Source organism: Pseudomonas floridensis, assembly GCF_002087235.1.
Taxonomy (GTDB): Bacteria; Pseudomonadota; Gammaproteobacteria; order Pseudomonadales; family Pseudomonadaceae; genus Aquipseudomonas; species Aquipseudomonas floridensis.
Genome location: NZ_MUIO01000106.1, coordinates 1 through 56,672, shown reverse-complemented (window position 1 = coordinate 56,672; position 56,672 = coordinate 1). Strand labels below are relative to the sequence as shown.

The window sequence follows — 56,672 nt, the reverse complement described above, 5'->3', positions numbered from 1 at the left end:
AACTTGTCCGCGCCACCGTCTTCTTTCAGCGCCAGGAACGCTTCGTTTTCCCAAGCCAGCAGCACGTCACCCTGACCGTTGTTGACGAACGTGATGGTCGAGCCGCGTGCGCCGGTGTCCAGAATCGGCACGCGTTTGAACAGGGCCTGCACGTATTCCTTGGCCTTGGCTTCGTCACCGTGACCTGCTTTCAAGCCATAGGCCCAGGCGGCCAGGAAATTCCAGCGCGCGCCGCCCGAGGTTTTCGGGTTGGGCGTGATGACAGAGACGTCTTTCTTGATCAGGTCGCCCCAGTCCTTGATGCCCTTTGGATTGCCCTTGCGCACCAGGAACACGATGGTGGACGTGTAAGGCGTGCTCGCGTCCGGCAGACGGGTCTGCCAGTTTTCAGGCAGCGTCTTGCCCAGCCTGGCGATTTCATCGATGTCACCGGCCAGGGCCAGGGTCACGACATCGGCACGCAGACCGTCGATCACGCCACGGGCTTGTTTGCCAGACCCACCATGAGACTGCTTGATGGTCACGGTGTCATCGGGGTGGGCCTGTTTCCAGTGCTTGGCGAACTCGGCGTTGTATTCCTGATACAGCTCACGCGTCGGGTCGTACGACACATTGAGCAGTTCGTAATCCTTGGCAACAGCGGAACCTGCGAATACCGCGCTGGCGAGGGCGGCCAGGGCAAAACGGCGAATGAACATAGGTGAAGCTCCTGGAAATTCTGTGTGTCGGCTTTTTTTGATTTCTTCGTCGCACGCCCGAGCGATGTCGCTCGGGCGCGCTGCTTGTCACGGGTACATCGGGTTCCGCTGTTTCGCCCAGCTCAGACTCAGCTCGGCTTGTTGGCAGGGTTCTGCAAACGGAATTTCTCTTTGCGTTCGATCTGCACCACTTGTGCGTTATGCACGGTGATTTCGACGGCGCCAAAACGCAGGTCACGCAACGCACTCTGAATCTCACGCAGAATCGCTGCTTCGTCCTGACCGTCAACACTACGTAGAGATGCGCTCATAATCGTATTCCTTGAAATGTGAGAAGCCAGCCATCGCGACCGAGCCGCTGGCATGTGGCGATAGAGCAATAGTAGTGAGGTGCGGATATTCTTAAAAAGACTATTTAAGAATGCAGATATAACCAAAAGAAATTAACCAGCGAGCCGCTCCAACAAGACGCGTTGCACGTCCTGCCAGCTCAGGCCACAGGCGACCTTGCGCCTTTCAGAACGCGCCAGTGGAGAAGGCCGGCGCATGCGTCCAGTCAATCGATTCCGGCGGCAGCGGACGGGCAAACCAGTAGCCCTGCCCCAGCTCGCAACCATTGTCGAACAGAAAGGCCGCCTGCTCCGGATGCTCGATTCCTTCTGCCAGCACGCGCATGCCCATGCTGCTGGCCAGCGCGATGACCGCTCGCACAATTGCGATGTCATCGTCGTCGCCCGGCAGCCCGGCCACGAAGCCCTGATCGATCTTCAGCTTCTGGACCGGCATCCGTTTGAGCCTGAGCAATGACGAATAGCCGGTCCCAAAGTCATCGATGGCCAGGCTCAGCCCCAGGTCGCGCAGCCTATGCAATTGCTCGATGGCCTGCTCGGGATCTTCCATCACTGCGCTTTCCGTCACCTCCAGCTCCAGCAGAGCGGGATCGAGCCCGGTTTCATGTAACACCCGGCCCACCTGACGATCCATATCGCCAGCGCTGAACAACCGGCTGGAAACGTTGACGGCCACGAAGGCGATCGGAACGCCGCAGGCCTGCCAGCGCTGCATCTGGCGACACGCCGACTCCAGTACCCAGGCGTCGATATCGGCGATCAGTCCGCTCTGTTCGGCCACCGGAATGAACTCACCTGGCGACACCATGCCACGCGTCGGATGCTGCCAGCGCACCAGCGCCTCGACACCCACGATGCGGCGGCTGGCCAGGTCGTGAACCGGCTGATAGAAGACACGTAACTCCTCGCGTTCGATGGCGCCACGCAACTCGCTGGCCAGATGCACGCGCTGACGGGCATGAGCGGTCAGCTCTTCGGTGTACAGCGCATAACCGTCACGGCCGCTGCTCTTGGCCTTGAACAGTGCCGAATCGGCGTTGCGCAGCAGTTGCTCGTCCGTCAGCGCGTCGCCGGGAAACAGGCTGATGCCCAGGCTGGCAGTGATGAACAGTTGCTGCCCGCCGACGGAAAATGGTGCCTTGAGCACCTCGATGACCTGCTGCGCCAGCGCGGCGGCCTGCACCACCTGCCGGGAGTTTTTGACCAGCAGAGCGAACTCGTCGCCGCCCAGCCGGGCCAGAGTCATGTCGCTTTCGATGACACCTTTGAGTCGCCCGGTGACCGCCTTGAGCACTTCATCGCCGACGTTATGGCCCAGGCTGTCATTAATGTTCTTGAAATGGTCGAGATCGATCAGCAACAAGGCACAGCCGCGCTTGCTGGATCGTGCGGAGGTCAGCGCCTGACTGATCCGGTCAGTAAGCAGCAGGCGATTGGGCAGGCCGGTCAGCGCGTCGTAATGAGCCAGTTGTGCCAGCTCGCGCTCGGAACGCTTGATGGCCGTGATGTCGGAAAACACTGCGACGAAATTCTTCGTTTGACCGTCATCGTCCTTGATACTGCGAATGGTCTGCCACTGCGGGTACACCTCGCCGCTTTTGCGCCGGTTCCAGATTTCGCCACTCCATTGTCCGGCGCTGAGGATCGAGCGATACATCTGCCGATAGAATTCAGGCCCGTGGCGGCCGGACTGGAACTTGCTGGGGTTGAAGCCCAGCACTTCTTCGGGCTGATAACCGGTGATGTCGACAAAGGCCCGATTGACGTGAACGATGTTGCCCTTGGCATCGCTGACCAGCACGCCTTCGAGGGTGCTGTCGAACACCGCCGCAGCCAGCCGTAAGCGGTCATGGTCCTCTTGCGTACGCTCGGACAGTGCCTTGCCGCTTATGGCTTTCATCAGACGGTCACGCGCAACGAAGAGCATGATCGCGCTCATCAGCACCCACCCATAACCGGCTACGCCCTGCAAAATGCTCAACCGAGCCGGTTCTTCGATGAAAACGGGCAACAGCCAGTCGCAGGCCAGCAGCCACAAAACGGACAGTACGCCATACAGAATGGCCGTCCTGAGGGCTCCGCCAGTAGAGTCCGTCATAAGAAAACTCAAAACTTATGAAAGGGCGGAATTATAAAGCAAGAAACATCCTGCGACTCTTATCTAAAAGCGTGACTGGTTTTCTGTGGGATGTCAGTGATAATGCAGTTGTTACTTTTTTCTTCACGAGTGTCTCAACGAGGGCCAAACAGCCTATGTGGTACAACGGTTTGCTCGACCTTTCCGTCTGGCAGGTAATAGCAGTCACACTGGCCATGACCCATGTGACGATTGTCGGCGTCACGGTCTATCTGCACCGCTACTCAGCCCACCGCTCCCTGGAACTCAACGCGGGGCTCAAGCATTTCTTCCGTTTCTGGCTGTGGCTGACCACTGCCCAGAACACCCGCGAGTGGACGGCTATCCACCGCAAGCACCACGCAAAATGCGAAACCGCCGATGACCCGCACAGCCCGGTCGTCAAAGGGTTGTCCACCGTTCTGCGTAAAGGCGCCGAACTGTATCGCGAAGAAGCACAGAATCAGGACACGCTGCGCATCTACGGCAAGAACTGCCCTGAAGACTGGATCGAACGCAATCTGTACTCGCGCTACAAGATGCTGGGTATCGCCCTCATGGCGGTCATCGACCTGGCGCTGTTCGGCGCCATCGGCATTACCGTCTGGGCGATCCAGATGATGTGGATTCCGTTCTGGGCTGCAGGTGTGGTCAATGGCTTGGGCCATGCGGTGGGTTATCGCAACTTCGAATGCCGTGATGCGGCGACCAATCTGGTGCCGTGGGGCATCGTGATCGGTGGTGAAGAGTTGCACAACAACCACCACACCTACCCCAACTCGGCCAAGCTGTCGGTCAAGCCGTGGGAATTCGACATGGGCTGGGCATGGATCAAAGTGTTCAGCTTCCTGCGCCTGGCCAAAGTGCAACGTGTCGCGCCCATCGCCCATCGGGTCGAAGGCAAGGGCCATATGGACATGGACACCGCGATGGCGATCCTCAACAACCGCTTCCAGATCATGGCCCAATACCGCAAGGTGGTGATCGGCCCGTTGGTGGCTCAGGAACTGGCCAAGGCCGATGCGTCGGTTCGTCACCAGTTCCACCGCGCCAAACGCCTGCTTTCCCGTGAGACCAGCCTGCTGGACGACCGCCATCACCTGCGTATCCAGACCATGCTGGAGCACAGTCATGCGCTGAAAGTGATTTATGAAAAGCGCCTGGCGCTGCAGCAGATCTGGGTCAAGACCAGCAGCAACGGTCACGACATGCTGTCCGCGATGAAAGAATGGATTCACGAGGCCGAAGCCAGTGGCATTCAGTCGCTGCGCGACTTCGCCGATCAGTTGAAAACCTACTCGCTTCGCCCGGCTCACGCCTGACACCGTTGATCGGTGCGCCCCTTGCGGGCGCGCCGGTTTCGGAACTTACCCCCTGAAAATCTATCTCATCAACTTTCCCATCCTCATTGGGAGAGCGGGTGGCATCAGCCGCACGCAGCTTGAGATGTCGGTCTATGGAAAAGCAAAGCCCTACCGCTTCACCCAACGCTACAACCGTCCAGATGCCCGCCGCCGCTGAAACCCTGCTGGCCCTGATGCATGCACAGGCCGAGGTTGCGCGTCTGAGCGAGCGCGAACAGTTGTTCAGCTCGCTGCTGGTAAGCGTGAACGCCGTGCTCTGGGCGTTCGACTGGGAAACCCAGCGCATGATCTATGTCAGTCCGGCGTACGAACGTATCTTCGGGCGCTCGGCAGGTCTGCTGCTGGCCGATTACAGCGAGTGGCGCGACAGCATCTATCCGGACGACCTCAATTACGCAGAGCGCAGCCTGAGCGAAGTGATTGAAAAAGGCGCGATCGAGGATCGTGAGTACCGGATCATTCGCGCCGATGGCGAAGTGCGTTGGCTAAGCGATAAATGCTTCGTCAGCCGTCAGACTGATGATGCGCAGCGTCTGGTCGTGGTGGGCATTGCCGAAGACATCACTGAAAAGAAGCAGCTCGAAGATGAACTGCAACGTCTGGCGACCACCGATGTACTGACCCAGAGCAGCAACCGCCGTCACTTCTTCGAATGCGCGCAGCGCGAATTCGAGATAGCACGCCTGAACGGCACTCCGCTGGCATTCCTGCTGCTGGACATCGATGATTTCAAGCTGGTCAATGACACTTACGGGCACCAGGAAGGCGACACCGTGCTGCAACGCATAGCCGAAAGCGGCCGTTCGGCACTCAGGCGCGGTGATCTGTTCGGACGAATTGGCGGCGAAGAGTTCGCGGCGGTCTTCCCCGGCTGCGCGCCGGAGATGGCCATGCAGATTGCCGAGCGCCTGCAACGCGAGATCCAGCGCCAGAGCTTCCAGTGCGGCAGCAGCACCTTCAGCATTACCGCCAGCCAGGGTTTGACTAACCTGACCAAGGATGACCTCAGCCTGGAGGCCCTCTACGGCCGCGCTGACGCGGCGATGTACCAAGCCAAGCGGCAGGGCAAGAATCAGATCGTATTGGTCTGATCGTCTACTAGATCACGCCGGGACACAGAGCGTCCCGGAACACGATCTCTCTATTCACACCGCCATCGGTGCCGTCATTGCCGGGTGGTGCTCGTAACCTTCCAGCGAAAAGTCCGACGGCTCGATCAATTCGAGCCATTCCGGTTGGTACACGCCCGTCTTGGCGAACTCAGGCACACGGTCGGAAATTTTCAGTTTTGGCATCGGGAACGGCTCGCGGGTGAGCTGCTCGTTGAGCATGTCCAGATGGTTTTCGTAAACATGCGCGTCGCCGATGAAGTAGGTGAACCAGCGCGGCGTGTAGCCCGTCAGGCGGCCGATCAGGCTCAGCAGTGCAGCGCCCTCGGTCAGGTTGAACGGCGTGCCCAGGCCCAGATCATTGGAACGGATGTAGAGCGTCAGGGAGATTTCACGCGTTTGCGGGTTGGGGTGCAACTGGTAAAGCAGGTGGCAAGGCGGCAGCGCCATCTCGTCGAGTTGCGCGCAGTTCCAGCCGTGGAACAGGATGCGACGGCTGCCCGGGTCGTTGATGATGGTGTCGACGCACTGACGGATCTGGTCGATGGCCTTGTACAGCACGACGAACGCCTGGCCGTCTTCTTCGGACTCGGCAATCTGACGATAACCCTCACCTACTGCTCGCTCGATGGCGGCCACATTGCCCGCATCGATACGCTTGTAGGCGGGCCACTTGCGCCACTGCACGCCGTAAATTTCGCCCAGATCGTCTTCGCCCTTACGGAACGGGTTATTCAGCCACTGGGCGTTTTCGTTGGCATTCTGGTCCCAGACCTTGCAGCCCAGTTCACGAAATTCGGCCGCGCTGTTCACGCCCCGCAGAAATCCGACCATCTCGCCGATGGCCGACTTGAACGCCATGCGGCGCGTGGTAATCGCCGGAAACCCTTCCTGCAAGTCATAACGCAGCATCGCACCCGGAAAACTGATGGTGTTCACGCCGGTACGGTTGGACTGCAGAGTCCCGTTCTTGATCACGTGAGCGACCAGTTCCAGATATTGCTTCATAAATCACCTGCATCGTTGAATGCGCCGGGAAATGAACACCCGGCGTTTCAGGTTTAAACCGCAGCGTTGGTGGCTGCGGGCGCACGCTTGTAGGCCAGCCAGATCATCACCAGACCGGCGATGATCATCGGCAGACTGAGAATCTGCCCCATGGTGACCCAACCCCACGCCAGATAGCCCAGCTGGGCGTCCGGCACCCGGACGAACTCGACCACAAAGCGGAAAATGCCGTAAAACAGCGCGAACATGCCGGAAATGGCCATGGTCGGACGTGGTTTGCGTGCGTAAAGGTTGAGAATGATGAACAGTGCCACACCTTCCAGTGCGAACTGATACAGCTGCGACGGATGACGCGCCAGTTGCGCAGGATCGCTGAACGGCGGGAACACCATGGCCCACGGCACATCGGTCGGCTTGCCCCACAACTCGGCATTGATGAAGTTGCCGATACGACCGGCACCCAGCCCGATGGGCACCAGCGGCGCGACGAAGTCCATGAGCTGGAAAAAACTCTTGCCGTTGCGCTTGCCGAACCACCATGCGGCGATCATGACGCCGACGAATCCGCCATGGAAGGCCATGCCACCCTTCCAGACTTCGAAAATCAGCAGTGGGTTGGCGATGTAAGCTGACAGGTCGTAGAACAGCACGTAACCCAGGCGTCCACCGACGATGACACCCATGGCCAGCCAGAAAATCAGATCGGACAGCTTTTCCTTGGTCCAGGTCGGGTCGAAGCGGTTCAGGCGGCGCGATGCCAACAGCCACGCGCCACCGATGCCGACCAGGTACATCAAGCCGTACCAGTGAATTTGCAGCGGGCCGATAGCAACGGCCACTGGGTCAATCTGCGGGTAAGGCAGCATTGCGAATCCTCAATTGGAACGCCCGTGCGGGCGACTGAATCAGGCGGGCATGTTACCGGAGCCCGGCTTGTTGCTCTAGCGGCCAGGGACCAAAGCTGAGTAGAGTGACCGAAAAAAGGAGCACTTGATGTGTCTGATCGCGTTCGCCTGGCGCCCGTCCCATTCCCAGCCGCTGATTGTGGCGGCCAATCGTGACGAATTTTATGCACGCCCGACCCGACCGCTAAGCCGATGGGAGGACGCCCCGCAGGTCTGCGCCGGCCGGGATCTGGAAGCGGGTGGCACCTGGATGGGCATCGGTGCGCAAGGGCGTTTTGCCGCCGTGACCAATATTCGTGATCCGGGCCAGCCTACAGGTCTGCGTTCGCGAGGCGAATTGGTGGCGAAGTTTCTGAAGGGCGAGCAGTCGCCCGAGGGTTACGTGACCGAGATTGCTGCGCGGGCGGGAGAATACACGGGCTTCAATCTGCTGGTGGGCGATGCAGGCCGTTTGTATTACCTGAACTCGGCCGCCCCTGTTCCGCAGTTATTGACCGAAGGCGTCTACGGGCTTTCCAACGCACTGCTGAATACACCCTGGCCCAAGCTGCTTCGGGCCAGGGCGGCGCTGTACGCGCAACTGGAATTCCCGTCCTCCGAGGCGCTGCTGAACCTGTTGCACGACCCGCAGCCCGCCGCCGAGGCCGAATTACCCGACACCGGCGTCGGCCTTGCGACCGAAAGCCTGCTGTCCAGCATCTTCATTGCCAGCCCCAATTATGGCACCCGCGCCAGCACGGTACTGATCGTCAATGCCGATGGCGGCAGCCAGATGATCGAGCACAGCTTCGGACCGCATGGCGGCAGGCTGGGCGAGGTTGAACTTAAAGTTTGAGCGTGAGAGCGATCAGCGCCGGGACATGCGCCTGGTGATCGCTCAGCCAGAGACTAGTGCCCCTTCACAGACCCGGGATTGATCATCCTCGACAGCCCCAGGTTCTTCAGCGCCAGCTGCAGCGAGCTGCTGATCACTTGCGGGTTATCGTTGGTCATCAACTGAGCCAGCAGGTCCTTGGCCTTGCTGAGGTTGATCTGACGCAGCATCCACTTCACTTTCGGCAGGTTGGTGGCGTTCATCGACAGGCTGTCGAAGCCCATGGCCATCAACAACACCGCCGCGGCAGGGTCACCGGCCATTTCACCGCAGATGCTGACGGGTTTGCCTTCGGCATGCGCATCACGCACGACGCTTTGCAGCGCCTGCAGCACCGCCGGGTGCAGGTAGTCGTAGAGGTCGGCGACGCGCGGGTTGTTGCGGTCGACGGCGAGCAGGTACTGGGTCAGGTCGTTGGAGCCGACCGACAGGAAGTCCACCTGACGCGCCAGATCACGGGTCTGGTAAACCGCAGCAGGCACTTCGATCATCACGCCCACGGGCGGCATCGGCACATCGGTGCCCTCGTCACGCACCTCGCCCCAGGCGCGGTGGATCAGGTGCAGCGCTTCTTCGACCTCGTGAGTGCTGGAGATCATCGGCAACAGAATGCGCAGGTTGTTCAGGCCCTCGCTGGCCTTGAGCATGGCACGGGTCTGAACCAGAAAGATTTCCGGGTGATCGAGCGTGACACGAATGCCACGCCAGCCCAGAAACGGGTTTTCTTCCTTGATCGGGAAGTACGAAAGCGCCTTGTCACCGCCGATGTCCAGGCTGCGCATGGTCACGGGCAGTGGATGGAACGCGGCCAGTTGCTCGCGATAGATCGCCAGCTGTTCCTTTTCGCTCGGAAAGCGTTGATTGATCATGAACGGCACTTCGGTGCGGTACAGACCGACGCCTTCGGCACCGCGCTGCTGGGCGCGCGCCACATCGGCCAGCAGGCCGGTGTTGACCCACAGCGGCATGCGGTGCCCGTCGAGCGTCACACAGGGCAGTTCGCGCAGTGCGTCGAGGCCTTGGGAGAGCTGACGCTCCTCCTCCACCACCTTGCCGAACTGCTTGCGCATAATGTCGCTGGGGTTGGTGAAGACTTCGCCGTGATAGCCGTCGACGATCAGGTCAATACCGTCGACCTTGGAGTACGGAAAATCCACCAGGCCCATGACCGTGGGAATGCCCATGGCCCGCGCCAGAATCGCAACGTGAGAGTTGCCCGAACCCTGCACCGACACCAGACCGACCAGCTTGCCCTCGGGCACTTCGCCGAGCATGGCCGGCGACAGCTCCTCGCTGACCAGAATCGTGTTGTCGGGATAGACCAGCGCTTGCTGCCGCGCCTCCTGAAGATAGGCCAGCAAACGGCGGCCCAGGTCCTTGACGTCCGACGCCCGCTCACGCAGGTAGGCGTCGTCCATCAGTTCGAAACGTTTGACGTGTTCGTTCACCACCGAGCGCAGAGCGCCCTGCGCCCACTGCCCGGTCTTGATGACATTGGTGACTTCGCTGCCCAGCGAGGCATCGTCGAGCATCATCAGGTAGACGTCGAACAGAGCACGTTCTTCGGGACGCAGCTGAGTGGCGAGCTTGGCGGACAAGGTGCGCATGTCATTGCGCACACCTTCCAGCGCATTCTGGAACAGCGCCAGCTCAGCCGCGATGTCGGTGACGGTCTTGTCCGGAACCACTTCAAGATCGGCAGGCGGCAGCATGACGACCGCCACACCGACTGCGGCGCCAGGCGAGCCGGCCACGCCGACGAACTTGGCTTCCTGAATGCCTTTGCCCTGGCGACCCAGACCGCGGATCGAGCCGGTGGCTTCAGCGTGAGCGATAACGCCCGCCAGTTGCGCGCTCATGGTAACCAGGAAAGCCTCTTCGCCCTCGTCGAACTGGCGACGCTCCTTTTGCTGGATCACCAATACCCCGACCACGCGACGGTGGTGGATGATCGGCGCGCCGAGGAACGAGGCGTAGCGCTCTTCACCGGTCTCGGCGAAGTAGCGATAACGAGGGTGATCGGCAGCGTTTTCGAGGTTCAGCGGTTCTTCGCGAGTACCGACCAGGCCGACGAGGCCTTCATTCGGTGCCATGCTGACTTTGCCGATAGAGCGTTTGTTCAGGCCTTCGGAGGCCATCAGCACGAAGCGGTTGGCTTCGGCATCGAGCAGGTAGACCGAGCAGACCTGGCTCCCCATGGCCTCCTTGACGCGCAACACAATAATGCCCAACGCCGCCTTGAGATCCTTGGCGGAGTTAACTTCCTGGACGATCTTGCGCAGCGTATTGAGCATGGCTCGGGGTCGAACTCCGTGTCAGTCGCGCGATAACAGGCGCGGGGCAAGCTCTTTGAGTGCGCGTCGATACACCTCGCGCTTGAATGTCACCACCTGGCCCAACGGATACCAATAACTGACCCAGCGCCAGCCGTCGAACTCCGGTTTACCGGTCAAATCCATCCGCACCCGCTGCTCGTTGGAGATCAGGCGCAGGAGAAACCATTTCTGCTTTTGGCCGATGCACAGCGGCTGGCTGTGCGTGCGGACCAGTCGTTGCGGCAGACGATAGCGCAACCAGCCCCGGGTGCAGGCAAGTATTTGCACATCATGTCGTTCGAGCCCGACTTCTTCATTCAACTCACGATAAAGCGCGTCTTCCGGCGTCTCCTGCGGGTTGATTCCCCCTTGCGGAAACTGCCAGGCATCCTGGTTGATACGCCGAGCCCATAGGACCTGACCAGCATCGTTTGTCAGAATAATCCCGACATTAGGACGGAAACCATCGGGGTCGATCACGGCAACAACCTCGCAAACGCATGTCGCCGCATTGTTCCACAAAGGCGATCAAACCAGCAACGAGGCTTGTCACCTTATGTGAAGACTTGTGAAAACCTCGTATTCTTGGACTCTTTTTTCAGATAATTCAGCGAGTAACCGTATGCGCCTGGCTTTATTCGACCTCGACAACACACTTCTGGGTGGTGACAGTGATCACGCCTGGGGCGATTATCTGTGCCAACGCGGCATCCTCGATGCAGCGTCCTACAAAACGCGCAACGATGAGTTCTATCAGGATTATCTGGCCGGCACGCTGAACATGACCGATTACCTGAACTTCACGCTGGAGATTCTGGGTAATACCGAAATGGATCAGTTGGCACAATGGCATCGCGAGTTCATGCGCGACTGCATCGAACCCATCATGCTGCCCAAGGCGATGGAACTGATCGCTATGCACCGCGAGGCGGGCGACAAACTGGTGGTGATCACCGCAACCAACCGTTTCGTGACCGCCCCCATTGTGGCGCAACTGGGCATCGATACGCTGCTGGCCACCGAGTGCGAAATGGTCGATGGCCGCTACACCGGCCGTACCACCGGCATTCCGTGCTTTCGAGAGGGCAAGGTGACGCGGCTCAATCTGTGGCTGGAAGAGAATGCATTCAGCCTGGAAGACAGCTATTTCTACAGTGACTCGATGAACGACCTGCCACTGCTGGAGCAGGTGGCGAACCCGGTGGCAGTCGATCCTGACCCTAAATTGCGGGCCGAAGCCGAAAAACGCGGCTGGCCGGTGATCACACTGCGCGCCTGACCGAAACGGTCCTCAAGCCGGTTTGAACCCCATCAAGCCGGCGATCACGACAAAACTCACCACGCTGACGACCGCCAGCACCAAGGTGAAACCGCGCCGGTCCGTTCTGGAGCCGAGGCGTAAACGATTAAGCCTCGCCACCAGCCAGACCCAGCTGAACAGCCCGACGGTGTACAGCACGCTGCTACCCAACACCCATGTCTGTCCCAGCGACAGGCCCAGCGAATGCACCAGCCACCAGCCGCTGAACGGCAGGATCGCCAGACACGCCGCCATCAACAGCCAGAAAAACAGCAGGGGCCGCGTGAGCAGGCGGTTTTGAATCGTTGCGTCACCCTCGAGACGAACCTTGATGACGCCACTGGCCAGCACCAGAATGCTGAGCAACAACAGCGTGATCGCGGCAATGTGCAGGGTTTTGAGGGCGGTGACGGGTTCCATCGGCGGTATTCCTGTCGTTTAGAGGCCTTAAAGTCTAGCAGCAGGATGATACAACCCGGGCATGCACCCGCTGGAAGTGCAGCGCCTGAACATCAGCCTTCGTGGACAAGTCCACTCCCACCGTCCTAACGCCGCAGGAGGCCTTCATGGACAAGCCCACCCCACCCTGACACTTCACCCACGCAGGCCCTTACCCCAAAAACAACCGATACGCCGGGTTCTCGCTTTCATCCCAATACGGATAGCCGATCTCGGCCAGTGCCTGACTGACCAGATGCCGCTCGTCTTCGGGCACCACCAGGCCGGCGACCACGCGGCCATCGGCGGCGCCGTGGTTACGGTAGTGGAACATCGAGATGGTCCAGCGCCCGCCCAGGCGGTTGAGGAAGTTGAACAGCGCGCCGGGCCGTTCGGGGAATTCGAAGCGCAGCACCACTTCGTCGCTGACCCGCTCGGCATGCCCGCCGACCATGTGGCGGATGTGCAGCTTGGCCAGTTCGTTGTCGGTCAGGTCCAGCACCGGAAAGCCCTGCTCGGTCAGGCTGGCGATCAACGCGCTGCGCGGGTCGTTTTCGGGATGGGTCTGCACGCCGACGAAGATGTGCGCTTCGCGGTCGGTGTGGTAGCGGTAGTTGAATTCGGTGATCTGGCGCTTGCCGATGGCCTCGCAAAACGCCTTGAAGCTGCCCGGTTGCTCGGGAATGGTCACGGCGATGATCGCTTCGCGGCCTTCGCCCAGCTCGGCGCGCTCGGCCACGTGGCGCAGGCGGTCGAAGTTGACGTTGGCCCCGGAATCGATCGCCACCAGAGTCTGGCCGCTGACGCCGCGCTGCTCGACGTACTTCTTGATCCCGGCCACGCCCAGCGCGCCCGACGGTTCGGTGATGGAGCGGGTGTCGTCGTAGATGTCCTTGATGGCCGCGCAGATCTCGTCGGTGCTGACGGTGATCACCTCGTCGACATAATGGCGGCAGACCTCGAAGGTGTGATGGCCGATCTGCGCCACTGCCACGCCATCGGCGAACAGCCCGACCTGGCTGAGCACCACGCGCTCACCCGCCGCCAGCGCGGCCTGCAAACAGTTGGAATCGTCCGGCTCGACACCGATCACCTTGATGTCCGGTCGCAGGTATTTCACGTAGGCCGCGATACCCGCGATCAGCCCGCCGCCGCCTACCGGCACGAAGATGGCGTCCAGCCTGCCCGGTTGCTGGCGCAGGATTTCCATCGCCACCGTACCTTGCCCGGCGATGGTGTCGGGGTCGTCGTAAGGGTGGATGTAGACGAAGCCCTGTTCGTCGACCAGCTTCAGCGAGTAGGCCAGCGCTTCGGGAAACGAGTCGCCGTGCAGCACCACCGTCGCACCGCGTGAGCGCACGCCTTCGACCTTGATCTCCGGCGTGGTGCGCGGCATGACGATGGTCGCCTTGATGCCCAGTTCCCGCGCCGCCAGTGCCAGGCCCTGCGCATGGTTGCCCGCCGAGGCGGTCACTACGCCACTAGCCGCTTCCTCGGCCGTCAGTTGCGCCAGCTTGTTATAGGCGCCGCGAATCTTGAAGGAGAACACCGGCTGCTGGTCTTCGCGCTTGAGCAGCACCTGATTGCCGAGCCGCTCGGACAACTGCCGCGCGCCCTGCAGCGGAGTTTCGATGGCGACGTCGTAGACGCGGGAGGTGAGGATTTTCTTGACGTACTGTTCAAGCATCGGGACGACATCACTGACGGAAAGGGCAAGACCGGCAAGTCTACCCCGCGCTCTGAGACACGACCATACGAATGACAGGGCTTTGCGCCGCAGTCATCGCTATAATGCGGGCCCTTTTGCTTACCTCTGGCACCCGTGGAGCCCGCATGACCCAGGATCAACTCAAACAGGCAGTCGCCCAAGCCGCTGTCGATTTCATCCTTCCCAAGCTCGACGACAAGAGCATTGTGGGTGTCGGCACAGGCTCCACGGCCAACTGTTTCATCGACGCCCTTGCCCGACACAAGGCAGCCTTCGACGGTGCAGTGGCCAGTTCCGAAGCAACCGCCGCACGCCTCAAGGGCCACGGAATTCCGGTGTATGAACTGAATACGGTCAGCGATCTGGAGTTCTACATCGACGGTGCCGACGAGAGCGACGAGCACCTGAACCTGATCAAGGGCGGCGGCGCGGCCCTGACCCGCGAGAAGATTGTGGCGGCGGTTGCGAAGACCTTCATCTGCATCGCCGACGGCAGCAAGCTGGTCCCGGTGTTGGGCGCCTTCCCGCTGCCGGTCGAAGTCATCCCGATGGCGCGCAGCCATGTGGCTCGCCAGCTGGTCAAGCTGGGCGGCGACCCGGTCTACCGCGAAGGCGTGCTGACCGACAACGGCAACATCATTCTCGACGTGCATAACATGAGCATCACCAACCCGGTGGAGCTGGAAGCGCAAATCAACGCCATCGTCGGCGTGGTCACCAACGGTCTGTTCGCCGCACGTCCGGCAGACTTGTTGCTGCTGGGTACGGCCGAAGGCGTGAAAACGCTGACCCGCTAAGCTATCCAACCCTGCCCACCGCGTGGGCAGGGTGCTCCAACGTTACGGTTTGCGAAACACGTAGAACAGATTCGGTTCGCTCACCAGATACATCACCCCATCGTCGTCCATGGCAACACCTTCGGCCTGCGGCACACTCTTGCTCAGCCCCATCTGTCCCTTCTTCAACGAACTGCTACCAATCGGGCGGCCATCGGTGTCCAGCTCGATAATCTGTTTCGACTCGTCGGACAGTGCCAGCAAGTGCCCGCTGTTCTGGTCGAACTGCAGGCTGGAAAGGTCGCGAACAAACAAACCGGCATCCCGCTTGCTGTCGGAGATGACCTGAAGGTTGTTGGGGCCATCGGCACTGGTCCTGGGAAAGCCCCGCACTTCGATGATCTGCACCGGGTCGCGCTCACGAGCGACGAACAGGCGCTTGTTGTGCCGATCGTAGGCCAGACCTTCATAGCCCTTATTGCCGCCGGCATTGAGGCCCAGTGTCAGTTGCTCGGCGTTGGCGGCATCCAGCGACTGAGTGGTGTCATCGATACGTACCTTGATCAGGCGCTGCTGACGCTCGTCACTGATCACGTAGACGCCGGGGCTGATGTATTCGACGGCCTCCGCATCACCGAAGCCGACCAGCTTGATGCGCCGCAGGACGCGCCCGTCCAGGCTCAACTCGATCATTTCAGCGTTCTGGTTGGTGACCGTGAACAGGCTTTTACGATCCGGATCGAAACTCAGGCCCGAGACGTCGTCCGAAAGGCCCTCAATGACGTGCTCCTCGACCACTGCGCGGTATTGGTCCAGGCCGATGGCTTCCTGTGAATCGGACTGCCAGAAAATCCGCCAGTCGTACTGGGCGCGCTCTACGAAACGGTATCGCTGGTTGGCGAAGACAAACAGCACGATCAGGGGCACAAGGACGACAAGCACGAGCAAAGAGCGGGTAGAGCGACGCATTGACGGTGACTCGGAAAGGTTGAGCGGACGGCATTGATAGCACGGCATTCTGAAAACAAGCTTAATGGCGTAATGCTATTTCTTTACCAGTTATGTGATCGGCCGTCCTGGCTCAGTGCTTGCGAAATGAATAGAACAGATTCGGCTCGCTCACCATGTACAGCGTTCCAGCTTCATCCAGCGCAACGCCTTCGGCGCGCGGGATCGTGTCTTTCAGACCATTCATGCCACCCAGCAACGTCATGAAGCTGACCTGCTCGCCCTGCTCGTCCACTTCCAGCAGCAGGTGAGAATCCGCCGACAGCGCCAGCATGTGGCCGGTGCGCGGGTCGATGCTCAGCGAGGAGAGGTTGCGCATGTCCAGCGAACGACTCGGCAGTTTCTGCTTGTCCCCTGTGAGCACGTCGCTGCCATCGCTCTTCCAGGTAAAGAGCGCCGCAGGACGCTCCTCACCCAGCAACAGCTGCTGACGACGCGGGTCCCAGGCAATGCCCTCGAAACCCTTGTTCTGGTTTTCCGATTTGCCCAGGTCGTATTTCGGGAAATCATCAATGTTCAGCGTGGTGGTGTCCGCCGTCACCTTAACAATGGTCAACTGGTGCTGACGCTCGTCAGTGATGGCGATCAGGCCATCATTCATCACGGCGACGCCTTCCGGGTTACTCCAGCCGACCAGCGGGATCTTGCGCAGAACGTCGCCGGTCAATGTCAGCTCCACCAGAAACGCATTCTTGCCCATGACAGCAAACAGGGTTTTGGTCACGGGGTTGTAAGACAGATCCGACGCCTCGTCGTCTTCCATGCCAGGCAGCACCTTCGCATCGATAGCGACATGGTAGTCCGGCAGCCAGATGCTTGCGTTGCGACCCGCCTTGTTTTCAAAGCTTTCCTGCAACCAGAGTATCGCGCGGTCGTCCCAGTGCATGGCGAAGGCCAGGCCGTAGCCCATGATCACCGCCAGCAACAACCACGAATACCAGCGCAGGCTTCGAATGAAGGCAAAGCGTTTTTTGGAGGCGGGCAATGTCTGGGCTGGAAGGGGCATTCAAGGTGTTCCCGAGCAGAAATAACGTCGTAGTTGGCGTATTGCCCGTTTGCAGGGCCGGCAGGATTATCCAGAACAGGTGTGAAAAAAACGCAAAGCGGTGGGAACTATTACCCAGCGGACAGACAAAAGCCACCCGAACGTCAATCCGGGTGGCTTTTGCAGTTAAGCGCGGTTGAGCGGGTTAGCGCACGACGCTCTCGAAAGGCGTCTGGCCCGCCAGTTCCAGGACGATCGTATCACCGGCTTCGAACGGACCTACACCCGCTGGCGTACCGGTCATGATGATGTCGCCAGCCTGCAACGAGAAGTTGGCGGCCATGTGCTGGATCATTGGCACGATGGGGTTGAGCATCAGACTGCTGTTGCCGTCTTGCACGACCTTGCCGTTGATGGTCAGACGAATGCCGATATCGGTCAGGTCAGGGAAGGTTTCGGCAGGCACGAAAGGCGCGATCACGGCAGCGCCGTCGAAACATTTGGCCAGTTCCCACGGCAGGCCCTTTTCCCGCAGACGCGATTGCACGTCACGCAGGGTCAGGTCCAGACCTGGCGCGAAGCCACTGATGGCGTCCAGCACTTCTTCACGCGACGGGTTCTTGGTCAGGGGCTTGCCGATCAGCACCACGATTTCGGCTTCGTAGTGCACCGAGCCCCGGTCGGACGGGATGGTAAAGCCGCCTTCCAGCGCCACCACGGCGCTGCCGGGCTTCATGAACAGCAAAGGCTCGGTGGGGACCGGGTTGCCCAGCTCCTTGGCATGCTCGGCGTAATTACGACCGATACACACCACTTTGCCCAGCGGGAAGTGGATGTTCGTTCCATCGACATATTTGTGCTGATAGCTCATGACGTCTCCTGGGTCTGATAGATGCGGCTTTTTATTGATATACGGTCCGGCAGGTGATCAAACAGCGAAAATCTTGCCGGGATTCATGATGCCGTTGGGGTCGAAGATCGCCTTCAACGCCTTCATGTACTCGATCTCGACGGGTGAGCGGCTGTACGTCAGGTAATCACGTTTGGTCATCCCGACCCCATGTTCGGCGGAAATCGAGCCGTTGTACTTCTCGACCGTCTCGAACACCCACTTGTTGACCCGCGCACATTTGACGAAGAATTCGTCCTTGTCGAGTTGTTCGGGCTTGAGAATGTTCAGGTGCAGGTTGCCGTCGCCGATGTGGCCATACCAGAGCACGTCGAAATCGGGGTAGTGTTCAGCGACAATGGCGTCAATTTCGGCAAGAAATTGTGGCACTTTCGAGACCGTGACCGAGATGTCGTTTTTGTAGGGTGTGAAGTGCGAGATGGTTTCGGAAATGTACTCGCGCAGTTTCCACAGGTTGCGCAACTGCTGCTCACTCTGGCTCATCACGCCATCCAGCACCCAGCCCTGCTCCACGCAATGCTCGAAGGTCTCCAGTGCCTGATTGGCCAGGTCTTCGGTGGTGGCTTCGAACTCCAGCAACACATAGAACGGACAGGGCGTGTCGAACGGCGACGGCACGTCACCGCGCGCCATGACACGGGCGAAGGACTTGTCGGAGAAGAATTCGAAAGCGGTCAGGTCAAGCTTGCCGTGGAAGGCATGCAGCACCGGCATGATCGAATTGAAGTCGGTGGTACCCAGGACCATGGCGGTCAGGTTGCGCGGCGCACGGTCCAGACGCATGGTGGCCTCGACCACGAAACCGAGTGTGCCCTCGGCCCCGATGAACAATTGCCGCAGGTCGTAACCAGTGGCGTTCTTGATCAGGTCTTTGTTCAGTTCCAGCAGATCGCCCTTGCCGGTGACCACCTTCAGGCCCGCCACCCAATTGCGCGTCATGCCATAACGAATGACCTTGATCCCGCCGGCATTGGTGCCGATGTTGCCGCCAATCTGGCTGGAACCCGACGACGCGAAATCGACCGGATAATACAGCCCGTTTTCTTCCGCCAGCGCCTGCAACTGACGGGTAATCACGCCCGGTTGGCAGACCGCTGTGCGGTCGGTCAGATTGAGGTCCAGCACCTGATTCATGTAGTCGAACGAAACCACCACCTCGCCATCGGCTGCGACGGCCGCGGCTGAAAGCCCCGTTCTGCCACCGGACGGCACCAGCGCGACGAGGCGCTCATTGGCCCAGCGCACGATCGCCTGCACCTGTTCGGTGGTCTTGGGAAACACGATGGCCAGCGGAGCGGGGGTGAATTGCTTGGTCCAGTCCTTGCCGTACGTTTGCAGGGAACCCTCGTCGGTCAGCACTTTGCCAGGGTCAACCAGGGTCTTGAGCTCATCAATCAAAGCGGGATGGGTCATGGACTCAACTCTCGAACAATTCATGGGCATCCTGAGAACGGTTCACGTTCAAGAATGGGGTTTCGCGGGGTGCATATGCTAGCATACGCCCCCCGTGAACCGCGCCAAGACGCCGTTCCGGCCACCCCCTGCCAATTTTCTTCGGGACACAGGTTTACGCAGATGAGCAAGACTTCCCTCGACAAGAGCAAGATCAAGTTCCTTCTTCTCGAAGGCGTCCACCAGTCCGCTGTCGACGTCCTCAAGGCAGCCGGCTACACCAGCATCGAGTACCACACCAAGTCTCTGCCGGAAGCCGAGCTCAAGGAAAAGATCGCCGACGCTCATTTCATCGGTATCCGCTCCCGCACTCAACTGACCGAAGAAATGTTCGATTGCGCCAAGAAACTGGTCGCGGTCGGCTGCTTCTGCATCGGCACCAACCAGGTCGACCTCAACGCAGCGCGTGAGCGCGGTATCGCGGTATTCAACGCGCCTTACTCCAACACCCGCTCCGTGGCCGAACTGGTGCTGGCCGAAGCCATCCTGCTGCTGCGCGGTATCCCTGAGAAGAATGCCTCCTGCCACCGCGGCGGCTGGATCAAAAGCGCCGCCAACTCGTTTGAAATCCGTGGCAAGAAGCTGGGCATCATCGGCTATGGCTCGATCGGTACTCAGTTGTCGGTTCTGGCTGAAGGCCTGGGCATGCAGGTGTTCTTCTTCGACCCGCTGACCAAGCTGCCGCTGGGCAACGCGACCCAGGTCACCAGCCTGAACGAGCTGCTGGGCCTGGCCGACATCGTTTCCCTGCACGTGCCTGAGCTGCCATCCACCCAGTGGATGATCGGCGAGAAGGAAATCCGCGCCATGAAGAAAGGCGCGATCCTGATCAACGCTGCACGTGGCACCGTGGTCGAGCTGGACGCCCTGGCTGCCGCGATCAAGGACAAACACCTTATCGGCGCGGCCATCGACGTGTTCCCGGTCGAGCCACGTTCCAACGACGACATTTTCGAAAGCCCGCTGCGCGGCCTGGACAACGTGATCCTGACCCCGCACATCGGCGGTTCCACTGCTGAAGCGCAGGCCAACATCGGTCTGGAAGTGGCCGAGAAGCTGGTCAAATACAGCGACAACGGTACGTCGGTGTCCTCGGTCAATTTCCCGGAAGTGGCCTTGCCCGCTCACCCAGGCAAGCACCGCCTGCTGCACATCCACGAAAACATCCCGGGCGTGCTCAGCGAGATCAACAAGGTCTTCGCCGAAAACGGCATCAACATCTCCGGTCAGTTCCTGCAGACCAACGAGAATGTCGGTTACGTGGTGATCGACGTCGACGCCGAATATTCAGACCTGGCGCAAGAGAAGCTGCAACAGATCAAAGGCACCATCCGCAGCCGCGTGCTGTTCTGATCTGATTACTGCGCAGTAATGAAAAAGGAGACCTTCGGGTCTCCTTTTTTGTAGGGCTCGGGTGGAGGGCTTTTCAGAACAGAACCGGTCTGTATCGTTCTCTTCGCGAGCAAGCTCGCTGAAACCTCAACTGCGTCCCACGTCACTTCACATTGATCGTGATCTTTTTCGACTCGACGCTCGGGTTCAGCGGGATGTGGCTCTTGTCACCGACCAGCAGTTGCAGGGTGTGCTGGCCTGGGGGCAGGTTCACTTCGGTTTCGGTCTGGCCCTTGCCGAAATGACGAATGTTGTCGGTCATGGGCAGCGGCGCGTCCATCGCAGGCTGGTCTTTGACGTCGATCAGCAAGTGGTGATGACCGGTCTCGGGAACGTCGACACCGGCAGGGGCCACGCCCATGCCTTTCAGACCGAACTGCACCTTGAACGGTGACGTCACGGTTTCACCGTCCTTGGGCGAGATGATGTAGACCTCGGCACCCGCTGGCGACGCCGTACGCGGAATGTCGGCAGCGCTGACCAGCATCGAAGCGCTCAGCAGGACGCTCGCAATGACGGTTCCAGAAAATAGCGTCTTCATGATTCCTCCAGACTCGATTGACGTAATGTCGGACTCTGCATCAGGCCACTGGGTTCAGGAGCGGATGAGGCATGGCTACGATAGCCCGCCCGGTGGTCCGAAGGCTGAAGGCTGAAGGTCTTGATGAAACAGTTTTCATGAAACAGGTACGCGACCTACGGGAACACCTCGTTGCCACGCCGCCGGAACCAGCCGGTCAATGAAAGCCGGTCACGGGTCGCGGGCAACACTTCATGAGGGATATCGCCAGACAGAAACACCACCAGACAGCCGCCGGTAGGCTGCACGTCATAAGCCACCTCGCCCTTGAGGTACATGCGCAGCTGACCGCCATGCTCCGGCAACCAGGCATTGTTGAGGTACAGCACCGCCGACACCATGCGCTTGTCATCGTCGCGAAAGCGATCCACGTGACGCAGATAGAACGCGCCGGGCGGATACTGGGCAAAATGACTTTCGTAATCCTCAAGCCCCAGAAACAGACCACGGTTCAGTGCCTCGCGCAGGCTGTCCATCAGCTCAAGATAGCTGTCGCAGCAGTCCGCCTGTCCTGCCTCCAGCCACTGGATACGATCCCCACGAATGCCCTCGCGCACTTCCTGCGCAGGGCCGCGCCCGACGCCCGCAGGCTCAAGCTCACCTTCGGCCGCACGCTTGCGGCACTCCTGTTCGAGTTCAAGGGTCAGACTTTCGGGCAGGAAAATATTCTGCTGCGACCAGCCGTTTGCGGCCAGGTCGTCGACGATTCGTAGCAGAAGCGGGTGATCGGAGGGTATGCGCATGCGGCGCATCATATCCATAAGCCCTGAAATCCGACAGAGGCGCGTTTGCGTAGTGTCATATGCCGCAGATTTCGCTCGGCAAGGGCAGTGATAACTCGACAAGCCCCCGGTAACACCCGGAGAATAGCGACCTGCCGACAGGAGTCCCTAATGCGCCGTTTGTTTGTTTTGTTGTTGATGTTCTGCACTGCGCCTGCCTGGGCGGACAGCTATGACCAGTTGTACAAGGCCGCAGGCTGGCCGGAACAGCGCGCGCACTTCAACGATGCCTTGAAAGCTGCGCAGCAGCGCTATCAGAACAACTTGCCGCCTGCGGTCTTTCAGGCGTTGGTCAATAACAGCAATCAGCGTTTCGCGGCGCAAGCCATGGATCAGCGTGCCGCCCGACGCCTGCGTGAAAGCCTCAAGGACCCCAATCCGTCGCTGCAATTCTTCCAGTCGCCGCTGGGCCGCAAAATCGTCAACGCCGAGCTCACCGCGACCCGCGCCGACCAGCTCGCCAAACACGCCGACGGACTTCCGCACATCGAAGCCGACGCCACTCGCCAATTGCTGATCGGTCACCTCGCCCAGGCGCTGCCCGCCAAACAGGCCGGTGCAGAGGTCAGCCTGGCGATTGCCGGTGTCGCTGCCGACAGCCTGAGCCAGATGATTCCCGGCCTGCTGGGCGGCGGTCAGGCGCAGGGCATGCTCGAAGGCCAGCGCGAGCGGCTGATGGCGCAAATCAGCGCAGACCTGAACAACACGTTGCTGTACGTCTACCGCGACCTGTCGGATCCCGAGCTCGAAGAGTTCTCGACTTTTGCCGAATCTCCCGAAGGCAAAGCATATTACCAGGCCGCTCTGGCTGCGATCCGTGCCGGACTGGCCGTCGGGCAAAGCACATCGAGCCTGACGCCTGCGCAATGACGCCGACATTCTCACAAGGCTTGCGATGAAAGATTCGATTGCACGGTTGGCCACCGCCATCGTCATGGCGATTCTGGCCTGGTTGTTCTGGTCCCAATTGGGTCAGGATGCCTTTGGTGTACTTGGCCTGATCATGACCCTTACGCTGGTCGTCGATAACGTCCGGCTGCGTCGGCAGGTCAAGGCGTTGTCAGCCAATATCACTCAAAAGCCTTAACGCAACCGCGCAGCCAGGAAATCGAAGTAACGGGTCCGCAACTCGGGCAGCTCGTTAGCCAGATGATGGCGGGCATGGCCGAGCATGAGGATCTGTGGCTCGCTGAACTTGTTCTTCAGCACGTTCAGGTTGTGCGACCAGTCGACCGTCATGTCCGCTTCACCCTGAATGATCAGCGGGCTGCGCGTGCTGCGTGGCGCCTGTTCTATACGCACGATCCACTGCGCCAGCGCACCGACCCAGGCGGTGGGCAAGCGATTGGGCTGAAGCGGGTCGGCCAGCAGAAACGGCAGAAACGCCGGCGCGTTGGAGTTTTCGGTAAAGCGCCGGGCAATGCCGGTGACGAACGGCCTGATCAAGTGATAGCTGAGCCGCGACCAGCCCCACGCGCGTGGTCGCACCAGCGGTGCCAGGAGAATGACCTGTCCTTGCGCCGGGCTGTCGGCGCCCTGATTGAGCAGGTGATCGATGACGATGGCACCGCCCGTGCTCTGTCCACACAGGTGCCAGGGTTGCGGCAGCTTGAGGGTCTGCGCTTCGATCAGCAATTGCTGGAGCACAGACTGGTATTCCGCGAAGTCATTGATACTGGCGCGGCTGCCACTGGAAAGGCCATGGCCCGGCAGGTCGCAGGAAATCACCGCGAAGCCCTGCCCCAGCGCCCACTCGATCACATGCCGGTACAACCCCATATGGTCATAGAAGCCGTGAAACAGAAACAGGGTGGCAACTGCGTTTTCCGGTATCCACACCTGACCGACGATCTCGTACCCGGCAACGTCCAGACGCCCCAGCCAGCTGCGGATCACGTTCTCCCCGCCCAGCCCGGACAGGCCATAGAAACGCTGATACGCCTGCCCATCCAGGGAAAGTGGATCGATGACGCTCAGCGGCAGCAGACTGGCGCGTAGATTATCGGGGTCGAAAGTGACGGACATGGGGCTTCCAGATTCGGGCGTGAGCCGCGAGAAGGTGATGCAGGGATATTCTTCTGTCTGCTTTGGCATGGCAAGCCGCACCCGCGCAGTCAGAACGTCTTTCAGAACACTGACTCATTGTATCTGCCTGGTATCTTCACTACCCAGCCCTGAGTCAAAACGGTAGCCTTCATCCCCGCAGTACGCCACCCATAGAGGAACCGGATGAAACGCAGCCTGATCGTTCTCGCCATCATCATTGCCGTTATTGCCAGTGGCGCGGGCTGGTACGTCCACAGCAAGCAGCCGGTGCGCGATGGCGAGGTCGCCATGAGCCATCTGCAGGCGCCGGTCAGCGTGCGTTACGACGAACGCGGCGTGCCGCATATCCGCGCCGAGAACGAAGCGGATCTGTACCGCACACTGGGCTACGTGCACGCCCAGGATCGGCTGTTCCAGATGGAAATGCTGCGCCGCCTGGCGCGCGGCGAACTGGCCGAGATCATGGGCCCTCGCCTGATCGAGACCGACAAGCTGTTCCGCAGCCTGCGCATTCGCGATCATGCGGATGCCTACGTGGCGCGTCAGGACAAGAACACGCCGATGTGGAAGGCCCTTGAAGCTTACATCGATGGCATCAACCAATATCAGGACACCCACGCAAGGCCGATGGAGTTCGACGCACTGGGCATTCCCAAGCGCCCTTTCAGCGCCGAGGACACCCTCAGCATCGGCGGTTATCTGGCCTACAGTTTCGCGGCGGCATTCCGTACCGAACCGTTGCTCACTTATGTACGAGACGAACTGGGTCCGCAATACCTGAAGGTCTTCGATCTGGACTGGCACCCGGACGGCGTGCTGGGACAGAAACCGGTACTGGCCGGTGCGGACTGGAAAGGCCTGAATGCACTGGCCAGGCTGAGCAACGAGGCGTTCGAGCAAGCCGGTCTGCCTCAATTCGAGGGCAGTAACGCGTGGGCGATTTCCGGCAGCCGCACGCAGAGTGGCAAACCGATTTTGGCGGGCGATCCGCACATTCGCTTTTCGGTGCCTGCCGTCTGGTACGAAGCGCAGCTGTCGGCCCCCGGTTTCGAGCTATACGGCCATTTTCAGGCGCTCAATCCGTTCGCGTTTCTGGGCCATAACATGGACTTTGGCTGGACCCTGACCATGTTCCAGAACGATGACGTGGACCTGATTGCCGAAAAGACCAATCCTGACAACCCCAATCAGGTCTGGTATCACGGCCAATGGGTGGACATGACCGGCACCGAACAGCAGATCACCGTCAAAGGCGAAGCACCGGTCAGCCTGACCCTGCTGGAATCGCCGCACGGCCCGATCGTCAACAATGCGATGGGCAAGAATGCCGGCCAGGCCCCCATCGCCATGTGGTGGTCGTTTCTGGTGTCGAAAAATCCGGTGCTGGACGGTTTCTACGAAGCCAACCGGGCCGACACGCTGGACAAGATGCGCGGTGCGGCAGAGAAGATTCAGTCGCCAGGCCTGAACATCGTCTGGGCCAACGCCAGGGGCGATATCGGCTGGTGGGCAGCCGCACAACTGCCGATCCGTCCCGACGGCGTCAATCCGGCTTTCATCCTCGACGGCAGTACGCCGCAGGCCGACAAAACGGGCTTCTATCCGTTCAGCGCCAACCCGCACGAGGAAAACCCGGCTCGCGGTTACATCGTGTCCGCCAACTTCCAGCCGGTTTCACCCACCGGCATGTCGATACCCGGCTATTACAACCCTGCCGAGCGTGGCCAACAGCTCGATCATCAGCTGAGCGACTCTTCGGTGAAATGGGATCTGGCGACCAGCAAAGCGCTGCAACTGGGCACGCGGACCGATTACGCGCCGAGCATTCTCAAGCCGCTGATTCCTGTGCTGCGAAGCGTGGTCAGCGATCCTGAGGAGCAGGCTCTGGTGGAAAGGCTGGCCAACTGGGACGGCGAGTACTCGGTGAATTCGGTTGGCGCGACGCTGTTCAACCAGTTCCTGTTCGACCTTACCGAAGAAACCTTCCATGACGAACTGGGCGATGGCTTCTTCGAAACCTTGCTGTCGACCCGTGCGCTGGACCAGGCCCTGCCGCGTCTGGCCGCCGATGCCGACTCGCCGTGGTGGAACAACCGCAACTCACCCCATGAAGAGAGCCGCGCAAACACCGTCAAGGTCGCCTGGCGCGCCAGCGTTTCGCACCTCAAATCGCTGTACGGCAACAACCCGGATGAATGGGTCTGGGGCAAGGCACACACCCTGACCCAAGGGCATCCGATTGGCTCGCAGAAACCTCTGGATAAAGTGCTGAACGTCGGGCCCTACCCTGCGCCGGGTACGCATGAGGTGCCGAACAACCTGTCTTCCAGCATCCGTCCTGCGCCGTGGCCCGTAAGCTACGGACCCTCGACCCGGCGCCTGATCGACTTCGCCGACCCGACCAACAGCCTGGGCATCAACCCGGTGGGCCAGAGCGGCGTGCCGTTCGACAGGCACTACGCGGATCAGGCCAAGGCATACATCAGCGGGGAATATGTGAAGCAGCACCTCAGCGAACAGGATGTGGCTGAGCACACTGAAAGCGTTCTCAGGCTCATACCGGGAAAGTGACCCGGAACACTGATCGTGCCAATGCTGCGTGTCCGGCCGTGACGCTCTGTGTCACATCACGGCCGGACGCGTGCCTTGATAGGAACGAGCTGGCTCGCGAACAGGCCAGTACACTCGCCAAAGATGCATCGGTTGAAACACAGCCTTCGCGAGCAAGCTCACTCCCACGTTGAAGGCACGCGGCCCTTTTGGTGGGAGCCAACTTGTCCGCGAAGACGCGGGTAGGGCCGACCTGGACCGGGTGTCTGGAAAGCAGCCTTCGCGAGCAAGCTCGCCCCAAAGGTTCGACCTCACGCAGCCGGTGCGCGGCGTGGGTCGGGTTGTTTCCAGCCGTCGGCTGCGCTTTCCTCGATGGCTTGCTGGATCGCCCGCTTGCGGTTGTTCTCCGCGCGGCGGCTGAAGAACCAAACCAGAAAGGTCGCCAACGATACAGCCAGCAGAATCAGGCTCGCCACCGCGTTGATCTCGGGTTTCACACCCAGACGCACAGCGGAGAACACTTCCATCGGCAAAGTGGTCGAGCCCGGTCCGGACACGAAACTGGCCAGCACCAGGTCGTCCAGCGACAGCGCGAACGACATCATGCCGCCCGCCGCCAGAGACGGCGCGATCATTGGAATGGTGATCAGAAAGAACACCTTCCACGGACGCGCCCCAAGGTCCATCGCCGCCTCTTCAATCGACAGGTCCAGCTCACGCAGCCGCGCCGACACCACGACCGCCACGTAGGCCGCACAGAACGTGGTGTGCGCGATCCAGATGGTCACGATGCCGCGTTCCTGTGGCCAGCCGATCAACTGCGCCATGGCCACGAACAGCAGCAACAGCGACAGACCGGTGATCACTTCCGGCATCACCAGTGGCGCAGTGACCAGCCCGCCGAAGAAAGTCCGGCCCTTGAAGCGCGTGATGCGGGTCAGCACGAAGGCCGCCATCGTCCCCAGCGCCACGGCCGCAATGGCCGTGTAGCAGGCGATTTCCAGCGAGCGCATCACCGAACCCATCAACTGCGAGTTGTCCAGCAGGCCCACGTACCACTTCACCGACCAGCCGCCCCACACCGTCACCAGTTGCGAAGCGTTGAACGAGTAGATGACCAGAATGACCATCGGCGCATAGATGAACAGCAGGCCCAGGATCAGCACCAGGTTCGAGAATCGAAAGCTCTTCATGCCTTGCCCTCCAGTTCTTTGGCCTGACTGCGGTTGAACAGGATGATCGGCACAATGAGCACCAGCAGCATGATGACCGCCAGCGCCGAAGCCACGGGCCAGTCACGGTTGTTGAAGAATTCCTGCCACAGCACGCGGCCGATCATCAGGGTTTCGGGGCCGCCCAGCAGCTCGGGAATCACGAACTCGCCCACCACCGGAATGAAGACCAGCATGCAGCCGGCGATCACACCGTTCTTGGACAGCGGCACGGTGATTTTCCAGAAGCTGTTGAAGGTGCTCGACCCCAGATCGGACGCGGCCTCCAGCAGGCTGGTGTCGTGCTTCACGAGGTTGGCGTACAGCGGCAGGATCATGAACGGCAGGTAGGAATAGACCACGCCGATGTACACTGCCAGGTTGGTGTTGAGGATCTGCAACGGCTCATTGATAAGGCCAAGCCACATCAGGAAGGCGTTAAGCAGGCCGTTGTTGCTGAGGATGCCCATCCAGGCATAGACGCGGATCAGGATCGCGGTCCAGGTCGGCATCATGATCAACAGCAGCAGAACGGTCTGAATGTCCTTGCGGGCATTGGCGATGGCGTAGGCCATCGGGTAGCCGATCAGCAGACACAGCAAGGTGCTGATGAAGGCCATCTTCAACGAGCCCAGGTACGCCGAAACGTACAGGTCGTCGCCGGTCAGCAAGGTGTAGTTGGCGAAGTTGAGCACCAGCTGCAGCTTCTCTTCGGCGTAGCTGAAGATTTCCGTGTACGGCGGGATCGCGACGTCGGCCTCGGCAAAACTGATCTTGATGACGATCAGAAACGGCAGCGCAAAGAACAGAAACAGCCAGAGGAACGGCACGCCGATGACCACCTGCCGGCCATTGGGCTTGATGCGCTCGAAGGCGCGTTTGATCTTGCGGATTTTCATGAGCGCAGTACCACGCCGCTGTCGTCTTCCCACCACACGTAGACTTCATCGCCCCAGGTAGGTCGGGCGCCCTGACGCTCGGCGTTGGCGACGAACGACTGCACCAGCTTGCCGCCGGGCAGCTCGACGTAGAACACCGAATGGCCACCCAGGTAAGCGATGTCATGGACCTTGCCACGCGACCAGTTGTACTCGAAGCCTGGCTGCTCGGTGGTGATCAGGAGTTTTTCCGGACGCAGCGCGTAGGTGATGCTCTTGTCCTCCACCGAGGTGCTAACGCCGTGACCGACATAGATATTGCGCTCCAGCTCGGGGCTGCGGATCAGAGCGTGGGCTTCCATGTCCTCGATCACTTCGCCTTCGAACAGGTTCACGCTGCCGATGAACTCACACACCAGCCGGCTGGTCGGGGTTTCGTAGATGTCGATCGGGCTGCCGATCTGGGCGATCCAGCCCAGGTGCATGATCGCGATGCGTTCGGCCATGGTCATGGCCTCTTCCTGGTCGTGGGTTACCATCACGCAGGTCACGCCCACGCGCTCGATGATTTCCACCAGCTCCAGTTGCATCTGCGAACGCAGCTTCTTGTCCAGCGCCCCCATTGGCTCGTCGAGCAGCAACAATTTGGGCTTCTTGGCCAGCGAGCGGGCCAGCGCGACACGCTGACGCTGACCACCCGAGAGCTGGTGCGGCTTGCGCTTGGCGTACTGAGTCATCTGCACCAGCTTGAGCATCTCGGCCACGCGAGCATCGATTTCCGGCTTGGCCAGCTTGTCCTGCTTGAGGCCGAACGCGATGTTGTCCGCCACGGTCATGTGCGGGAACAGTGCGTAGGACTGGAACATCATGTTGATCGGACGCTCGTACGGCGGCATGTCGGTGATGTCGACGCCATCGAGGTAAATGCGACCCTCGGTAGGACGCTCGAAACCGGCCAGCATGCGCAGCAGTGTGGACTTGCCGGAGCCCGATCCGCCGAGCAGGGCGAAGATCTCGCCCTTGTTGATTTGCAGGGACACGTCGTCCACAGCAATCGTCTCGTCGAATTTTTTCGTGACGCGATCGATCTTGACCAGCACCTCTTTGGGTTGCTGACCGCCTTCGATGGCTTTCTTGTAGGCGCCGGAGGCAACTGCCATGGGTGAAACTCCCAACTGATATGCAGCCCGGTCGATGTGGCCGGGCGCTGGTTTTTTATTTGCCCGACTTGACCTTGGTCCAGCTGCGGGTCATCAAACGTTGCACCTTGGGTGGCAACTCGCTGTTCACGAACAACCGGTCCAGCACTTCCTGCGGCGGGTAGACCGCTTCGTCGGTGCGGATCGCCTGATCCATGAACTCACCCGAGGCCGGGTTGGGGTTGGCGTAACCGACTTCATCGCTGACCTGGGCGATCACCTTGGGATCGAGCAGGTAGTTGATGTAGGCGCTGGCGGCCTTGATGTTCTTCGAGTCCGCCGGAATCGCCAGCATGTCGAACCACAGGTTGCCGCCCTCTTTCGGGATGGCATAGGCAAGCTTCACACCCTTGCCCGCTTCTTCGGCACGGGCTTTGGCCTGGAACACATCGCCCGAGAAACCGGCCGCGACACAAATGTCGCCGTTGGCCAGGTCAGTGATGTATTTGGACGAGTGGAAATAGGTCACGTAAGGACGAATCGCCATAAGCCTGGCTTCGGCCTTCTTGTAATCGGCTTCCTTGGTGCTGTTGGGGTCCAGCCCAAGGTAATTGAGCATGGCGGGCAGCATCTCGTCGGCGGAATCGAGAAACGCAACGCCACAGCTGGACAGCTTCTTGATGTTCTCGGGTTCGAACAGCACCGACCAGGAGTCGATCTTGTCGACGCCCAACGCGGCCTTGACCTTCTCGACGTTGTAGCCGATGCCATTGGTGCCCCACAGATAGGGCACGGCGTACTGATTGCCAGGATCATTCTTTTCCAGACGCTTGAGCAGCGCCGGATCGAGATTCTTGTAGTTGGGCAGCAGCGACTTGTCGAGCTTCTGGAACGCGCCCGCCTTGATCTGCTTGCCCAGGAAATGATTGGACGGCACCACCACGTCATAGCCGGTGCGACCGGCCAGCAGCTTGGCTTCCAGGGTTTCGTTGGAGTCGAACACGTCGTACATCGGCTTGATGCCGGTCGCCGCTTCGAAGTCCGCCAGCGTGGTCTTGCCGATGTAGTCGGACCAGTTATAAATATGCACGGTGGACTCGGCCTGAGCACTGAGCGCCAGTGTCAGCCCGACGCCCGCCAGCAAGGCTTTGGAAAGGATAGAAATAGACAAAGAGTGAGTCCTTTTAGCAGAGAGGCCTGAGAACCGGAGGGCGTCCGGACGACAAAACCGGCGCGCAACTTACCGTCTATGAGTCCAACCAGCAAAGTTTTCGGCAATATTCCTGTCGTCTGGAAGCTGCGCGCCGAGGGCTACGCAGCTTCCACAGGTTTCATGACAGGCTTATTTACCTGATTTGATCTTGGTCCAGCTGCGGGTCATGATCCGTTGCGTGGCCGCTGGCAGGTCCGCGATGGCATACAGTTTGGCCTGTACATCGGCAGGTGGGTAAACGCCCGGATCACTGGTGATGTCCTTGTCGACCAGTGCCGTTGCGGCCGCATTACCATTCGGGAAGCGCACGGCGTTGGTGATTTCAGCCATGACTTCCGGCTTCATCAGGAAGGTCATGAACTTGTAGGCACCTTCGACGTTTTCGGCATCCTTGGGGATGGCGACCATGTCATAGAAGCTGCCAGCGCCTTCCTTCGGAATGTTGTAACCCACCTTGACCTTGCCACCGGCCTCTTCGGCACGCGACTTGGCCTGGTAGATGTCACCCGAGTAACCGACCGCTACGCAGATGTTGCCGTTGGCCAGGTCCGAGATGTACTTGGACGAGTGGAAGTAGCCGATCGAAGGACGAATCTTCATGAACAACGCTTCGGCTTCGGCCAGTTGCTTCTTGTCCTGAGAGTCGGTCGGGTAACCGAGATAATGCAGGGCGATCGGCAGCATTTCGGTTGGTGAATCGAGGAAGCTGATGCCGCACGACTTCAGCCTGGCAGCGTTTTCAGGCTTGAACAGCAGGTCCCAGGAGTTGACCGGTGCGTCTGCGCCCAGGGCGGCCTTGACCTTGTCCGGGTTGATGCCGATACCGATCGAGCCCCACATGTACGGGAATGCATGCTGGTTGCCCGGGTCGCTGACCGACACGGCCTTGAGCAGCGATTCGTTCAGGTTCTTCCAGTTCGGCAGCCTGGACTTGTCCAGTTCCTGGTAAACGCCTGCCTTGATCTGCTTGGCCAGGAAATTGTTGGACGGTACGACGATGTCATAGCCGGACTTGCCGGCCAGCAATTTGGCTTCCAGCGTCTCGTTGCTGTCGAAAACGTCGTAGACCACCTTGATGCCCGACTCTTTCTCGAACTTGGCGATGGTGTCCGGTGCGATGTAATCGGACCAGTTGTAGACGTGCAGCACTTTGTCATCGGCCTGTGCAGCGGCGGCCACGACGCCCATCAGGGACAGAGCGAGAAGGGTCTTGCCAAATTTTTTCATGCGTAGCTCCAATGTTTTTTATCACTGACCGATTAGATTAGCGGCTTGTAGCCATTAGTCTGGCAAGTTCAAGGGCAGGCTTTCAAGCCGCCCCTTGTCGAACACCCAAATCAAACTGAAGAAACGCCATTCTGTCCTGCTCGCAGAACGATTACCCTTGCAGCGCCGCCAACGTCAGATCCAGGCAGCGACGAGCTTTTTCCACCAGTTCGTCGATCTGCTCGAAACTGATGACCAAGGGTGGCGCAATGATCATGGTGTCACCCACGGCCCGCATGATCAGGCCATTATCGAAGCAGAAGGTTCGACAGATCATGCCCGCACCTTTGTCCGTGTAGCGCTCGCGGGTCGCCTTGTTCTTCACAAGCTCGATGGCGCCCAGCAGACCGATGCCGCGGACTTCGCCCACGAGCGGATGATCGCTCAGCTCACGCAGACGCTTTTGCAAATATGGTGCCGTTTCAGACTTGACCCGTTCGACGATCTTTTCTTCGCGCAGGATACGAATGTTCTCCAGCGCCACGGCGGCGGCCACCGGATGCCCGGAATAGGTGAACCCGTGGTTGAAATCGCCGCCCTCGTTGAGCACAGCCACGATTTCGTTGCGCACGATCAAGCCGCCCATCGGCACGTAGCCGGAGGTCAGGCCCTTGGCGATGGTCATCATATCCGGCTTCAAGCCGTAGAAATCGCTACCGAACCACTCACTGGTGCGGCCAAAACCACAGATGACCTCATCAGCGACGAACAGGATGTCGTAGCGCGACAGGATCTCCTTGATCTTTGGCCAGTAGCTGTCTGGCGGGACGATCACACCGCCCGCGCCCTGGATCGGTTCGGCGATGAACGCGCCGACATTATCGACGCCCAGCTCGAGAATCTTCTTCTCCAGTTGCTCGGCCGCCCAGATGCCGAACTCATCCGGCGTCATGTCGCCACCTTCGCCGAACCAGTACGGCTGCGGAATGTGCGCGATACCCGGAATCGGCAGATCGCCCTGCTCGTGCATGTAGGTCATGCCACCCAGACTGGCGCCCGCTACCGTGGAGCCGTGATAACCGTTGATGCGGCTGATGATGGTCTTCTTGTTCGGCTGACCCTTGAGCGCCCAGTAATGGCGAACCATGCGCAGCATGGTGTCATTGCCTTCGGAACCGGAACCGGTGAAGAACACGTGATTCATGCCTGGCGGCGCGATGTCGGAAATCACTTTGGCCAGTTCCAGCACCGGCGGGTGAGCGGTCTGGAAGAACAGGTTGTAATACGGCAGTTCGCGCATTTGCTTGCTGGCGGCATCAGCCAGCTCTTCGCGGCCGTAACCGATGGCGACGCACCACAGGCCTGACATGCCGTCCAGAATGCGATTGCCTTCGCTGTCCCACAAATAAACGCCGTCGGCGCGGGTAATGATGCGCGGGCCTTTTTCCTTGAGCTGCTTGTAGTCGCTGAACGGTGCCAGATGATGCTCGCTGCTCAAGGCTTGCCATTCAAGGGTTTGCGGGTTGTGGTTGGCACTCATGCAGCACTTCCTTTAATCGGGTCGGTTAGCGGGACGCCGCTCTTTTGCACGGCGGCGTCCCGCCGGATCAGACGGCAAAGAGCAGGAACTCGCGCTCCCAGGAGCTGATCACGCGCTTGAAGTTTTCATGCTCGGCGCGCTTGACCGCGACGTAACCGATGATGAATTTCTTGCCCAGGTATTTCTCGATGGTCTTGCTGTTTTCCATCCGCTCCAATGCGTCCTCGATGGTCAGCGGCAGGCGCAGATTACGGCGCTCGTAACCGCGGCCCACCACCGGCGCGCTCGGGTTGATGCCCTCGACCATGCCGATGAAGCCGCACAGCAGGCTGGCAGCGATAGCCAGATAAGGGTTCGCGTCCGCGCCCGGCAGGCGGTTTTCCACGCGACGGTTCTGCGGACCGGCATCCGGCACACGCAGGCCGACCGTGCGGTTCTCTTCGCCCCACTCCACGTTGACCGGCGCCGAGGTGTCCGGCAGGAAGCGGCGGAACGAGTTCACGTTGGGCGCGAACAGCGGCAACAGCTCGGGGATGAATTTCTGCAAACCGCCGACATGGTTGAGGAACAGTTCGCTCATCGTCCCGTCGTCGTTGGAGAAGATGTTCTTGCCGGTCTCGATGTCGATGATGCTCTGGTGCAAGTGCATGGCACTGCCGGGCTCGCCGGTCATGGGCTTGGCCATGAACGTCGCCGCCACGTCGTGCTTGAGCGCCGCCTCGCGCATGGTGCGCTTGAACACCAGAATCTGGTCGGCCAGCGACAGGGCGTCGCCATGACGGAAATTGATCTCCATCTGTGCCGTGCCGTCTTCGTGGATCAGCGTGTCCAGGTCCAGGTTCTGCAGCTCGCACCAGTCGTAGACATCCTCGAACAGCGGGTCGAACTCGTTGGCCGCTTCAATGGAGAACGACTGGCGACCGGTTTCGGGACGTCCCGAGCGACCGACCGGAGGTTGCAGCGGATAGTCCGGGTCGTCACTACGCTTGGTCAGGTAGAACTCCATCTCCGGCGCCACGATGGGCTGCCAGCCTTGATCGGCGTAGAGCTTGAGAACTTTCTTGAGCACGTTGCGCGGCGACAGCTCGATGGGGTTGCCTTGCTTGTCGTAGGTGTCGTGGATGACCTGCGCGGTCGGCTCGATGGCCCAGGGCACCAGATACACCGCGTTCTGGTCAGGGCGGCAGATCATGTCGATGTCGGCCGGGTCCAGCAGCTCGTAGTAGATGTCATCTTCCACGTAGTCGCCGGTCACCGTCTGCAGCAGTACGCTTTCAGGCAGACGCATGCCCTTTTCAGCGATGAATTTGTTGGTCGGGGAGATTTTGCCGCGAGTGATCCCGGTAAGGTCGGACATCATGCATTCGACTTCGGTGATCTTGTGTTCTTTCAACCAATCGGTGAGCTGGTCGAGGTTGGTACTCATAAATACCTCAGGGTTTTGGTGTCCTGATCACGATCAGGCGTTTTTCAGACGCATCGGCGTCATGGTGTACAACTCGTTTAAGAAGCCAATAAGGGGTAAGGTGACAGCTGAGCAGGCAATGTGAAAGCCACGGCGCGTTCATTCAGCCTGCCCGAAGCACACTTCCAGGCAGCCGCCGTCACACTGGCGGGGCCGCTATAGTGGTAGTGTCCAGCATTGAGAGTGAAACAGGTGAGGCCCGACGGCCATCCGGGTGCCTTCGGAATCGACAGCGCACCGTGAGCACTGATATCACAGGCATGATGACCGTTCTGCGGATTGGACATGGTCATGCCGGTCAAGGGAAGGCGCAGCATTGAACCCCCGGTATTATTGCTTTATGGGTTGCAATCGAGCTTAGCCTTGTTCATTTTTTTATACAACAATCCGTTAAAAATAGAAGACAGGCCGCTCTCGCTCAGATTTTACGGCAGCCGCAAACCCGAAAAAATGCCCCAAATAGCAGCAAAAAAGGCTATTCGGTGCAGTTTTAGGGCACATACAGGCTCTATTGACTTCATCATGGCTTTCGGATTGACTGAGATCCGCAATCATTGATGATTGATATTTTTAACAACAAAGGTGTTGCATCATGTCGGTACCCCCGCGTGCCGTTCAGCTTAATGAAGCGAACGCGTTCCTTAAGGAACATCCTGAGGTTCTGTACGTTGACCTTCTGATTGCAGATATGAATGGTGTGGTGCGTGGCAAGCGCATCGAACGCACCAGCCTCCATAAGGTTTACGAGAAAGGCATCAACCTGCCAGCCTCTTTATTTGCTCTGGATATCAATGGCTCCACGGTGGAAAGCACCGGCCTGGGCCTGGACATCGGTGATGCTGACCGAATCTGCTATCCAATCCCCGACACCCTGTGCAACGAGCCTTGGCAGAAGCGCCCCACCGCGCAATTGCTGATGACCATGCACGAACTCGAAGGCGACCCGTTCTTCGCCGACCCGCGCGAAGTGTTGCGCCAGGTCGTGACCAAATTCGACGATCTGGGCCTGACCATCTGCGCCGCGTTCGAACTGGAGTTCTACCTGATCGATCAGGAGAACGTGAACGGTCGTCCACAGCCTCCGCGCTCACCGATTTCCGGCAAACGCCCCCACTCGACCCAGGTCTATCTGATCGACGACCTCGACGAATACGTCGATTGCCTTCAGGACATTCTGGAAGGTGCCAAAGAGCAGGGCATTCCGGCTGACGCCATCGTCAAGGAAAGTGCCCCGGCGCAGTTCGAAGTGAACCTGCACCATGTCGCCGACCCGATCAAGGCGTGCGACTACGCGGTCCTGCTCAAGCGTCTGATCAAGAACATCGCCTACGACCACGAAATGGACACGACCTTCATGGCCAAGCCCTATCCGGGTCAGGCAGGGAATGGTCTGCACGTTCACATCTCGATTCTGGATCGCGATGGCAAGAATATCTTCACCAGCGAGGATCCCGAGCAGAACGCCGCATTACGTCATGCGATCGGCGGTGTGCTCGAGACCCTGCCGGCGCAGATGGCGTTCCTGTGCCCGAACGTCAACTCGTATCGCCGGTTCGGTGCCCAGTTCTACGTACCCAACTCGCCAACCTGGGGCCTGGACAACCGCACGGTTGCCATCCGGGTTCCGACGGGCACGGCAGACGCCGTGCGTATCGAACACCGCGTTGCCGGTGCCGATGCCAACCCGTATCTGCTGATGGCTTCCGTGCTCGCAGGTGTGCACCACGGTCTGACCAACAAGATCGAGCCTGGCGCTCCGGTGGAAGGCAATTCCTACGAGCAGCACGAACAGAGCCTGCCGAACAACCTGCGCGATGCCCTGCGCGAGCTGGACGACAGCGCCGTCATGGCCAAGTACATCGACCCGAAATACATCGATATTTTCGTGGCCTGTAAAGAGAGCGAGCTGGAGGAGTTCGAACACTCCATCTCCGACCTTGAGTACAACTGGTACCTGCACACCGTCTGATCGACGGCCGGGCAACAAAAAACGCCGCAGGCTCTATGAGCTTTGCGGCGTTTTTTATTGCGCAACTGCAAGCCGTTTTCAAGCAGGCCTTACAACCCGCCGACGTGAAACGCCTTTACTTCGAGATACTCATCCAGGCCGTAGCTGGAGCCTTCTCGGCCCAGGCCGGACTGTTTGACGCCGCCAAACGGCGCGACTTCCATCGAGATGATGCCGGTGTTGAGCCCGACCATGCCGAACTCCAGCGCCTCGCCAAAACGCCATGAGCGGCGCAGGTCCTGAGTGAAGTAGTACGCGCCCAGCCCGTACGGCGTGGCGTTGGCCAGCGCCAGCGCCTGGGCTTCGTCAGTGAAGCGCATTAGCGGCGCGACCGGGCCGAAGGTTTCTTCGTTGGCCAGCAGCATGTTGGCGTGCGCGTCCCCCAGCACGGTCGGCTGGACGAATTGCGTGTCGCCTTCAGGAATGCCGCCACACAACAGGGTCGCGCCCTGACTCAAGGCGTCATCGATGTGCCGGGCGACCTTGCCGACGGCTGCCGGGTTGATCAGCGGGCCAATGGTGACGCCCTCTTCCAGACCGTTGCCGACCTTGAGTTTGCCCACCTCCTCCACCAGCCGCGCCGCAAACCGGTCATAGATGCCGTCCTGCACCAGAATCCGGTTGGCGCACACGCAGGTCTGTCCGGCGTTGCGAAACTTGCTGAGCATGATGCCGGTGACTGCCTGTTCAAGGTCAGCATCATCGAACACGATGAACGGCGCGTTACCACCCAGTTCCAGGCTCAGGCGCTTGATGTGTTCGGCGCTCTGGCGCATCAGCAACCGCCCGACTGCGGTCGAGCCGGTGAAGGAAATCTTGCGCACCACCGGGTTGCCGGTCAGTTCTTCACCGATACCGGCGGGCATGCCGGTGACTACATTGAATACGCCTGCGGGAATGCCCACACGCTCGGCCAACACCGCCAGTGCCAGTGCGGACAAAGGCGTCAGGTCCGACGGTTTGACAATGATCGGGCAGCCAGCCGCCAGCGCTGGCGCGCATTTGCGAGTGATCATCGCGTTGGGGAAATTCCACGGTGTGATGGCCGCGCACACGCCTACCGGCTGTTTGAGCGTCATCAGGCGACGGTCCGCGCTGGGCGCAGGAATGGTCTCGCCGTAGGAGCGGCGCGCTTCTTCGGCAAACCATTTGACGAAGCTGGCGCCATAACGGATTTCGCCACGCGACTCGTTCAGCGGCTTGCCCTGCTCAAGGGTCATGATCAGCGCCAGGTCTTCGACGTTTTCCAGCATCGCCTGATGCCAGCGCTCCAGCAACACGGCACGCTCGGCAGCGGGACGGGCGCGCCAGGCGGGCCACGCACGGTCGGCGGCCTCGATGGCGCGGCGGGTTTCAGCGCCTTGCAAGGCCGGAACCCGGGCGATGACCTCGCCGGTCGCCGGGTCAGTGATGTCCAGCGTCGCGCCGTCGTCGGCAACGATCCATTGCCCATCGACATAGGCGCGTTCTACCAGCAGGCTGGGGTCTTTCAAATGGTTCTTGAGCATGGTCGGTCGAGTCCTGTTCCGGGATGACTGCCAGTCTAAGCAGCCATCACAGTCCAGGATGCCGAAAGCAGAGCGCGCGAGCTGCGTGCGATGCTGAATTTTGCGCCCGCACGGCAGCCTCTACTGCTTCAGCGAGCCCAGCAGACTTTGCAGAAAACGCTGACCTGCGTTCATCTGACTTTCCTCGATGAACTCGTCAGGTTTGTGCGCCTGCTCGATGGAGCCCGGTCCGCAGACCACCACGGGTACGTTGAGGCGCCCGGCGAACAAGCCGCCCTCGGTGCCGTAAGAGACCTTGATGTGTTGCGTGCCGGGTTCGGCGAATGCGTGCAGCATGCGCACCGCTTCAACGCTGGGATGGGTCTGCAGCGCCGGGTACTCATTCATGATCTCGATCTCGATGTCGGCCACGCCGGACAACTGCCGAGCCTCGCGCACCAGCACGTCGGCACGCTCGCGCAGTTGCTCGAGCAACTGATCGGGATCATCGCCCGGCAGATTGCGGTATTCGAACTCCAGCGTGCACAGGTTGGGCACGATGTTCAGCGCCTTGCCGCCATCGATACGCCCGATGTGCACCGTGCTGTAGGGAATGTCGTAGCCGTCGTCACGCACGCCCTGCTGCTCGACCCGTGCCTGACTTTTGCGCAGCTCGGCAATGAAGTCGCTGGCCAGATGAATCGCGTTGACCGCACGCGGTGCCAGCGAGGAATGTGCTTCCTGGCCACGGCAATAGGTGCGGTACGAACTCTTGCCTTTGTGACCGACTGCGAACTGCATCAGCGTCGGCTCACCCACTACACACAGAAACGGACGCACAGGCGCCAGATGCAGCACGTCCAGCAGACGCCGCACGCCGACACAGCCGATTTCTTCATCGTGGGACAAGGCCAGTTGCAGCGGGCGCGTCAGGGTCATGTCTGCGGCATCGAGCATGGCGTCTATGGCCAGCGCAATGAAGCCTTTCATGTCACAGGTGCCACGCCCATAGATACGCCCGTCACGCAGCGTCGCTTGAAAAGGAGGCACCGTCCACGCCTGACCGGCGGCAGGTACCACATCGGTGTGCCCGGAGAGCAACACGCCCGGCTGGTCTCGCGGACCAGTGCTGGCAAACAGATTGGCCTTCTTCCCGGTCTCGTCTTTGACGATCATCGACTCGATGCCCTTGGTGGCCAACAGGTCGCGAACATAGTCGATCAACGCCATGTTCGACTCAGAAGACACGGTTTCGAACGCGATCAGACGTTTGAAGATATCCAGTGCACGCGGTGTCATGAAGCTTTACTCGCAAGTCCGGAGAAGGCGGCGAACCGGCGGATATCGAATGGGCTGATCAGCGTGCTGGTGCTGCCGGTGCTGATCAGCTCAGCCATGACATCGCCCACGCCAGGGCCCAGCTGGAAGCCGTGACCACAGAAGCCGAACGCGTAATACAGGCCGTCGACCTTGCCGCTGGGCCCCATGATCGGCAGCGAGTCTGGCGTATAGCTTTCGATGCCGCTCCATACGCGAATGATGTTCAGGTTGCCGACACCAGGTAGCAGACGGCGCATCTGCTGCATGTGGTTGATGAGGCTGTTGGGGTCGAAGTACGCACGGCGGTTGACCATGTCCGGCCTGGTCCGCACGCCACCGCCGATCACGATGTTGCCGCGCGCGATCTGGCGGAAGTAGACCACTTCATGCGGGATTTTGGTGAACACACCAATCACTGTCGGCAGTGCGTACGGCACTGGCTCGGTGACAGACATTTGCGGACCAAAGGTTTCCAGCGGCACCGGCTCGCCGAACTGCGACGAGAGCTTTTCGCCCCAGGCACCGGCAGTGATCAGTAATTGATCAGCGGTGAAAACTCGGCCATCCGTGGTCGTGATCTGAAATTCCTTGCCGACTTTTTCGACGTGCAGCACCTCGGTGCGCTCTTCGATTCGAGCGCCAGCACGTATGGCAGCGCGTGCCCAGGCCGGTGCGGCGAGACGCGGGTTGGCGTGGCCGTCATGTGGCGCGTAGGAGCCGCCTTTCACGTCCGGCCCCAGAAACGGAAAACGTTCGTGCAGTTCCTTGCCACGGTAGACCTTCAGGTCCAGCTCTCGCGCCTGAGGTGCCGCCGCATAGGCGTCGAGCTCTTCGATTTCATCTTCGCGGTAGCAGACCCGCATGTGGCCGCTGGGCAGAAACTCGAGGTCCTCGCCAATCAGCTGTGGCAGTCGCTTCCACAGCGCAAACGAGCGGTTGGCCAATTCCAGCTGATCCAGATGACGACCCTGACGGCGCACGTTGCCGAAATTGACGCCGCTGGCGTACTGGCCGATTACGTCGCGCTCCAGCAGCGTCACCGACTTGCCGCGCTGGCGCAGGAAAAACGAAGACGCAGCGCCCATCACGCCACCGCCGACAATCAGTACATCGACCTTGGGCTGCTTCATGACACCACCTCGTCTGTCATCATCGACAACGGTTTGACCGGGGCCTGACCGCGTTGACGGCCGACCTGCTCGACCGGCACGCCGGATTCGGCAGCGATCACTTCAGCCCCGGCCTGCGAGCAATAACGCCCCTGGCAGCGCCCCATGCCGACACGGCTGAAGGCTTTGGCGCGGTTGACTTCGCAGGCGCCTTTTTCACGCACCACGCCGCGCAGTTCGCCCGCGCTGATCATTTCGCAGCGACAGATGATGGCTTCATCAGGCAGCGCCTTCGCCTGCGCAGAAGGCCACGGAAAGGCTTCCATCAGGCCGACACGAAAACGATCCATGATCGCCAGGTTCTTCCGCACGTTATCCACAAGCCGGTTATCCACAGGCTTGCCCATGTCTGAAAGCAACGCCAGCGCAGCCAGCCGCCCGGCCTGTTCGGCGGCATCGGCTCCGCGAATCTTCGCCCCGTCGCCAGCGGCATACACGCCGGTGACGGAGGTGCGACCATCATCATCGACGGCAAGCACCCATTGACCGGACGCTTCGTCGAAACGCAGTCCGCACCCTGCCAGATCGGCCAGTTGGGTTTCAGGACGCAGGTGATAACCCAGCGCCAGCGCATCGCAATCGACGGTCAGCGCGCTGCCACTGGCCAGACGCACACGCACGCCGCTGACGCCATTCTGTTCGTCACCCAGAATCTCTTCAGGCTGGATGCCGAGATGCACCGGCACCTTGGCGCGATACAGATCGGCCAGCAGTTTCATGCCGTTGAACAGCAGTCCCGGACGTGCAAGCAGCTTGGGCATCGCGCCGATGCGCTTGCTGAACGGCGAGGTATCGAGCACCGCCGCCACATCGGCACCGGCCTTGACGTACTGACTGGCGACCAGATACAGCAACGGGCCGCTGCCCATGAACACCACGCGACTGCCGATGGACACCGACTGCGACTTGAGCGCGATCTGCGAGCCACCCAGGCTGTAGGTCCCGGCCAACTGCCAACCCTTGATCGGCATCAGACGATCCGTGGCCCCGGCACACAGAATCAGCGCGTCGTAATCCACCACCGTGTGCACGCCCTTGCTGACACAGCACAGCTGGCCTGCGGTCAGGTTCCAGGCCAGCGTGTCAGGCCGGTAATCGACCTGGTCGCGCAGGCGGTCGAAACTTTCGTGCAGATCCCGCGCCTTGGCCGCTTCGGTACCGTAGAGCGCCGAGTAATCGCGCTTGAAACCTTCAGGCTGACGACGATAGATCTGCCCGCCGTCACGACGATTCTCATCGATCAGAACCGGCTTGATCCCGGCAGCCAGAAGAGTCTCGGCGCAGCGCGTGCCGGCAGGACCGGCACCGACGATGACGACGCGTGGCCTGTCAGGATGAGCAACGTTCAACCGTGCATGAGTGGCCATTTCGCCTCCGGTTGGGTAGTGACGATATCCAGCCCATCGCGAACTTCGTTGGAGCAGGCGCGCAGGCGTTCGCCGTTTCGGGTCCAGACCCAGCAGTCCTGGCACGCGCCCATCAGGCAGAACCCCGCTCGCCGTCCGGAATCGAACTCGGACTGACGCAACGCAGCACCCTGGGTCAGCAGCGCCACCATCAAGGTGTCGCCCTGCAAGGCCTTGATCGGCGCACCGTCGACCAGCAGATTGACGACCGGCCGATCACGCTCGCCCAGTCTTACAAAACGGCCACTCATGCGTAGGCTCCTACGTTTTCCAGATTCGGATTGTTCTGAATTTCCTGCAGCTCGCCACTGTCGCGATGACAGAGAATTTCGCTGCCGCCAGCAATGTAGCGACGACCCGGCGCGGTCTTGTTACACAAGCCTTCGACGCGGACCGGACAGCGATTGAGAAAGGTGCACAGTTCCGGCATGTTCGCCGGTGCACTGATCGGCGGTAGCTTGCCGTGGGTCAAGCCACAGCTTTCCAGCCAGCCCTGCCGCAGCTCCGGCACCGAATTGACGAGCAAGTCGGTATACGGATGGAACGGTGCCTGGCTGAACGATTCCCGGCTGCCTTCTTCCACCTTATGGCCGCTGTACATCACCACGATGTCATCGCACAGGGCGCGCACCGTGGAGATGTCGTGGCTGATGAACAGGTAGGAAACCCCCAGCTTGCGGCGCAGCTCGCCCAGCAAGCTGAGGATGCAGGCGCCGACCACGGTGTCCAGCGCCGAGGTCACTTCATCGCACAGGATCAGGTCCGGTTTGGCCGCCAGGGCACGGGCCAGGTTGACCCGTTGCTTCTGGCCACCCGACAGTTCATTCGGGCGACGATCGGCCAGATCCAGCGGTAGACGCACCAGATCCATCAGCTCATGGATGCGATCACGCAGGGCCTTGCCCTTGAGGTTGAAATACATTTTCAGCGGCCGGGCCAGAATCGCACTGACGCTGTGCATGGGGTTGAGCGCGGTGTCGGCGTTCTGAAACACCATCTGGATACGCCGGAACTGATCTTCGGTGCGCCCCGCCAGAGTGCCGGACAACTCCTTGCCGTCAAACGTCAGGCTGCCTTTGGCAGGATCGAGCAGACCGGCGACCACACGGGCCAGCGTCGACTTGCCCGAGCCGGATTCGCCGATCACGCCAATGGCCTGGCCACGGCGAACGGTCAGGTCGATGTCTTCCAGCACCCGGATCATCGGCATGCCTTGCAGGTTCTTTTTGCCATAGCCTGCGGTCAGGCCCTTGATGGTCAACAGCGTGCTGTCCTTGACCATGTCGCTGGCCGGCGACATTTTCGCGTCGGGGCGCGCCGCCGCCAGCAGGCTCTGGGTGTACGCGTCTTCCGGTCCTTTGAGCAACGCAGCCGTGCTGCTCTGCTCGATGATCTGTCCGCCGTTGAGCACCACGATCTGGTCGGCCATCTGTGCGACCACCGCCAGATCGTGAGACACATAGACCGCTGTCGCGCCACGGTCCCGCACGACACGCTTGAAGGCGCGCAGTACGTCGATCTGCGTGGTGACGTCCAGTGCGGTGGTCGGCTCGTCGAGTATCACCAACAACGGATCACTGATCAGCGCCATCGCCGCCATGACCCGCTGCAACTGACCGCCCGATACTTGATGCGGGTAACGCTGGCCGATGGTCTCAGGGTTGGGCAGTGCGAGATCACGAAACAGTTCGATGGCTTTTTTCTGCAGCTCTGCGCGGCTCGCCAGACCATGAATCAGCGCGCCCTCGATCACTTGATCGATCAGCTTTTTAGCCGGGTTGAACGCCGCTGCCGCGCTTTGCGCAATGTACGAAACCCGATTGCCGCGCAGGCTTTGCAACTGGCTTTCCGGCAGGCTGAGCATGTCGTGTTCGCCGACCTGCACCACGCCGCCGGCCAGCTTGCAGCCTCGTCGGGCATAGCCCAGCAATGCCAGCGCGATGGTGGTCTTGCCAGAGCCCGACTCGCCGATCAGCGCCAGCACTTCGCCTTTCTCCAGCGAGAAGCTGACACCCTTGACGATCTCCAACGGCCCCTGTTCGGTGTCGGCCACGACACGCAGGTCTTGCACCCGAATCAATTGACTCATATCAGTGCCCTCCCGAGCGTCGGCTGCGCCGTGATGACAGGCGGTCGATAAACAGATTCACACCAATGGTCAGCGAACCGATCGCCAGCGCCGGAATCACGATGGCCGGAGCGCCCTGATTGAGACCGCCGATGTTCTCGCGAACCAGCGACCCCAGGTCAGCGTCCGGTGGCTGCACACCCAGTCCCAGAAAGCTCATGCCGCTGAGCAGCAACACGATGAAGCCGAAACGCAGCCCCAGGTCGGTCAGCACCGGATTGAGCATGTTCGGCAGAATTTCGCGGCAGGCAATATAGAGCCGCCCTTCGCCACGGGTGCGCGCCACTTGCACGTACTCCAGCGCCTCGATATTCACCGCCATGCTGCGTGCAATCCGGAACGCACCCGGCATGTAGCTGAGCACCGCCGTGCACACCAGCAGCGCTTCGGAAGAGCCGAACGCCGAGACCATGATCAGTGCAAGCATTTTGCTGGGAATCGAAATCAGCGCATCCATCAGGCGGCTGATGATTTCGTCCAGCCATTTGGGCGCGACCACCGACAACAGCGCGCAGACGGTGCCGATACCACTGGCCAGCACGGCGGATACCAGCGCCAGGCCGACCGTGAAACGCGCACCGATCAGTACCCGGCTGAGCATGTCACGGCCCAGGTAATCGGTGCCGAACGGAAAGGCCGCGCTTATGTTTTCAAAGACGTTATCGGACACCACTTCGCCGACCGGATGCGGCGCGAGCCAAGGGCCGAAGAGTGCGACCATGAGCCAGAAGAAGCAGACCGAAGCGCCCACCAGGCCCAGCCAGGCGATTTTGCGACGCGCACGCACAGGAGTGGCGGCCGCAGATGTCTCAATGATTGGATTCATTGGTTTCTCAGCCTCGGGTTGGAAAGGATTGCACACAGGTCGGCCAGTAACACCAACCCAAGGTAAGCGGCGCAGAAGAGCATGGTGCAGCCCTGAACCAGCGCCATGTCGCGGTTGGTCACGGCATCGACCATCAGGCTGGCAATGCCTGGGTAGTTGAAGATGGTTTCGACGATCACCACACCGCCCAGCAGATAGGAAAGGCTCAGCGCCACGGCATTGACGATGGGGCCGATGGCGTTGGGCAAGGCATGCTGCAACACGATCCGCACCGGATTCACGCCCTTGAGGCGAGCCATTTCCACATAGGGACTGTCGAGCTGATCGATGACAGCCGCACGGGTCATGCGCGCCATCTGGGCCACGATCACGCAGCACAGGGTCATCACCGGCAGCGCATAGGTGCGGATGAATTGCAGCGGCGTACTGGCATCACCGCCGTAGGACAAGGCGGAGAGCCAGCCCAGTTTGACGGCGAAGATCAGCACCGCCAGGGTGGCAATCAGAAATTCGGGCACTGCCACCAGCGACAGGGTGATGAAATTCAGCGCATTGTCCAGACGCCCGCCCCGGCCCATGGCCGCACCGATGCCCAGCGTCAGCGCGACAGGAACCGACACCAGCGCGGTGGTCGCGGCCAGCATCAGGGTGTTGGGGAAACGCCCGGAAATCAGGTCGGCGACCGGCATCGCGTTGGACACCGACTCACCGAAATTACCGCCCAGCAGGTTCATCAACCACTGCAGATAACGCACCACACCCGGCTGATCAAGGCCCAGCTTCGTACGCAGGGCCGCGACCTGTTCAGGCGTCGCGAACTGCCCAAGTGCCTGCTGCGCCGCATCTCCCGGCAGGACCGCCGTAATGGCGAAGACCACCATGGAGACAATCAACAGGGTTACGATCGCAGCGCCGAGGCGCTGCAGGATCAACCCGAGTGTGTTGCTATTCATCTGCATTCTCCTGCTCGATTCACAGCCGTATTCACGCGTCCAGCCAGACCTGCTCACTGAACATGTAGCCCATGAACCCGCCCAGCGGATTGCTGGAGTAACCCTGAATGCGCTTGTCCACGCCGTCGATGTTGCTGATGAACACCGGGATGCCGATGCCGCAGTTCTGGCTGACCAGTGTCTGCATGTCGCCGTACATTTTGGCGCGCTTGTCGTCATCGGTTTCACCGCGCGCCAGCATCAGCAATTGGTCGAACTGATCGTTTTTCCAGCCCGATTCGTTCCAGGGTGCGGAGGACTGGAAGAACTGCGAGAAGATCACGTCGGCATTCGGACGCGGATTGATGTTGCCGAAGCTCAGCGGGTGCTTCATCCAGTGGTTGGACCAGTAGCCGTCGCTGGGCAGGCGATTGACGTTGAGCGTCAGCCCGGCCTGCTTGGCGGACTGTTGCAACAGCACGGCAATGTCGACCGAACCGGTGGCGGCAGGCGAGGCAGCCACGGCCATGGTGATCTTTTCCATGCCGGCTTTCTTGAGCAGGAACTTCGCCTTTTCCGGATCGTAGGCACGCTGTGGCAGGTCAGCATTGAAGTAACGCGAGCCCGGCGCAATCGGATGGTCATTGCCCACGCGGGCGTAGCCACGGAACACCGCCGACTTGACCTGTTCGCGATCCAGCAGGTACTTCATGGCCTCGGTGAATTCCGGGCTCTTGCCAGGCATCTGGTCCTGACGAATGATCAGGTCAGTGTAATTGCCCGACGGTGCATCGACCACGCGGTGCCCGGCACTGGCGGCAATACGGCTGGTGGAACGAGGATTGACCTCGTTGATCATGTGCACGTCGCCCGACAACAGCGCGTTGACTCGCGATGGCTCGTCGCCGATGGCGATGAACTCGATCTCGTCCAGGTACGGCAGGCCCGGCTTCCAGTAGTTGGCATTACGCACACTGATAGAGCGCACGCCCGGATTGAACTCCTTTACCTTAAACGGGCCGGTACCAATGCCTTTGCTGAAGTCCGTGGTGCCCTCGGGCACGATCAGCAGGTGCGAGACTGCAAGGATCGACGGCAGCTCGGCATTTGGCGAACTGAGGGTGATCTGCACTTCCAGCGGCCCGGTGGCCTTGATTTCGGAAAACTGCGCCATCAACGGCATGACTTTCGAGCCGGTGGCGGGATCCTTGTGGCGCGACAGCGAGAACACCACATCAGCCGCGGTCAGCGACTTGCCGTCGTGGAAGGTCACGTCCTTGCGCAGGGTGATGGTCCAGACAGTAGCGTCCTTGTTGTCGATCTTCTCGGCCAGCTCCATGTGCGGAACCAAATGACTGTCGAAACGGGTCAGACCGTTGTAGAACATGAAGTGACGGACATAGTCGGTGGACAGCGCGCCCTTGGCCGGATCCAGCGTATCGGCCGTGGAACTGGACATGCCCGCCACCCGAATGCGACCGCCCGGCTTGCCTTTGACAGGCGCGGCCTCGTCATCGGCGAAGACTTTCCCGGCGGCGCCGAACAGACTGGTGGAGCCTGCCGCGACCACACCGGCAACGCCCAGCATACGCAGCGCATCACGACGCGAGAGGCCGCGATTGAGACCCTCGAAAACGCGCAGGCTGTCTTCACCTGTGATCAGCGGGGAATCGTTTTTCTTGTCAGCCATATCAGTTCTACCTGTCGAAAAAGGGAAATTCCGAGTTGCTCACGGTTGACCGGAGCGTCCTTAACACACGCGACGACGGTGAAACACAACACTCAGTGACGACTGTCCTGATAGCGGTAATAAGCGCCCACCAACGGCAGGAACCACGGTTTGCCAAAGTGGCCTGGAATGGCTGGCCAGCTCAGATCCTTCCAGGGATTGGCGTGCGCCTTGCCTTCCATGACATCCGCCATGACCTGCCCCATGTGCACCGACATCTGCACGCCATGGCCGCTGTAGCCCATCGAGTAGAAAACGCCGTCGTGCTCGCCTGCACGCGGCAGACGATCGGACGTCATGTCCACCAGACCGCCCCAGCAGTAGTCGACTTTCACCTGCGCCAGTTGCGGAAACATCTGCACCATGGCCGCGTGCAGCACTTTGCCGCTCTTGGCGTCGGAGCTGCTGTTGGACATGGCGAAACGGGCGCGCCCGCCGAACAGCAACCGGTTATCCGGGGTGAGGCGGAAATAATTGCCGATCAAACGGCTGGTGACGTAAGCACGCTGGTTGGGGAACAACTGGTCGATCAATGCCTGAGGCAGCACTTCGGTGGCGATCACGAAACTGCCGACCGGGACGATGCGGCGGCGATACCAGCCCAACCCACCGTGCTGGCAGGCACCCGTTGCGAGGAAGACTTGCCTGGCCTGCATCGAGCCTTTCGAGGTGTTGACCACAAACCCGTTGCGATTGGCCTTCCAGCCCTTCACCGTCGTGTCCTGATAGATTCGCGCACCGTGACGCGCCGCCGCGTCGGCAAGGCCCAGGCCAAAGCGACCGACGTGGATCTGTATGCCATTGCGCTGCAAAAGACCGCCGTGAAACGCGTCCGAGCCGATTTCGGAGCGAATGTCCTGTGCCGACAGCAACTCGACATCGGCATCGACTTCGCGACGGATCAGCTCGCAAGTGCGCGCCAGTCCTTCGTAATGACCCGGCTTGGCCGCCAGCTTCAATTTGCCGTTGCGTTTGATGTCGCAGGCGATGTTTTCCTGCTCGATGACGCTGACGACGCTCTGCACCGCGCTTTCGTACGCTTTGTAATAGTCGCGGGCCTGGTCGGCCCCCAATGTGGCGCTCAGGGAGGCGTAGTCCTGCGCCACACCGGTGTTGCACTGCCCACCATTACGTCCGGAGGCTTCGCCGATCACGCGGCCTGCATCCAGAACCACCACGCTGGCACCTTTCAAGGCCAATGCACGCGCAGCCGAGAGCCCGGTGAACCCGCCACCGACAACCACTACGTCAGCCTGCCCTTCCACCGCGCCAGCCTGCGCGCCGGTGAAATCTGGAGCCGTATCGAGCCAGTAGGACTCACTGCGCATCTTGTTCCCCTTGTCACTCATGAAAGAGCACCCTGAAAAATGCCGTAGTGCGTGACCGGCTTACAGGCCGACCAGTCCTGCCAGACCGCCGATGTCAGGAATCTGGTGATAGTTGAAGGAGCTGTGCGCAGGCTGTTCGTGACCGCGAGCCACGAAGGCCTTGTTCTTGATTTTCATGTCGTGCGCCGAGAACAGGTCGTAGCGGAAGCTGGAAGACACGTGCAGCACGTCTTCAGGACCGCAGCCGAGGTTGTCGAGCATGAATTCGAAAGCGGCCAGGCGCGGCTTGTAGACCTTGGCTTGATCGGCGGTGAATACCTTGTGGAACGGTGCGCCCAGCTTCTCGACGTTGGACATGATCTGGCTGTCGCTGGCGTTGGAGAAAATCACCAGCGGAATCTTGTCGGCGATCTTCGACAGGCCGGCCGGTACATCGGCATGCGGACCCCAGGTCGGCACGGCGTCGTAATACAACTGACCTTCACCACGGTATTCAACGTTCCAGCGCTTGCAGACCCGCGACAGCGACTCCTTGAGAATTTCGTCGTACGGCATCCAGTCGCCCATGACCTGATCCAGCCGATACGCCGAGAAGTCCTTCACGAACTGATCCATCTGCTCGGCCGGAACACGGTCGGCAAAAATCTCGCGCGTCATGGTGCCCATGTGGAAATTGGTCAACGTGCCGTAGCAGTCGAACGTAATGAATTTTGGTCGAAGAAAGCTCATTGTGTGCGGTCCTGAAAGTTCGTTGAGGTCATGGCATGACGAGCAGTTTGCGGCACCGTTGCAAGGGCCGTGATGCACGCTGCAGCACACCCTCATTACAACACCGTGAAATCAGCAGATGGCGTTAAAAGTGCTGGCTGCTTGATAGAAAGCACCGTTTTGAGGTGCGCGCTCAGCAGACTTTGCGGGGCGCTCCAGCCTTGGGCAAACCCCGGTTTCTGGCGCTTTTTTGACCCTTTTCAGGGCGCTCGCGCTCAAACACGCGGCTTTGCACCGCAGATACTGCGCCTGTGCGAACGCGTCTGCTCAGCACAATCCACTGTCTGGACAAAGGGTCGATTCGCGCAGCTATATAAGGCAGAAAAACTGCCGAAAAGCCTCAAGCATTTGCTGCCGGACCCGCGCCCGATTTAAGCAGTAACTGTGGTCTGGCTAGCTGCCAGTCGCGAAATCTACCGAATGCTTGCAGCCCTCTTGTCACCCTGTCGCGCAGGTGGGATACAACAAGCCTGCCGCATCCTTTTATACCCCTGTGCATCCTTCTGGAGGGAGACACATCATGCTCGCCCAGCAACGCCTCGACTTTGAATACCGCCCGATGACCGCCGACGACGTGGCCAACGCCCACGAACTGTCCATCGCCCTGAAATGGCCGCACCGACTCGAAGATTGGGCCATGCTCCAGCGGGTTGCCCAAGGCTTCGTCGCCCTGCATAACGGTCGCCTGATCGGCAGCGCCTTTGCCTGTCATCAGGGCGAGTTCTCGACGATAGGCCTGGTGATCGTCAGCGACGACTATCAAGGCAAGGGCATCGGTCGCAAGTTGATGGAAATGGCTGTGGGCAGCGTTCCACCGCGCACCGCCATTCTCAACGCCACGCTCGCCGGCGCGCCGTTGTACGCCAAGATGGGCTTTGTCAGCTTCGGCGAGGTTCAGCAACGCCAGGGTCAGGCGCAACTGCCCGAACCGACGGCCTTGAAAGCGGGTGAGCAGTGCCGCTCGCTGACCGAAGCCGATCACGCCCGGATTGTCGAGTTGGCCAACGCAGGCACCGGCCTGGATCGCTCGGCGGTTTTGAGCGATGTCTTCGGCAACCTCGAACATGCGGTGGGCGTCGAGCGCGATGGCGGGTTGCAGGCGGTGGCACTGATGCGCCCGTTTGGTCGCGGCCTGTGCATCGGCCCGGTGATCGCCGAGAACGCGGAACAGGCCAGGCATATGATCGAACAACTGATGGCGAAAGTGCCTTATGCCTTCGTACGCATTGATGTTCCAAGCGATGGCGGGCTGGTGGACTGGCTGGAAGCAGCAGGCCTGAAACGCGTCGATGCGGTGGCCTGCATGAGCATGGGTGCCGTTCCGCAGCCCAGCCAAGGCGTGCGCCAGTTCGCATTGATTACCCAGGCGATCGGTTAAGGGTTGCGTCACTTCTCACTGACACAGCGTTTACCTCGCTGCCAACAAACAGCCGCAGCAGCGCTGCCTGCCCGCGATGGCGTGTTCACAGTCGATTTTCAGTGGCTGAGCCATCGCCATTGCGGGCAAGCGCGGTCACGCGGCTCACGTGTGCTTTCAGTTGCTCACCTGCCGTTCGCGATTACGCCCGGCTGAAGACTCAAGAGATCATTCCATGCCACAACCTTCCGTACTTTTGCTCGCCCGCGCCGATCACAGCCCTGTCGACACCGAATTCACAACCGGCCCGCTCGACGCCAACGATCCATTCACCGAGGGTCGCCGCACCGCCTTTTTGGATGAAGCCGACATTGCCGCCGGCATCGTTCACTTTGGCAACTCGTTGTCGGTCGACGCTTATCCCTACACCGAGATGCTGGTCGTGCATCGCGGCGCCGTTACGCTGAGTTCAGATGCCGACAACGTCACGATTCGCACCGGCGAAAGCGCGGTCATCGGTCGTGGCACCCGGTTGCGTATCGAGGCGCAGCCGGACAGCCTCTGGGCCTTTTGCGCTGCCACTCAGGCGACCGGCCCGGACAAGCCTGGCATCACGCATCTGGATCGCCTGGCGATGCTCACGCCGTCCTCCCCGCCGGACCCGGCGATCATGATCAGCGCGCTGCCGCAGTGCCGCAGCAACAACCTCTTCGAAGACACTGCAAGCACCCTGCGCATCGGCGTCTGGGATTCCACACCTTACGAGCGCATATCACGCCCGCACCGGATCCACGAGCTGATGAACCTGATCGAAGGCAGCGTGACGCTGGGCATCGAAGACGGCGCAGCAGTGGTCGTCAAACCCGGTGACACCGTTTTCGTCGCACAAGGCGCGCCCTGCAAATGGACCAGCACCGGATATGTGCGCAAGTTCTATGCAGTGACATGAGGTGCCAGCCGCACCCTTGCGCTATACGGGGTGCGGCCAGTCGGTGAACACGCAACGCTCGCCAGCGCAGTTAATAGGTGATGCAAGTTCGATACAAGCATAAATAGGTTACTTCGCTGTTTATTTAAACAACCCCCAACACCCCATTGCTTTCCCTGCCAGACTTTGATTAAACGTCTGGTAGCGGATAACAGCGACTGCCCTTTATCGTCCTGAAACGCCTTAATCCAGAGCATTCATACACTGAGCGTGAACACTCAACACACCCATTGACTGGAAGTTACCTATTCGATCGGCGCTTAACTTGCGCAACTTTTCTACTCAACTATCACATCGAAATCCAAACGTAATCAGTCGGCGCCGGACAAGCATTGCGGCGAGCCGACTGCTGCTTAAACCATTGTAAACAACATGAAGTTAATCATTTAATTTAAGGACCTGTCCATGAAAACCAATCATATTGCACTGACCTTTCTCGCCTTGGCGACATTAGGCGCAACCGTTACAGTACAGGCGGGACCGCCGGTTACGGTGACGTTCAAGAATTTGGGGACGGAGCAAGCCGACTATACCGTCGTGACTCGCAATGAAAGTTCCACACAGATGAATGCAAGGAGCCCCATCAGGCCGGCGGTCAGACCTGGCGAGTCAGATACCTATCACGTACAAAGCACCCTTTCACCGGACACGAGCTACGCAAGTGTCAGGTATGTGATGGGATCAAAAGTCTGTGTATTTTCCACCACGTTCATGAAACTGCCGGGTGCGGGAGGCGCTAAAATCCCGAAGTGGAATCGCACGGCAGCCTCTGAGGGCGCTGCAGTCTGCACCGCCACCTCACGCGCCACTAACCTTTCCACCTACGCGTGGGCTGCCGAGTTCACGATGAAATAAAAACAAGCAGGCGCGTCGCTATCCGACGCGCCTGCCTTGGGCAGGTTAAAGTTCACCTACGCAGTGCCGATACAGTTTACGCAGATAGCGCCATGGACCGGCTACCACCGCGAGGACGCGATCATGATAGACGCTCAACTTTCCCCTACGATTATCAGCATTACACCCGCAGCGGCAGCCAACGCTGTTTCCCGGACAGACAACAACATCAAAACCAAAGCACCTGAGCCCGAAGGTAACAGTTCGAAGGGCACGACGCTCTCCGGTTTTGCCAGACAACTCAATCAACGCGCACTACGCGCCAGCTCCCGTGAAGCCCGTCTGGGTACCAAAGAGCTGGCCACACTCGCAAGATCCGTCATCGACAAATTGACCGACAGCAACGACCGCAAGAACAAAGCATTACACGACGCTGAGGTCCCGGACACTCAGGATTCCAGCCTGCTGGAAAGAGCGAAGCAGGCCACGCGATTCACGAATGGATTAGGATCTAATCCATTCGCAGGTCTTTCGCAAGATACCTTGGCATTGATCATCTATGACGAAAGTGGCGATTTCACGCTCAACGAGCGAAAGGCTGCGTTTAAAGAAAGCTACTACCAGCAAGAAGCCTGGAACGTTTTAATGTGCCAGCGCTATGTTGATGAATATAACGAAACCGGCAAGAGCACCCAGACGCTGTTCATGATCCTCGCCCAGTACAACGACCTTCCACCCCATACAAAAAGCACTATACCCGGCCTTTACCCCGCCACAGTTCGGCACTGGCGCTTTTCAATAGCCTTAAAAGCCGGTCAACAGCGCCTCAGTTGCCCAGCCCCAGCACGTAGAACTTGCTGTCCTCTTCGCTAAAGCCATGCTTTCAGAGAAGCGTTGTGCGGCGAGGAGTATATCGGCGGCGCTCAGAGAGCAGAAACGTCACGTATAACGCCACGGATTGGCTGTCCACGCGAGGACGCAACATGATGAATATCCCGTCTATTCAGACCGCCAAGGTCCATCAAACGACCAGGTCAGCGGCCCCGGCTGCCGATGCCACACCCGTGGAAAAACCGGCCTCAAAACCGACCAATCGGGACGGCGTTGCCTTATCGGCACTGGCAAGACAATTGAACGAAAGCGCGGTGCGTGCTCAGTCCCGCGATGCGAGCCTTGGCTTCAAAGAATTGGGCATTCTGGCGAAAGACATTATCGACAGAATCGCCGGGACCGGTTTTCACTCCAATCGTGAACGGCACGATGCCGAAGTGCCCGATACGGACGATCCCGCACTGCTCGAAAGAGCCCGCCAGGCCACTCTGTTCGAGCGCGGTTCAGGAAAAAATCCATTCGCTGGCCTGTCGCCGGATCAACTCAGGCTGATCATGTACGACGAGAGTGGCAATTTCACGATCAATGAAAGAAGAGCCGCGTTCGACGAGGAATATTCGCAAGATCAGGCCTGGAAGCTGGTCATGATTCAACGTTACATGGATGAGTACAACGAAACGGGCAAAGGTACACAGACCTTGTTCATGATTCTCGCCCATTACAACGACCTTCCGCCTATAGAAAAAGCGCAATACCCGACCCACTACGTGGCCAACCTGACCTCGGGCGACAGTTCAGCACTGGCGCTTTTCAATAGCCTTAAAATCCGGTCAACAGCGCCTCAGTTGCCCAGCCCCAGCACGTAGAACTTGCTGTCCACTTCGCTGAAACCATTTTTTGGAGAAGCGGTGTGCGGCGAGGAATGTATCGGCTGTGCCCAGAAAGCAGAAACGTAACGCATAACGCCACGGATTGGCTGTCCACGCGAGGACGCAACATGATGAATATCCCGTCTATTCAAACCGCCACGGTCCATCAAACGGCCAAGTCAGCGGCCCCTGCCAATGCCACACCCGTGGAAAAACCGGCCTCAAAACCGACCAATCGGGACGGCGTTGCCTTATCGGCACTGGCGAGACAATTGAATGAAAGCGCAGTGCGTGCTCAGTCCCGCGATGCGAGCCTTGGCTTCAAAGAATTGGGCACCCTGGCGAAAGACATCATCGACAGAATCGCCGGGAGTGGTTTTTACGCCAATCGTGAGCGGCACGATGCTGAAGTGCCCGATACAGACGACCCCGTGCTGCTCGAAAGAGCCCGTCAGGCCACTCTGTTCGAGCGCGGTTCAGGAAAAAATCCATTCGCAGGCCTCTCTCCGGATCAACTCAGGCTGATCATGTATGACGAGAGTGGCAGTTTCACGATCAATGAAAGAAGCGCGGCGTTTGACGAAGAATATTCGCAAGATCAGGCCTGGAAGCGCGTCATGATTCAACGTTACATGGATGAGTACAACGAAACGGGCAAGGGTACACAGACCTTGTTCATGATCCTCGCCCATTACAACGACCTTCCGCCCATAGAAAAAGCGCAATACCCGGCCTTTTACCCCGCCAATCTGACCTCGGGCGACAGTGCAGCACTGGCGCTTTTCAATGGCCTTAAAAGCCGGTCAACAGCGCCTCAGTTGCCCAGCCCCAGCACATAGAACTTGCTGTCCACCGCCATGACCGGAAAGCTTTCGGGCAGACTTTCCCTGGCCACTTCGCTAAAACCGTGCTTCTCATAGAAGCGGTGCGCGGCGAGGAATTTGTCGGTGGTGCCCAGAAAGATTCTCTTTACACCTCTGCCTCGGGCGTCGTCGATCAGACGATTCAGCAGTCGGGCGGCCACCGAATGTTCACGTCCGCGAAATGGCGCGGCGACGAACATCTTGCGCAACGCCGCCTGACCGGCACCAATGTCCTTGAGACCGATGGTGCCCACTACCTGCTCGCCATGTCGGGCTACCCAGAAGTCTCCGGTGCCTGTCTGGTAGAAGCCGGGAATGGCGTTGAGGTCCGGCTGGTCATTAGCCGTGATGGCGATGTCGAACTCTTCACGCTGGATGGGCAGAATCACGTCGACCACGCCCTGCTGGTCTTGAGGCTCGAAACGCTTGATCAAAATATCGGTCGGGTTCAAAACGCAGCTCCTTGTCGTCATCTGAAACAGGAAAGCAGTATCCCGGACAAGCAAACGCC

52 protein-coding genes (1 of these 52 running past the window's edge) are annotated in these 56,672 nt (G+C 59.9%); 17 read left to right on the top strand and 35 right to left on the bottom strand.

From position 1 onward, the window contains the following. The 3 genes from BZK31_RS23680 to dibA all read right to left on the bottom strand — a co-directional run. A protein-coding gene (locus BZK31_RS23680) for a sulfate ABC transporter substrate-binding protein (protein ID WP_083185717.1) crosses the window boundary here: on the bottom strand, positions 1 to 698 show its 5' portion. 313 nt of this gene lie to the left of the window's left edge; the window shows 698 of its 1,011 coding nt (coding positions 1-698); the start codon lies at positions 696 to 698; the stop codon falls past the left edge of the window. 128 nt (positions 699 to 826) lie between these two features. After that, complete coding sequence (gene oscA, locus BZK31_RS23675; RefSeq protein ID WP_024685281.1) at positions 827 to 1,009, bottom strand: sulfur starvation response protein OscA; 183 nt, start codon at positions 1,007 to 1,009, stop codon at positions 827 to 829. 205 nt (positions 1,010 to 1,214) lie between these two features. After that, complete coding sequence (gene dibA, locus BZK31_RS23670; RefSeq protein ID WP_083185716.1) at positions 1,215 to 3,146, bottom strand: phosphodiesterase DibA; 1,932 nt, start codon at positions 3,144 to 3,146, stop codon at positions 1,215 to 1,217. Positions 3,147 to 3,301: 155 nt separating this feature from the next. Here dibA and desA point away from each other — a divergent pair, with 155 nt between their 5' ends. Next, entirely contained in the window at positions 3,302 to 4,486 is a 1,185-nt protein-coding gene (desA, locus tag BZK31_RS23665; RefSeq protein ID WP_083185715.1) for a delta-9 fatty acid desaturase DesA, read from the top strand. 134 nt (positions 4,487 to 4,620) lie between these two features. Next, positions 4,621 to 5,619 (top strand): GGDEF domain-containing protein, encoded by a 999-nt coding sequence (locus BZK31_RS23660; RefSeq protein ID WP_083185714.1) that lies wholly within the window; start codon positions 4,621 to 4,623, stop codon positions 5,617 to 5,619. A 54-nt stretch (positions 5,620 to 5,673) separates the two neighbouring features. Here the strand turns inward: BZK31_RS23660 and BZK31_RS23655 are convergent, their stop codons facing one another. Beyond that, positions 5,674 to 6,645 (bottom strand): thymidylate synthase, encoded by a 972-nt coding sequence (locus tag BZK31_RS23655; protein WP_083185713.1) that lies wholly within the window; start codon positions 6,643 to 6,645, stop codon positions 5,674 to 5,676. Positions 6,646 to 6,698: 53 nt separating this feature from the next. After that, positions 6,699 to 7,511 carry a prolipoprotein diacylglyceryl transferase gene (lgt, locus tag BZK31_RS23650; protein WP_083185712.1) on the bottom strand — a complete coding sequence of 271 codons (813 nt, stop codon included), beginning with the start codon at positions 7,509 to 7,511 and terminating at the stop codon, positions 6,699 to 6,701. 127 nt (positions 7,512 to 7,638) lie between these two features. On the opposite strand from lgt, the gene BZK31_RS23645 reads away from it, so the two are divergent. Beyond that, a complete protein-coding gene (locus tag BZK31_RS23645; protein ID WP_083185711.1) occupies positions 7,639 to 8,385 on the top strand; it encodes an NRDE family protein in 747 nt (248 codons plus the stop codon). 53 nt (positions 8,386 to 8,438) lie between these two features. On the opposite strand, the gene ptsP is transcribed toward BZK31_RS23645, so the two are convergent. Together ptsP and BZK31_RS23635 are read right to left on the bottom strand one after the other, a co-directional pair. Continuing rightward, positions 8,439 to 10,718: a phosphoenolpyruvate--protein phosphotransferase gene (gene ptsP, locus BZK31_RS23640; RefSeq protein ID WP_083185710.1), complete on the bottom strand. Its 2,280-nt coding sequence runs from the start codon at positions 10,716 to 10,718 to the stop codon at positions 8,439 to 8,441. A 21-nt stretch (positions 10,719 to 10,739) separates the two neighbouring features. Next, entirely contained in the window at positions 10,740 to 11,219 is a 480-nt protein-coding gene (locus BZK31_RS23635) for an RNA pyrophosphohydrolase (protein WP_002555745.1), read from the bottom strand. 142 nt (positions 11,220 to 11,361) lie between these two features. Between BZK31_RS23635 and BZK31_RS23630 the strand changes: the two genes are divergently transcribed. Further along, positions 11,362 to 12,018, top strand: coding sequence for a histidinol-phosphatase (locus BZK31_RS23630; RefSeq protein ID WP_083185709.1), 657 nt, complete (start codon positions 11,362 to 11,364; stop codon positions 12,016 to 12,018). A gap of 12 nt (positions 12,019 to 12,030) precedes the next feature. On the opposite strand, the gene BZK31_RS23625 is transcribed toward BZK31_RS23630, so the two are convergent. Beyond that, positions 12,031 to 12,459: a DUF2269 family protein gene (locus BZK31_RS23625; RefSeq protein ID WP_083185708.1), complete on the bottom strand. Its 429-nt coding sequence runs from the start codon at positions 12,457 to 12,459 to the stop codon at positions 12,031 to 12,033. Positions 12,460 to 12,649: 190 nt separating this feature from the next. Beyond that, complete coding sequence (ilvA, locus tag BZK31_RS23620; RefSeq protein WP_083185707.1) at positions 12,650 to 14,164, bottom strand: threonine ammonia-lyase, biosynthetic; 1,515 nt, start codon at positions 14,162 to 14,164, stop codon at positions 12,650 to 12,652. A 146-nt stretch (positions 14,165 to 14,310) separates the two neighbouring features. On the opposite strand from ilvA, the gene rpiA reads away from it, so the two are divergent. Beyond that, the gene (gene rpiA, locus BZK31_RS23615) at positions 14,311 to 14,982 is read left to right on the top strand and encodes a ribose-5-phosphate isomerase RpiA (protein ID WP_024694429.1); all 672 of its coding nucleotides are present in this window, start codon (positions 14,311 to 14,313) and stop codon (positions 14,980 to 14,982) included. Between the two features lie 42 nt (positions 14,983 to 15,024). Here rpiA and BZK31_RS23610 read toward each other — a convergent pair whose 3' ends face one another. The 4 genes from BZK31_RS23610 to BZK31_RS23595 all read right to left on the bottom strand — a co-directional run bounded on the left by BZK31_RS23610 (position 15,025) and on the right by BZK31_RS23595 (position 19,277). Then, a complete protein-coding gene (locus BZK31_RS23610) occupies positions 15,025 to 15,930 on the bottom strand; it encodes an SdiA-regulated domain-containing protein (protein WP_167378091.1) in 906 nt (301 codons plus the stop codon). A gap of 112 nt (positions 15,931 to 16,042) precedes the next feature. After that, the gene (locus BZK31_RS23605) at positions 16,043 to 16,975 is read right to left on the bottom strand and encodes an SdiA-regulated domain-containing protein (protein WP_083185705.1); all 933 of its coding nucleotides are present in this window, start codon (positions 16,973 to 16,975) and stop codon (positions 16,043 to 16,045) included. A gap of 184 nt (positions 16,976 to 17,159) precedes the next feature. After that, positions 17,160 to 17,825: a fumarylacetoacetate hydrolase family protein gene (locus BZK31_RS23600; RefSeq protein ID WP_083185704.1), complete on the bottom strand. Its 666-nt coding sequence runs from the start codon at positions 17,823 to 17,825 to the stop codon at positions 17,160 to 17,162. 57 nt (positions 17,826 to 17,882) lie between these two features. Next, a complete protein-coding gene (locus BZK31_RS23595; protein ID WP_083185703.1) occupies positions 17,883 to 19,277 on the bottom strand; it encodes an FAD-binding oxidoreductase in 1,395 nt (464 codons plus the stop codon). A gap of 162 nt (positions 19,278 to 19,439) precedes the next feature. Between BZK31_RS23595 and serA the strand changes: the two genes are divergently transcribed. Continuing rightward, entirely contained in the window at positions 19,440 to 20,669 is a 1,230-nt protein-coding gene (gene serA / locus BZK31_RS23590) for a phosphoglycerate dehydrogenase (protein WP_083185702.1), read from the top strand. Between the two features lie 142 nt (positions 20,670 to 20,811). On the opposite strand, the gene BZK31_RS23585 is transcribed toward serA, so the two are convergent. After that, on the bottom strand, positions 20,812 to 21,249 hold the full coding sequence (locus BZK31_RS23585; RefSeq protein WP_083185701.1) for a DUF4399 domain-containing protein: 438 nt from the start codon (positions 21,247 to 21,249) through the stop codon (positions 20,812 to 20,814). A 155-nt stretch (positions 21,250 to 21,404) separates the two neighbouring features. Then, the gene (locus tag BZK31_RS23580) at positions 21,405 to 22,040 is read right to left on the bottom strand and encodes a 2OG-Fe(II) oxygenase (protein WP_167378094.1); all 636 of its coding nucleotides are present in this window, start codon (positions 22,038 to 22,040) and stop codon (positions 21,405 to 21,407) included. A 141-nt stretch (positions 22,041 to 22,181) separates the two neighbouring features. Here BZK31_RS23580 and BZK31_RS23575 point away from each other — a divergent pair, with 141 nt between their 5' ends. Together BZK31_RS23575 and BZK31_RS23570 are read left to right on the top strand one after the other, a co-directional pair. Beyond that, complete coding sequence (locus BZK31_RS23575) at positions 22,182 to 22,940, top strand: DUF2059 domain-containing protein (protein ID WP_083185699.1); 759 nt, start codon at positions 22,182 to 22,184, stop codon at positions 22,938 to 22,940. Positions 22,941 to 22,965: 25 nt separating this feature from the next. After that, entirely contained in the window at positions 22,966 to 23,157 is a 192-nt protein-coding gene (locus BZK31_RS23570; protein WP_083185698.1) for a hypothetical protein, read from the top strand. On the opposite strand, the gene bipL is transcribed toward BZK31_RS23570, so the two are convergent. Further along, the gene (gene bipL, locus BZK31_RS23565; protein ID WP_083185697.1) at positions 23,154 to 24,095 is read right to left on the bottom strand and encodes a phospholipase BipL; all 942 of its coding nucleotides are present in this window, start codon (positions 24,093 to 24,095) and stop codon (positions 23,154 to 23,156) included. The genes BZK31_RS23570 and bipL overlap by 4 nt on opposite strands. A 204-nt stretch (positions 24,096 to 24,299) precedes the next feature. On the opposite strand from bipL, the gene BZK31_RS23560 reads away from it, so the two are divergent. Next, positions 24,300 to 26,687 (top strand): penicillin acylase family protein, encoded by a 2,388-nt coding sequence (locus BZK31_RS23560; RefSeq protein ID WP_083185696.1) that lies wholly within the window; start codon positions 24,300 to 24,302, stop codon positions 26,685 to 26,687. A 290-nt stretch (positions 26,688 to 26,977) separates the two neighbouring features. Here BZK31_RS23560 and BZK31_RS23555 read toward each other — a convergent pair whose 3' ends face one another. From BZK31_RS23555 to BZK31_RS23525, 7 genes are all read right to left on the bottom strand, one after another. Further along, positions 26,978 to 27,859 (bottom strand): ABC transporter permease subunit, encoded by an 882-nt coding sequence (locus BZK31_RS23555; RefSeq protein ID WP_083185695.1) that lies wholly within the window; start codon positions 27,857 to 27,859, stop codon positions 26,978 to 26,980. Beyond that, complete coding sequence (locus BZK31_RS23550) at positions 27,856 to 28,776, bottom strand: ABC transporter permease subunit (RefSeq protein ID WP_083185694.1); 921 nt, start codon at positions 28,774 to 28,776, stop codon at positions 27,856 to 27,858. Before BZK31_RS23550 ends, BZK31_RS23555 begins: the two co-directional genes overlap by 4 nt. Continuing rightward, entirely contained in the window at positions 28,773 to 29,915 is a 1,143-nt protein-coding gene (potA, locus tag BZK31_RS23545) for a polyamine ABC transporter ATP-binding protein (protein ID WP_083185693.1), read from the bottom strand. Before potA ends, BZK31_RS23550 begins: the two co-directional genes overlap by 4 nt. A gap of 55 nt (positions 29,916 to 29,970) precedes the next feature. Beyond that, positions 29,971 to 31,065 (bottom strand): polyamine ABC transporter substrate-binding protein, encoded by a 1,095-nt coding sequence (locus BZK31_RS23540; protein ID WP_083185692.1) that lies wholly within the window; start codon positions 31,063 to 31,065, stop codon positions 29,971 to 29,973. Positions 31,066 to 31,236: 171 nt separating this feature from the next. Next, the gene (locus BZK31_RS23535) at positions 31,237 to 32,334 is read right to left on the bottom strand and encodes a polyamine ABC transporter substrate-binding protein (RefSeq protein WP_083185691.1); all 1,098 of its coding nucleotides are present in this window, start codon (positions 32,332 to 32,334) and stop codon (positions 31,237 to 31,239) included. Between the two features lie 151 nt (positions 32,335 to 32,485). Further along, positions 32,486 to 33,853 carry an aspartate aminotransferase family protein gene (locus BZK31_RS23530; protein WP_083185690.1) on the bottom strand — a complete coding sequence of 456 codons (1,368 nt, stop codon included), beginning with the start codon at positions 33,851 to 33,853 and terminating at the stop codon, positions 32,486 to 32,488. 67 nt (positions 33,854 to 33,920) lie between these two features. Then, positions 33,921 to 35,279, bottom strand: a complete 1,359-nt coding sequence (locus BZK31_RS23525) for a glutamine synthetase family protein (RefSeq protein ID WP_083185689.1) — start codon at positions 35,277 to 35,279, stop codon at positions 33,921 to 33,923. Between the two features lie 324 nt (positions 35,280 to 35,603). On the opposite strand from BZK31_RS23525, the gene BZK31_RS23520 reads away from it, so the two are divergent. Beyond that, positions 35,604 to 35,876, top strand: a complete 273-nt coding sequence (locus BZK31_RS23520; protein ID WP_083185688.1) for a hypothetical protein — start codon at positions 35,604 to 35,606, stop codon at positions 35,874 to 35,876. Positions 35,877 to 35,910: 34 nt separating this feature from the next. Continuing rightward, entirely contained in the window at positions 35,911 to 37,287 is a 1,377-nt protein-coding gene (locus tag BZK31_RS23515) for a glutamine synthetase family protein (protein ID WP_083185687.1), read from the top strand. A gap of 89 nt (positions 37,288 to 37,376) precedes the next feature. On the opposite strand, the gene BZK31_RS23510 is transcribed toward BZK31_RS23515, so the two are convergent. The 11 genes from BZK31_RS23510 to BZK31_RS23460 form a co-directional block, all read right to left on the bottom strand. Continuing rightward, a complete protein-coding gene (locus BZK31_RS23510; protein WP_083185686.1) occupies positions 37,377 to 38,834 on the bottom strand; it encodes an NAD-dependent succinate-semialdehyde dehydrogenase in 1,458 nt (485 codons plus the stop codon). 120 nt (positions 38,835 to 38,954) lie between these two features. Further along, positions 38,955 to 40,112: an acetylornithine deacetylase gene (gene argE / locus BZK31_RS23505; protein WP_083185685.1), complete on the bottom strand. Its 1,158-nt coding sequence runs from the start codon at positions 40,110 to 40,112 to the stop codon at positions 38,955 to 38,957. Further along, positions 40,109 to 41,263: an NAD(P)/FAD-dependent oxidoreductase gene (locus tag BZK31_RS23500; protein WP_083185684.1), complete on the bottom strand. Its 1,155-nt coding sequence runs from the start codon at positions 41,261 to 41,263 to the stop codon at positions 40,109 to 40,111. Before BZK31_RS23500 ends, argE begins: the two co-directional genes overlap by 4 nt. After that, positions 41,260 to 42,669: an FAD/NAD(P)-dependent oxidoreductase gene (locus BZK31_RS23495; RefSeq protein ID WP_083185683.1), complete on the bottom strand. Its 1,410-nt coding sequence runs from the start codon at positions 42,667 to 42,669 to the stop codon at positions 41,260 to 41,262. Before BZK31_RS23495 ends, BZK31_RS23500 begins: the two co-directional genes overlap by 4 nt. After that, positions 42,648 to 42,959, bottom strand: coding sequence for a (2Fe-2S)-binding protein (locus tag BZK31_RS23490; protein WP_083185682.1), 312 nt, complete (start codon positions 42,957 to 42,959; stop codon positions 42,648 to 42,650). The genes BZK31_RS23495 and BZK31_RS23490 overlap by 22 nt, the downstream gene beginning before the upstream one ends. Next, positions 42,956 to 44,797: an ABC transporter ATP-binding protein gene (locus tag BZK31_RS23485; RefSeq protein WP_083185681.1), complete on the bottom strand. Its 1,842-nt coding sequence runs from the start codon at positions 44,795 to 44,797 to the stop codon at positions 42,956 to 42,958. The genes BZK31_RS23490 and BZK31_RS23485 overlap by 4 nt, the downstream gene beginning before the upstream one ends. 1 nt (position 44,798) lies before the next feature. After that, positions 44,799 to 45,662: an ABC transporter permease gene (locus BZK31_RS23480; RefSeq protein ID WP_083185680.1), complete on the bottom strand. Its 864-nt coding sequence runs from the start codon at positions 45,660 to 45,662 to the stop codon at positions 44,799 to 44,801. Next, on the bottom strand, positions 45,659 to 46,615 hold the full coding sequence (locus BZK31_RS23475) for an ABC transporter permease (RefSeq protein WP_083185679.1): 957 nt from the start codon (positions 46,613 to 46,615) through the stop codon (positions 45,659 to 45,661). The genes BZK31_RS23480 and BZK31_RS23475 overlap by 4 nt, the downstream gene beginning before the upstream one ends. Before the next feature lie 31 nt (positions 46,616 to 46,646). Further along, positions 46,647 to 48,284, bottom strand: a complete 1,638-nt coding sequence (locus tag BZK31_RS23470) for an ABC transporter substrate-binding protein (RefSeq protein WP_083185678.1) — start codon at positions 48,282 to 48,284, stop codon at positions 46,647 to 46,649. Positions 48,285 to 48,376: 92 nt separating this feature from the next. Beyond that, complete coding sequence (locus BZK31_RS23465) at positions 48,377 to 49,651, bottom strand: NAD(P)/FAD-dependent oxidoreductase (protein WP_083185730.1); 1,275 nt, start codon at positions 49,649 to 49,651, stop codon at positions 48,377 to 48,379. Positions 49,652 to 49,711: 60 nt separating this feature from the next. Further along, positions 49,712 to 50,380 carry a haloacid dehalogenase type II gene (locus tag BZK31_RS23460; protein WP_083185677.1) on the bottom strand — a complete coding sequence of 223 codons (669 nt, stop codon included), beginning with the start codon at positions 50,378 to 50,380 and terminating at the stop codon, positions 49,712 to 49,714. Between the two features lie 559 nt (positions 50,381 to 50,939). Between BZK31_RS23460 and BZK31_RS23450 the strand changes: the two genes are divergently transcribed. From BZK31_RS23450 to BZK31_RS23425, 6 genes are all read left to right on the top strand, one after another. After that, complete coding sequence (locus BZK31_RS23450; protein ID WP_083185676.1) at positions 50,940 to 51,797, top strand: GNAT family N-acetyltransferase; 858 nt, start codon at positions 50,940 to 50,942, stop codon at positions 51,795 to 51,797. Between the two features lie 214 nt (positions 51,798 to 52,011). Next, positions 52,012 to 52,725, top strand: coding sequence for a cupin domain-containing protein (locus tag BZK31_RS23445; RefSeq protein ID WP_083185675.1), 714 nt, complete (start codon positions 52,012 to 52,014; stop codon positions 52,723 to 52,725). Positions 52,726 to 53,169: 444 nt separating this feature from the next. Continuing rightward, a complete protein-coding gene (locus BZK31_RS23440) occupies positions 53,170 to 53,619 on the top strand; it encodes a hypothetical protein (protein ID WP_083185674.1) in 450 nt (149 codons plus the stop codon). Between the two features lie 123 nt (positions 53,620 to 53,742). Further along, complete coding sequence (locus BZK31_RS23435; RefSeq protein ID WP_157900782.1) at positions 53,743 to 54,471, top strand: hypothetical protein; 729 nt, start codon at positions 53,743 to 53,745, stop codon at positions 54,469 to 54,471. 110 nt (positions 54,472 to 54,581) lie between these two features. Then, a complete protein-coding gene (locus BZK31_RS23430; RefSeq protein WP_083185673.1) occupies positions 54,582 to 55,295 on the top strand; it encodes a hypothetical protein in 714 nt (237 codons plus the stop codon). Positions 55,296 to 55,426: 131 nt separating this feature from the next. Next, on the top strand, positions 55,427 to 56,137 hold the full coding sequence (locus BZK31_RS23425; RefSeq protein ID WP_083185672.1) for a hypothetical protein: 711 nt from the start codon (positions 55,427 to 55,429) through the stop codon (positions 56,135 to 56,137). Here the strand turns inward: BZK31_RS23425 and BZK31_RS23420 are convergent. After that, the gene (locus BZK31_RS23420) at positions 56,113 to 56,634 is read right to left on the bottom strand and encodes a GNAT family N-acetyltransferase (RefSeq protein WP_415639676.1); all 522 of its coding nucleotides are present in this window, start codon (positions 56,632 to 56,634) and stop codon (positions 56,113 to 56,115) included. The two genes, BZK31_RS23425 and BZK31_RS23420, sit on opposite strands and share 25 nt — an antisense overlap. Positions 56,635 to 56,672 lie beyond the last annotated feature (38 nt).

What these genes read in the sequence shown, in the direction of transcription:
- BZK31_RS23480 (WP_083185680.1), bottom strand. Translation starts at nt 45,662, where the DNA reads ATGAATCCAATCATTGAGACATCTGCGGCCGCCACTCCTGTGCGTGCG.
- lgt (WP_083185712.1), bottom strand. Translation starts at nt 7,511, where the DNA reads ATGCTGCCTTACCCGCAGATTGACCCAGTGGCCGTTGCTATCGGCCCG.
- BZK31_RS23535 (WP_083185691.1), bottom strand. Translation starts at nt 32,334, where the DNA reads ATGAAAAAATTTGGCAAGACCCTTCTCGCTCTGTCCCTGATGGGCGTC.
- BZK31_RS23645 (WP_083185711.1), top strand. Translation starts at nt 7,639, where the DNA reads ATGTGTCTGATCGCGTTCGCCTGGCGCCCGTCCCATTCCCAGCCGCTG.
- argE (WP_083185685.1), bottom strand. Translation starts at nt 40,112, where the DNA reads ATGACACCGCGTGCACTGGATATCTTCAAACGTCTGATCGCGTTCGAA.
- ptsP (WP_083185710.1), bottom strand. Translation starts at nt 10,718, where the DNA reads ATGCTCAATACGCTGCGCAAGATCGTCCAGGAAGTTAACTCCGCCAAG.
- dibA (WP_083185716.1), bottom strand. Translation starts at nt 3,146, where the DNA reads ATGACGGACTCTACTGGCGGAGCCCTCAGGACGGCCATTCTGTATGGC.
- BZK31_RS23420 (WP_415639676.1), bottom strand. Translation starts at nt 56,634, where the DNA reads ATGACGACAAGGAGCTGCGTTTTGAACCCGACCGATATTTTGATCAAG.
- BZK31_RS23435 (WP_157900782.1), top strand. Translation starts at nt 53,743, where the DNA reads ATGATAGACGCTCAACTTTCCCCTACGATTATCAGCATTACACCCGCA.
- BZK31_RS23570 (WP_083185698.1), top strand. Translation starts at nt 22,966, where the DNA reads ATGAAAGATTCGATTGCACGGTTGGCCACCGCCATCGTCATGGCGATT.
- BZK31_RS23490 (WP_083185682.1), bottom strand. Translation starts at nt 42,959, where the DNA reads ATGAGTGGCCGTTTTGTAAGACTGGGCGAGCGTGATCGGCCGGTCGTC.
- BZK31_RS23450 (WP_083185676.1), top strand. Translation starts at nt 50,940, where the DNA reads ATGCTCGCCCAGCAACGCCTCGACTTTGAATACCGCCCGATGACCGCC.
- BZK31_RS23460 (WP_083185677.1), bottom strand. Translation starts at nt 50,380, where the DNA reads ATGAGCTTTCTTCGACCAAAATTCATTACGTTCGACTGCTACGGCACG.
- BZK31_RS23470 (WP_083185678.1), bottom strand. Translation starts at nt 48,284, where the DNA reads ATGGCTGACAAGAAAAACGATTCCCCGCTGATCACAGGTGAAGACAGC.
- BZK31_RS23605 (WP_083185705.1), bottom strand. Translation starts at nt 16,975, where the DNA reads ATGCCCCTTCCAGCCCAGACATTGCCCGCCTCCAAAAAACGCTTTGCC.
- BZK31_RS23465 (WP_083185730.1), bottom strand. Translation starts at nt 49,651, where the DNA reads ATGCGCAGTGAGTCCTACTGGCTCGATACGGCTCCAGATTTCACCGGC.
- BZK31_RS23585 (WP_083185701.1), bottom strand. Translation starts at nt 21,249, where the DNA reads ATGAAGACGCTATTTTCTGGAACCGTCATTGCGAGCGTCCTGCTGAGC.
- potA (WP_083185693.1), bottom strand. Translation starts at nt 29,915, where the DNA reads ATGGCAGTTGCCTCCGGCGCCTACAAGAAAGCCATCGAAGGCGGTCAG.
- BZK31_RS23515 (WP_083185687.1), top strand. Translation starts at nt 35,911, where the DNA reads ATGTCGGTACCCCCGCGTGCCGTTCAGCTTAATGAAGCGAACGCGTTC.
- BZK31_RS23485 (WP_083185681.1), bottom strand. Translation starts at nt 44,797, where the DNA reads ATGAGTCAATTGATTCGGGTGCAAGACCTGCGTGTCGTGGCCGACACC.
- serA (WP_083185702.1), top strand. Translation starts at nt 19,440, where the DNA reads ATGAGCAAGACTTCCCTCGACAAGAGCAAGATCAAGTTCCTTCTTCTC.
- BZK31_RS23555 (WP_083185695.1), bottom strand. Translation starts at nt 27,859, where the DNA reads ATGAAGAGCTTTCGATTCTCGAACCTGGTGCTGATCCTGGGCCTGCTG.
- BZK31_RS23510 (WP_083185686.1), bottom strand. Translation starts at nt 38,834, where the DNA reads ATGCTCAAGAACCATTTGAAAGACCCCAGCCTGCTGGTAGAACGCGCC.
- BZK31_RS23575 (WP_083185699.1), top strand. Translation starts at nt 22,182, where the DNA reads ATGCGCCGTTTGTTTGTTTTGTTGTTGATGTTCTGCACTGCGCCTGCC.
- BZK31_RS23595 (WP_083185703.1), bottom strand. Translation starts at nt 19,277, where the DNA reads ATGACCCATCCCGCTTTGATTGATGAGCTCAAGACCCTGGTTGACCCT.
- BZK31_RS23475 (WP_083185679.1), bottom strand. Translation starts at nt 46,615, where the DNA reads ATGAATAGCAACACACTCGGGTTGATCCTGCAGCGCCTCGGCGCTGCG.
- oscA (WP_024685281.1), bottom strand. Translation starts at nt 1,009, where the DNA reads ATGAGCGCATCTCTACGTAGTGTTGACGGTCAGGACGAAGCAGCGATT.
- BZK31_RS23655 (WP_083185713.1), bottom strand. Translation starts at nt 6,645, where the DNA reads ATGAAGCAATATCTGGAACTGGTCGCTCACGTGATCAAGAACGGGACT.
- BZK31_RS23425 (WP_083185672.1), top strand. Translation starts at nt 55,427, where the DNA reads ATGATGAATATCCCGTCTATTCAAACCGCCACGGTCCATCAAACGGCC.
- BZK31_RS23520 (WP_083185688.1), top strand. Translation starts at nt 35,604, where the DNA reads ATGGTCATGCCGGTCAAGGGAAGGCGCAGCATTGAACCCCCGGTATTA.
- BZK31_RS23660 (WP_083185714.1), top strand. Translation starts at nt 4,621, where the DNA reads ATGGAAAAGCAAAGCCCTACCGCTTCACCCAACGCTACAACCGTCCAG.
- BZK31_RS23445 (WP_083185675.1), top strand. Translation starts at nt 52,012, where the DNA reads ATGCCACAACCTTCCGTACTTTTGCTCGCCCGCGCCGATCACAGCCCT.
- BZK31_RS23600 (WP_083185704.1), bottom strand. Translation starts at nt 17,825, where the DNA reads ATGAGCTATCAGCACAAATATGTCGATGGAACGAACATCCACTTCCCG.
- BZK31_RS23550 (WP_083185694.1), bottom strand. Translation starts at nt 28,776, where the DNA reads ATGAAAATCCGCAAGATCAAACGCGCCTTCGAGCGCATCAAGCCCAAT.
- ilvA (WP_083185707.1), bottom strand. Translation starts at nt 14,164, where the DNA reads ATGCTTGAACAGTACGTCAAGAAAATCCTCACCTCCCGCGTCTACGAC.
- BZK31_RS23580 (WP_167378094.1), bottom strand. Translation starts at nt 22,040, where the DNA reads ATGCGCCGCATGCGCATACCCTCCGATCACCCGCTTCTGCTACGAATC.
- BZK31_RS23440 (WP_083185674.1), top strand. Translation starts at nt 53,170, where the DNA reads ATGAAAACCAATCATATTGCACTGACCTTTCTCGCCTTGGCGACATTA.
- BZK31_RS23560 (WP_083185696.1), top strand. Translation starts at nt 24,300, where the DNA reads ATGAAACGCAGCCTGATCGTTCTCGCCATCATCATTGCCGTTATTGCC.
- BZK31_RS23495 (WP_083185683.1), bottom strand. Translation starts at nt 42,669, where the DNA reads ATGGCCACTCATGCACGGTTGAACGTTGCTCATCCTGACAGGCCACGC.
- BZK31_RS23500 (WP_083185684.1), bottom strand. Translation starts at nt 41,263, where the DNA reads ATGAAGCAGCCCAAGGTCGATGTACTGATTGTCGGCGGTGGCGTGATG.
- rpiA (WP_024694429.1), top strand. Translation starts at nt 14,311, where the DNA reads ATGACCCAGGATCAACTCAAACAGGCAGTCGCCCAAGCCGCTGTCGAT.
- desA (WP_083185715.1), top strand. Translation starts at nt 3,302, where the DNA reads ATGTGGTACAACGGTTTGCTCGACCTTTCCGTCTGGCAGGTAATAGCA.
- BZK31_RS23430 (WP_083185673.1), top strand. Translation starts at nt 54,582, where the DNA reads ATGATGAATATCCCGTCTATTCAGACCGCCAAGGTCCATCAAACGACC.
- BZK31_RS23530 (WP_083185690.1), bottom strand. Translation starts at nt 33,853, where the DNA reads ATGAGTGCCAACCACAACCCGCAAACCCTTGAATGGCAAGCCTTGAGC.
- BZK31_RS23610 (WP_167378091.1), bottom strand. Translation starts at nt 15,930, where the DNA reads ATGCGTCGCTCTACCCGCTCTTTGCTCGTGCTTGTCGTCCTTGTGCCC.
- BZK31_RS23625 (WP_083185708.1), bottom strand. Translation starts at nt 12,459, where the DNA reads ATGGAACCCGTCACCGCCCTCAAAACCCTGCACATTGCCGCGATCACG.
- BZK31_RS23525 (WP_083185689.1), bottom strand. Translation starts at nt 35,279, where the DNA reads ATGAGTACCAACCTCGACCAGCTCACCGATTGGTTGAAAGAACACAAG.
- bipL (WP_083185697.1), bottom strand. Translation starts at nt 24,095, where the DNA reads ATGTCCGTCACTTTCGACCCCGATAATCTACGCGCCAGTCTGCTGCCG.
- BZK31_RS23630 (WP_083185709.1), top strand. Translation starts at nt 11,362, where the DNA reads ATGCGCCTGGCTTTATTCGACCTCGACAACACACTTCTGGGTGGTGAC.